At 45.2% G+C, this 57671-nt stretch carries 45 protein-coding genes and 1 riboswitch; of the genes, 23 read left to right on the top strand and 22 right to left on the bottom strand.

Annotation, left to right across the window (positions count from 1 at the left end):
• The first annotated feature begins 70 nt into the window (after nucleotides 1-70).
• Nucleotides 71-748 (top strand): monofunctional biosynthetic peptidoglycan transglycosylase, encoded by a 678-nt coding sequence (mtgA, locus tag DKT73_RS03610; RefSeq protein ID WP_111637226.1) that lies wholly within the window; start codon nucleotides 71-73, stop codon nucleotides 746-748.
• Between the two features lies 1 nt (nucleotide 749).
• Here mtgA and DKT73_RS03605 read toward each other — a convergent pair whose 3' ends face one another.
• From DKT73_RS03605 to DKT73_RS03590, 4 genes are read right to left on the bottom strand one after another with little or no spacing between them, the layout of a single operon-like run.
• Nucleotides 750-1523 carry an ABC transporter ATP-binding protein gene (locus DKT73_RS03605; protein ID WP_111637225.1) on the bottom strand — a complete coding sequence of 258 codons (774 nt, stop codon included), beginning with the start codon at nucleotides 1521-1523 and terminating at the stop codon, nucleotides 750-752.
• On the bottom strand, nucleotides 1520-2506 hold the full coding sequence (locus DKT73_RS03600) for a FecCD family ABC transporter permease (RefSeq protein WP_198666532.1): 987 nt from the start codon (nucleotides 2504-2506) through the stop codon (nucleotides 1520-1522). The genes DKT73_RS03605 and DKT73_RS03600 overlap by 4 nt, the downstream gene beginning before the upstream one ends.
• 4 nt (nucleotides 2507-2510) lie before the next feature.
• Entirely contained in the window at nucleotides 2511-3416 is a 906-nt protein-coding gene (locus DKT73_RS03595; protein WP_332871630.1) for a cobalamin-binding protein, read from the bottom strand.
• On the bottom strand, nucleotides 3416-5152 hold the full coding sequence (locus DKT73_RS03590) for a TonB-dependent receptor domain-containing protein (RefSeq protein WP_198666530.1): 1737 nt from the start codon (nucleotides 5150-5152) through the stop codon (nucleotides 3416-3418). The genes DKT73_RS03595 and DKT73_RS03590 overlap by 1 nt, the downstream gene beginning before the upstream one ends.
• 120 nt (nucleotides 5153-5272) lie before the next feature.
• Nucleotides 5273-5467, bottom strand: a riboswitch (cobalamin riboswitch).
• Between the two features lie 141 nt (nucleotides 5468-5608).
• On the opposite strand from DKT73_RS03590, the gene DKT73_RS03585 reads away from it, so the two are divergent.
• Nucleotides 5609-7537: a B12-binding domain-containing radical SAM protein gene (locus DKT73_RS03585; protein WP_111637223.1), complete on the top strand. Its 1929-nt coding sequence runs from the start codon at nucleotides 5609-5611 to the stop codon at nucleotides 7535-7537.
• Between the two features lie 68 nt (nucleotides 7538-7605).
• On the opposite strand, the gene DKT73_RS03580 is transcribed toward DKT73_RS03585, so the two are convergent.
• Complete coding sequence (locus DKT73_RS03580; protein ID WP_111637222.1) at nucleotides 7606-8355, bottom strand: RIO1 family regulatory kinase/ATPase domain-containing protein; 750 nt, start codon at nucleotides 8353-8355, stop codon at nucleotides 7606-7608.
• Between the two features lie 494 nt (nucleotides 8356-8849).
• Here DKT73_RS03580 and DKT73_RS03570 point away from each other — a divergent pair, with 494 nt between their 5' ends.
• The gene (locus DKT73_RS03570; protein ID WP_111637220.1) at nucleotides 8850-10529 is read left to right on the top strand and encodes a diacylglycerol kinase family protein; all 1680 of its coding nucleotides are present in this window, start codon (nucleotides 8850-8852) and stop codon (nucleotides 10527-10529) included.
• A 194-nt stretch (nucleotides 10530-10723) separates the two neighbouring features.
• Entirely contained in the window at nucleotides 10724-11311 is a 588-nt protein-coding gene (locus tag DKT73_RS03565; protein ID WP_111637219.1) for a cytochrome b, read from the top strand.
• Nucleotides 11312-11398: 87 nt separating this feature from the next.
• Here the strand turns inward: DKT73_RS03565 and DKT73_RS03560 are convergent, their stop codons facing one another.
• Both DKT73_RS03560 and DKT73_RS03555 read right to left on the bottom strand, forming a co-directional pair.
• Nucleotides 11399-13387: a BCCT family transporter gene (locus tag DKT73_RS03560; protein WP_111637218.1), complete on the bottom strand. Its 1989-nt coding sequence runs from the start codon at nucleotides 13385-13387 to the stop codon at nucleotides 11399-11401.
• Between the two features lie 259 nt (nucleotides 13388-13646).
• Nucleotides 13647-14099 carry a PA2169 family four-helix-bundle protein gene (locus DKT73_RS03555; RefSeq protein ID WP_111637217.1) on the bottom strand — a complete coding sequence of 151 codons (453 nt, stop codon included), beginning with the start codon at nucleotides 14097-14099 and terminating at the stop codon, nucleotides 13647-13649.
• Nucleotides 14100-14365: 266 nt separating this feature from the next.
• Between DKT73_RS03555 and adhP the strand changes: the two genes are divergently transcribed.
• Complete coding sequence (gene adhP, locus DKT73_RS03550) at nucleotides 14366-15376, top strand: alcohol dehydrogenase AdhP (RefSeq protein WP_111637216.1); 1011 nt, start codon at nucleotides 14366-14368, stop codon at nucleotides 15374-15376.
• An 88-nt stretch (nucleotides 15377-15464) separates the two neighbouring features.
• On the opposite strand, the gene DKT73_RS03545 is transcribed toward adhP, so the two are convergent.
• The gene (locus tag DKT73_RS03545) at nucleotides 15465-15926 is read right to left on the bottom strand and encodes an Lrp/AsnC family transcriptional regulator (protein ID WP_111637215.1); all 462 of its coding nucleotides are present in this window, start codon (nucleotides 15924-15926) and stop codon (nucleotides 15465-15467) included.
• A 136-nt stretch (nucleotides 15927-16062) separates the two neighbouring features.
• Between DKT73_RS03545 and DKT73_RS03540 the strand changes: the two genes are divergently transcribed.
• Nucleotides 16063-17103 carry a zinc-dependent alcohol dehydrogenase family protein gene (locus tag DKT73_RS03540; protein WP_111637214.1) on the top strand — a complete coding sequence of 347 codons (1041 nt, stop codon included), beginning with the start codon at nucleotides 16063-16065 and terminating at the stop codon, nucleotides 17101-17103.
• Nucleotides 17104-17187: 84 nt separating this feature from the next.
• Here the strand turns inward: DKT73_RS03540 and DKT73_RS03535 are convergent, their stop codons facing one another.
• A complete protein-coding gene (locus tag DKT73_RS03535; RefSeq protein ID WP_111637213.1) occupies nucleotides 17188-18480 on the bottom strand; it encodes a dicarboxylate/amino acid:cation symporter in 1293 nt (430 codons plus the stop codon).
• A gap of 341 nt (nucleotides 18481-18821) precedes the next feature.
• Here DKT73_RS03535 and DKT73_RS03530 point away from each other — a divergent pair, with 341 nt between their 5' ends.
• From DKT73_RS03530 to DKT73_RS03520, 3 genes are all read left to right on the top strand, one after another.
• Entirely contained in the window at nucleotides 18822-19097 is a 276-nt protein-coding gene (locus DKT73_RS03530; RefSeq protein ID WP_111637212.1) for an Lrp/AsnC family transcriptional regulator, read from the top strand.
• A gap of 139 nt (nucleotides 19098-19236) precedes the next feature.
• Complete coding sequence (locus DKT73_RS03525) at nucleotides 19237-21549, top strand: sensor domain-containing diguanylate cyclase (RefSeq protein WP_111637211.1); 2313 nt, start codon at nucleotides 19237-19239, stop codon at nucleotides 21547-21549.
• Nucleotides 21550-21646: 97 nt separating this feature from the next.
• Nucleotides 21647-22054 carry a GFA family protein gene (locus tag DKT73_RS03520; protein WP_111637210.1) on the top strand — a complete coding sequence of 136 codons (408 nt, stop codon included), beginning with the start codon at nucleotides 21647-21649 and terminating at the stop codon, nucleotides 22052-22054.
• 56 nt (nucleotides 22055-22110) lie between these two features.
• On the opposite strand, the gene DKT73_RS03515 is transcribed toward DKT73_RS03520, so the two are convergent.
• The 3 genes from DKT73_RS03515 to DKT73_RS03505 form a co-directional block, all read right to left on the bottom strand.
• Nucleotides 22111-24465: a bifunctional diguanylate cyclase/phosphodiesterase gene (locus DKT73_RS03515; protein ID WP_111637209.1), complete on the bottom strand. Its 2355-nt coding sequence runs from the start codon at nucleotides 24463-24465 to the stop codon at nucleotides 22111-22113.
• Nucleotides 24466-24680: 215 nt separating this feature from the next.
• The gene (locus DKT73_RS03510) at nucleotides 24681-25838 is read right to left on the bottom strand and encodes a methionine aminotransferase (protein ID WP_111637208.1); all 1158 of its coding nucleotides are present in this window, start codon (nucleotides 25836-25838) and stop codon (nucleotides 24681-24683) included.
• Nucleotides 25839-26012: 174 nt separating this feature from the next.
• A complete protein-coding gene (locus DKT73_RS03505) occupies nucleotides 26013-27080 on the bottom strand; it encodes an alkene reductase (protein ID WP_111637207.1) in 1068 nt (355 codons plus the stop codon).
• Between the two features lie 228 nt (nucleotides 27081-27308).
• Between DKT73_RS03505 and gss the strand changes: the two genes are divergently transcribed.
• From gss to DKT73_RS03485, 4 genes are all read left to right on the top strand, one after another.
• Complete coding sequence (gene gss, locus DKT73_RS03500) at nucleotides 27309-29186, top strand: bifunctional glutathionylspermidine amidase/synthase (RefSeq protein WP_111637206.1); 1878 nt, start codon at nucleotides 27309-27311, stop codon at nucleotides 29184-29186.
• A 202-nt stretch (nucleotides 29187-29388) separates the two neighbouring features.
• Nucleotides 29389-30030, top strand: a complete 642-nt coding sequence (locus tag DKT73_RS03495; protein WP_232827771.1) for a TetR/AcrR family transcriptional regulator — start codon at nucleotides 29389-29391, stop codon at nucleotides 30028-30030.
• A gap of 13 nt (nucleotides 30031-30043) precedes the next feature.
• Nucleotides 30044-32449 carry a glycoside hydrolase family 3 C-terminal domain-containing protein gene (locus DKT73_RS03490; RefSeq protein ID WP_111637204.1) on the top strand — a complete coding sequence of 802 codons (2406 nt, stop codon included), beginning with the start codon at nucleotides 30044-30046 and terminating at the stop codon, nucleotides 32447-32449.
• Between the two features lie 102 nt (nucleotides 32450-32551).
• Nucleotides 32552-33904 (top strand): MFS transporter, encoded by a 1353-nt coding sequence (locus tag DKT73_RS03485; RefSeq protein ID WP_157959144.1) that lies wholly within the window; start codon nucleotides 32552-32554, stop codon nucleotides 33902-33904.
• Between the two features lie 168 nt (nucleotides 33905-34072).
• On the opposite strand, the gene DKT73_RS03480 is transcribed toward DKT73_RS03485, so the two are convergent.
• The gene (locus DKT73_RS03480) at nucleotides 34073-35053 is read right to left on the bottom strand and encodes a carbohydrate porin (protein WP_111637202.1); all 981 of its coding nucleotides are present in this window, start codon (nucleotides 35051-35053) and stop codon (nucleotides 34073-34075) included.
• A gap of 459 nt (nucleotides 35054-35512) precedes the next feature.
• On the opposite strand from DKT73_RS03480, the gene DKT73_RS03475 reads away from it, so the two are divergent.
• The 5 genes from DKT73_RS03475 to DKT73_RS03455 all read left to right on the top strand — a co-directional run bounded on the left by DKT73_RS03475 (nucleotide 35513) and on the right by DKT73_RS03455 (nucleotide 41986).
• The gene (locus tag DKT73_RS03475) at nucleotides 35513-36760 is read left to right on the top strand and encodes a DEAD/DEAH box helicase (protein WP_111637201.1); all 1248 of its coding nucleotides are present in this window, start codon (nucleotides 35513-35515) and stop codon (nucleotides 36758-36760) included.
• 95 nt (nucleotides 36761-36855) lie between these two features.
• Nucleotides 36856-38484: a methyl-accepting chemotaxis protein gene (locus tag DKT73_RS03470; RefSeq protein WP_111637200.1), complete on the top strand. Its 1629-nt coding sequence runs from the start codon at nucleotides 36856-36858 to the stop codon at nucleotides 38482-38484.
• A 225-nt stretch (nucleotides 38485-38709) separates the two neighbouring features.
• Nucleotides 38710-39699, top strand: coding sequence for a GGDEF domain-containing protein (locus tag DKT73_RS03465; RefSeq protein WP_232827770.1), 990 nt, complete (start codon nucleotides 38710-38712; stop codon nucleotides 39697-39699).
• Between the two features lie 389 nt (nucleotides 39700-40088).
• Nucleotides 40089-40997, top strand: a complete 909-nt coding sequence (locus DKT73_RS03460; protein ID WP_111637198.1) for a hypothetical protein — start codon at nucleotides 40089-40091, stop codon at nucleotides 40995-40997.
• Between the two features lie 131 nt (nucleotides 40998-41128).
• Nucleotides 41129-41986: a PA4780 family RIO1-like protein kinase gene (locus tag DKT73_RS03455; RefSeq protein ID WP_111637197.1), complete on the top strand. Its 858-nt coding sequence runs from the start codon at nucleotides 41129-41131 to the stop codon at nucleotides 41984-41986.
• A gap of 28 nt (nucleotides 41987-42014) precedes the next feature.
• Here DKT73_RS03455 and DKT73_RS03450 read toward each other — a convergent pair whose 3' ends face one another.
• Nucleotides 42015-42575 carry a TetR/AcrR family transcriptional regulator gene (locus tag DKT73_RS03450; protein ID WP_111637196.1) on the bottom strand — a complete coding sequence of 187 codons (561 nt, stop codon included), beginning with the start codon at nucleotides 42573-42575 and terminating at the stop codon, nucleotides 42015-42017.
• 104 nt (nucleotides 42576-42679) lie between these two features.
• Between DKT73_RS03450 and DKT73_RS03445 the strand changes: the two genes are divergently transcribed.
• A complete protein-coding gene (locus DKT73_RS03445; protein ID WP_111637195.1) occupies nucleotides 42680-43186 on the top strand; it encodes an HPP family protein in 507 nt (168 codons plus the stop codon).
• Between the two features lie 210 nt (nucleotides 43187-43396).
• The gene (locus DKT73_RS03440; RefSeq protein WP_111637194.1) at nucleotides 43397-44074 is read left to right on the top strand and encodes a 7-cyano-7-deazaguanine/7-aminomethyl-7-deazaguanine transporter; all 678 of its coding nucleotides are present in this window, start codon (nucleotides 43397-43399) and stop codon (nucleotides 44072-44074) included.
• Nucleotides 44075-44156: 82 nt separating this feature from the next.
• On the opposite strand, the gene DKT73_RS03435 is transcribed toward DKT73_RS03440, so the two are convergent.
• Nucleotides 44157-45410: a serine hydrolase domain-containing protein gene (locus tag DKT73_RS03435; protein WP_198666529.1), complete on the bottom strand. Its 1254-nt coding sequence runs from the start codon at nucleotides 45408-45410 to the stop codon at nucleotides 44157-44159.
• A 146-nt stretch (nucleotides 45411-45556) separates the two neighbouring features.
• Nucleotides 45557-46726: a LuxR C-terminal-related transcriptional regulator gene (locus DKT73_RS03430; RefSeq protein ID WP_157959143.1), complete on the bottom strand. Its 1170-nt coding sequence runs from the start codon at nucleotides 46724-46726 to the stop codon at nucleotides 45557-45559.
• A gap of 350 nt (nucleotides 46727-47076) precedes the next feature.
• Between DKT73_RS03430 and DKT73_RS03425 the strand changes: the two genes are divergently transcribed.
• A complete protein-coding gene (locus tag DKT73_RS03425; RefSeq protein ID WP_111637192.1) occupies nucleotides 47077-48000 on the top strand; it encodes a SphA family protein in 924 nt (307 codons plus the stop codon).
• A gap of 115 nt (nucleotides 48001-48115) precedes the next feature.
• On the opposite strand, the gene DKT73_RS03420 is transcribed toward DKT73_RS03425, so the two are convergent.
• The 3 genes from DKT73_RS03420 to DKT73_RS03410 all read right to left on the bottom strand — a co-directional run bounded on the left by DKT73_RS03420 (nucleotide 48116) and on the right by DKT73_RS03410 (nucleotide 50915).
• A complete protein-coding gene (locus DKT73_RS03420) occupies nucleotides 48116-48622 on the bottom strand; it encodes a YgjP-like metallopeptidase domain-containing protein (protein ID WP_111637191.1) in 507 nt (168 codons plus the stop codon).
• 26 nt (nucleotides 48623-48648) lie between these two features.
• Nucleotides 48649-50049 (bottom strand): sensor domain-containing diguanylate cyclase, encoded by a 1401-nt coding sequence (locus tag DKT73_RS03415; protein ID WP_111637190.1) that lies wholly within the window; start codon nucleotides 50047-50049, stop codon nucleotides 48649-48651.
• Nucleotides 50050-50189: 140 nt separating this feature from the next.
• Nucleotides 50190-50915, bottom strand: a complete 726-nt coding sequence (locus tag DKT73_RS03410; protein WP_111637189.1) for a sulfite exporter TauE/SafE family protein — start codon at nucleotides 50913-50915, stop codon at nucleotides 50190-50192.
• A 131-nt stretch (nucleotides 50916-51046) separates the two neighbouring features.
• Between DKT73_RS03410 and DKT73_RS03405 the strand changes: the two genes are divergently transcribed.
• Nucleotides 51047-51955, top strand: coding sequence for a LysR family transcriptional regulator (locus DKT73_RS03405; protein WP_232827769.1), 909 nt, complete (start codon nucleotides 51047-51049; stop codon nucleotides 51953-51955).
• Here DKT73_RS03405 and DKT73_RS03400 read toward each other — a convergent pair.
• From DKT73_RS03400 to DKT73_RS03390, 3 genes are all read right to left on the bottom strand, one after another.
• Entirely contained in the window at nucleotides 51950-52768 is an 819-nt protein-coding gene (locus DKT73_RS03400; protein WP_111637187.1) for a DUF547 domain-containing protein, read from the bottom strand. The genes DKT73_RS03405 and DKT73_RS03400 overlap by 6 nt on opposite strands.
• A 4-nt stretch (nucleotides 52769-52772) precedes the next feature.
• Nucleotides 52773-54923: a dihydrolipoyl dehydrogenase family protein gene (locus DKT73_RS03395; protein WP_111637186.1), complete on the bottom strand. Its 2151-nt coding sequence runs from the start codon at nucleotides 54921-54923 to the stop codon at nucleotides 52773-52775.
• Between the two features lie 189 nt (nucleotides 54924-55112).
• Nucleotides 55113-56327, bottom strand: a complete 1215-nt coding sequence (locus tag DKT73_RS03390) for an MFS transporter (RefSeq protein WP_111637185.1) — start codon at nucleotides 56325-56327, stop codon at nucleotides 55113-55115.
• A 794-nt stretch (nucleotides 56328-57121) separates the two neighbouring features.
• Between DKT73_RS03390 and DKT73_RS03385 the strand changes: the two genes are divergently transcribed.
• Nucleotides 57122-57652: an REP-associated tyrosine transposase gene (locus tag DKT73_RS03385; RefSeq protein WP_111637184.1), complete on the top strand. Its 531-nt coding sequence runs from the start codon at nucleotides 57122-57124 to the stop codon at nucleotides 57650-57652.
• Nucleotides 57653-57671: the final 19 nt, after the last annotated feature.

The raw sequence follows: 57671 nt of genomic DNA, 5'->3' as shown, positions 1-57671 counted from the left end.
CTTCTTTATTGTTTATACTTAGGTAAGCAATAGGCTAAATAGCCTCGTTAAACCGACTAAGAGACCTTCGATGGCAAAGCGTAAACGCGGTATTTTGAGAAAAATTTGGACCCTTCTGTGGTGTGTTCTGCTATTGCTGATTCTGGTTTTACTGGTGTTTCGCTTTGCGCCAATCCCCACTACCGCATTTATGTTGCAAAGCGATTATCCAGTAAAGCAGACGTGGATCAGCATAGATAAACTGCCGTCTCATATGCCACTGGCGGTGGTGGCGTCCGAAGATCAGCGCTTTCCAGATCACTTTGGTGTCGATTTTGCGGCGATCAGTAAAGCACTCAGCCAATACGATGAAGGCGACGGTCTACGTGGTGCCAGCACGATTACACAGCAAACCGCAAAGAATCTCTTTCTGTGGTCGGGCAGAAGTTTTATTCGCAAAGGTTTAGAAGCCGGTTTAGCCGTGGGTCTTGAAACGCTTTGGGGTAAAAAACGTATCTTAGAAGTGTATTTAAACGTGGCGGAATTTGGCAAAGGCATTTACGGTGTCGAAGCCGCCAGCCAACAGTATTTTGGTCGCTCCGCCAGCAAACTGACCATGAACCAAGCCGCACGACTTGCTGTGCTGTTACCCAGCCCACGCACTCGCAGCCCTAATAATTTAACCTATTACCTTCGCCAAAGGGTCGACTGGGTTGAAGTGCAAATGCAGCAGCTGGGACCTGACTATTTAAAATCGATTATTGAGTAAATCAGGCGACAGGCACAAACAGTGGCTTGCCATTTAATCTTGTCATGGCGAGTTTCTGACGATACAACGGCTCTAGATTGTCTTGCGTTAATAAACTGGCGGCGTCGCCCCAAATAGGCGGTCGATCTGGGTATAAGAGCAACACATGAGAACACCATTGAGCCGCCACGTTCACATCGTGTAATGACATCACCACCACTCGCCCCTGACGGGCTTGTTCGGCCAGTAAGCCCATGGCCACGACTTGATAATGCAAATCTAAATGATTAGTCGGTTCATCCACCAGCCATACATCGGGTGCTTGGGCCATTAAAGCGGCCAATGCCGCACGCTGACGCTCGCCACCCGATAAATGGTTCAACGGACGTTGCGCAAAATCCATCAAATCCAAACGGGCTAATGCAGCATAAGCCAACGCCACATCCTGTTCACTTTCCATTTCCCAAGGAGATAAGTGCGGAAAGCGGCCCAACAAAACACTTTCTAATACAGTAGCGGGAAAGCCATCTTGATGCTCTTGAAACATGATGCCGATTTGCTGTGCCAGCGTTAAACGAGGCAGCTGAGTAATGGGTTGTCGATTGAGTTCAACCCTTCCAGAAGTGGGGGATTTCAACGCCGCCAGCGTATGCAACAAGGTGGTTTTGCCCACGCCATTGGGCCCTAAAATGCCCCACATTTGTCCTGCACGAAAACTCAGGGATAAAGCATTTTCAGGCTGTGGTGGCTTATTGGGTATCGCAGCCAACAATTGGGTTAACACAAGCTGGCTCATAAACGCCCCCGTTGCAACAAATACAAAAATGTCGGCACACCCAGTAATGCGGTAATCACGCCCACGGGCAGTTGTTCTGGGGCGATCACAGTACGAGCCAAAGTATCTGCCAGCGTGACCAAACAACCACCCGCCAACGCACTAGCGGGTAAGATGAGCCGCTGATCATTGCCCAGCACCATGCGTAACATATGCGGAATGACTAAGCCCACAAAGCCCACGCTGCCTGCCGTTGTCACGGCAATAGCGGTCAGCAAACTGGCTAGCAGAAACACCAAGCGCTCTAAACTTTTGACATTGACCCCCAGTGCTGCCGCTTGCAAAGGCCCACGCGCCAACACATTAAGACTTCGTCCCAGCGGCATCAGTACCATACAGGTCGGAATCAGCACCAACCAAGCAATCCAAGGTGTGCTGGCATAAGACAAATCGCCCATTAACCAGTACAGCATTCCAGGGATTTTATGGGGCGGTGCCAAGGCTAACATCAGGGTGATTAACGCTCCCCAACCAGCAGCAATCACCACCCCAGTTAATAATAAACGCATGGGCGCAGTGCTGCCCAAACGGGTGGATAAGCCAAACACTAACAATGTCGATAACACCGCGCCAATAAACGCCATACCTGACATGAATACGCCGCCAATGCCCAGCAAAATCGCCGCTAAAGCCGCCACCGAAGCTCCGCCAGAAATACCGAGCACATACGGATCGGCCAGCGGATTACGCAGTAGAATCTGCATTAACGCCCCCGCGACAGCCAATAATCCGCCCGTCGCAAACCCCGCCATCACGCGGGGTAAACGCAGCTCCACCACCAAGGTTTGATTGAGTGTCGATCCTTGTCCTAACAAAGCCTGCCAAACCGCAGAAAACGATAAACTCACACTGCCCTGCGTGATAGCAAACACCATACTCAACAACGACATGAACGCCAATATCACCAGCGGTAACAGCATGCTATAGCGACTTGATAATGACATAGGCTTAACGTCGAGCACGGGCGATATCCAGTTTTTCACAAAGGATGTTGGCGCCTTCTAATAGACGCGGTGTTGGCCGCTGAATCAGCGACGGCGGCACAAAGAATAAATTGTCTTTTTGAGTCGCAAGCAAATTAGGAAAAGCGCGCCATGGATCTAACCAAGCCGCGTTCTGCTCTCCCATTCCCCCAGTCACTATGGCTTCTGGGTTTTCCAGTAATACCGCTTCTTGACTCAGTCGAGGAATCAAACGCGGTGAATCGGCGAACACATTGATGCCACCACAGAGGCTCACGACCTTGCTAATATAATGGCTCGCATTCATCGACATCAGTGGCTCCGCCCAAACTTGATAAAAAGTACGCACGGGCGAGGCATCTTGATAACGATCACGTAAGTTGTGTATTCCGGTACGAAAGCGTGTTGCTTGCGCATCGGCCACGGTTGAAGTGCCGGCCAATTTGCCCATGTTTTCAATCGTGCGGGCAATGTCTTCGAACTCATAAGGCTCCACGTAATACACGGGCAATCCCAACCGTACTAACGTATCAATCTGCTCAGAAGGATTGCCCGTGCCCCACGCCAGCACTAAATCTGGCTGCAAGCTCAGCAAACGCTCTAGATCTAAACGCGTATGACTGCCCACTGAGGTAACACTTTTTGCCGCTTCAGGGTAATCGCTATAAGACACCACCGCCACCACATTGTCACCGGCACCTGCCGCGTAGATCAGCTCGGTTGCTCCCGGTGACAAGGCTGCGATACGCGTTGCCGCTTGCTCAAGACACACGGTCTGACCACGGTCATCCAGCACACAAATAGCATCGGCAAAGGCAGCGGGCACGCATGCCCAACCACCTAACCCAAATGCTACTGTGACGTCCCGTAAAATACGTCGAATCATCGTCATTAGAACGCCATGTAGTTAACAGTTAAGAACACACCACGCCCCGGATTGATATAATCTTTGGCGGTTTGGTATTCTTTATCCAGGGCATTTTTAATGCTCAGCTCGGCGTTCCAATCACGGGCAAAATCGTAACTAGCACGCAAGTCCATCGTGACGTACCCTGGCAACATTTCATCGCTGCCTAAAGTCGTCGCACGGCCGTTGGCACCGATCAAGGTCATGCCTATTTGACTCTTTTCAAACATACGATCTAGACTAAGACGGGTACTACGCTGAGCACGTTTGGGCAATTGAAAACCTGTCTTATCATCCTTTGCGTCCATCCATGTAAAAGCCGCACCAAGTCGCCATTGCTCCAGCGTCAAACCAGACGATAACTCGATCCCCTGAGCCGTAGAATCTACGTTGTAAGCTTTCCAAGACCCTGTGTAGTTAGACCAAATCACAAGATCACCATAAGCGGCATCAAACACGGCCACATCCCAATATCGGTCACCATAATCAGCTCGAATTCCCACTTCCACAGTCTTAGAGCGTGTGGCATCCAGTGTGGGATCACCACTACCGGGATAATACAAGTCATTAAACGTAGGCGCGGCAAAAGCTTCGCCATAGCTGGCGCGCAGTCGATGAACCGCATCGAGCTTATAACCCGCCGCCACACCACCCGTTGTGGCGTCACCGTAGGCGCTGTTGTGATCTTGGCGAAGATTGAGCTGTAAACTGGTCACCCCAAAATCAAACAAGGCCTGGGCAAAAGCCGCGTCATTGCGACGATCTGGTGCTTGATACCGCGTGACTTCCACACTGTCTTCTGAAGTTTCCGCACCCAATACAAATTCATGATCGTCTGCCCAAACCGTGTTACTCCAACGAGCCGTTTGTGTTGTCGTCGCGTAGGTTTCCGCAGAGGACACCGTGGTTCTGTCGTTGCGAGCCTGAGAAACTTTGAACTCTGTCTCCCAATTGTCCGTCACGGGAAAGCTGCCTCCCAAACCAATCACTTGTACCTGGTAATCACTTTCGTCACCCACGTAATGATTGCGTCCTGCGCTGTTCATTACCAAACTGCTGATACGTGCTCCGCTATCAAATTGGTGCCCAACATTGAGTAGTATATTTTCATTGCGATAACCTTGAGCCTCCTCCCCTTTTTTGACTATGTCACCGTCGGTCTCAAAGATTCCTGCCGACAAGAGGTACTGAGTATTCTCGTGGGAGCCAGCTAAGGTTGCCTCTGTTGTTTTGGTATTAAACGACCCCACTCCGATGGCGAGATTCGCTTCAGGCTCGTCTCCTGCTTCTGGTAAAAACATCTGGATCACGCCACCCACCGCATCCGCGCCGTACAGCGTGGCTTTCGGCCCACGAACAATTTCTAAGCGATCAATCAAGGAGGTCGGAATGTTCTCAAAGGGCGCCCCACCAGACGTTGCGGAATACAGCGGAATACCGTCTAACAAAAACTTAGTCGATTCTGCACCCGCACCGCGCATATAGACACTGGTGGTTTTTCCGTAACCGCCATTTGAACTAACATCTACACCAGGCTGAGCGGCCAGTAACTCGGTTATCTGTTGCGCTTGCTGGGCGTTTACTTCTTCTGTGTCGATGACGGTGACAGAAAAAAGCGAATCGGCGGTGCTCACTGGTGTTGATGTTGCCGTGACGACCAAAGGCGATAAGGTTGACGATGAATCCGATGTTGTCTCTGCCTGAGCCGACACGACGGACATGACACTACACGCCACGAGGGTTCTCGTGAACGCAGGGGAAGTAAATGGAGTTTTCATAAATAAGATCTACTGTTGCACTGAGCACGCCCGCACAGTGATGACATTTGGTTCCAGCGTAAGCAGAACCCCCAGTTACAGGCAGGTCTCCGGACTCAAAAGTTGCGAATGCAGACTTTGCCGCCTTCCCATGGCGAACCACAGTGGCGTATTGGCAGAGTTTGACTTTTTTACCGTTGCGGGGGCAGCGTCAGAATTGCACTGACTTCCCTATTATTGCGAACACCTAGGTCCACAACCTGTAACGGCGCGTACTCTAACACAGAGCGAAGATAACGCTAAATGAATGCGCTTCAAGCGCAGATTAAAGGCATTATATTTTAAGGAACCTGACCCCTTTAAAAGCGTTAAATGCTAGAATCCACCTATTCCGATTAGGTATTATTTTAAAGGCAGGCTATGACCGTTCTTCTGATGACCCCACCCATGACGCAACTGAATACGCCGTATCCAGCGACGGCGTATCTGACTGGCTTTTTGCGCTCTCGGGGCTATGAGGCAGTGCAGCGCGATCCTGCTATTGAGTTGTTTCTTGAGATGATGACAGCGCCTGCGCTGGATATTATCCGTCAGCATGTGGAAGACAACTTCGAATCCTTTGAAGACGATGAACTGCCCGATGCGGTGTTTTGTTTCTTAGCTGAATTTGACCGCTATCGTCTGTGTGTCGAGCCAGTGATTCGCTTTTTACAAGGCAAAGATTCCAGTCTTGCGCTGCGTATTGTCTCCCGCCGTTTTTTACCAGAAGGCCCTGCGTTCGACGCCATTGCGCAGATGGAAGCCGTCTCAGGCGATATACTCAAAACCGCCTTTGGTCAGCTGGGTGTGCAGGACAAAGCGAAGTATTTAGCCACCTTGTTTATCAATGATTTGTCGGCGGTGATTACCCAAGGCGTTGACCCGTATTTTGAAGTGAGCCGTTATGGGGAGCGTTTGGCAGCGGCTAACCCAAGCTTTGATGATCTCTACAATACCCTGATGGGCGAGCCGAGTTTCAGTTCGGAAATTCTCGAACAGTTGGTCGAGCAATACTTGGAAGAAACCCAACCCAGTGTGGTGGCCTTAACCGTGCCTTTCCCTGGCAATATGCTGGGCGCATTACGCATTGCACAAACCTGTAAAGCCATCAATCCTGACTTGCCTGTCGTATTGGGTGGTGGTTTTATCAATACCGAGCTGCGCGCGCTGAAAGACCCTCGCGTGTTTGAGTTTGTCGATTTTATTTGTCTAGACGATGGCGAACGTCCGTTCATGACCTTGTTGGAATTCTTTGATGGTCAGCGTGAAATTGATGAGTTAGTGCGTACTTACTTTCTTGCAGAAGACGAAAACGGCGAGCCCTATGTTCACTACAATGAAAACGCCGAGCTGCATGATATTCCCCAAACCGATGTCGGTACGCCCATTTACGATGGCTTGCCGTTAACCGAATACTTGTCCTTGTGTGAAATGCTGAATCCTATGCACCGCATCTGGAGCGATGGCCGCTGGAACAAGCTCACCATTGCCCACGGTTGTTACTGGCGTAAATGCAGCTTCTGCGATGTGACACTGGATTACATTGACCGTTACGACGCTGCGGGTGCCGATATATTGGTGGATCGTATTGAAGAATTAATCGCCGAAACCGGACAAACCGGCTTCCACTTTGTCGATGAAGCGGCCCCACCAAAGGCATTGTTTGCCTTAGCAAGACGTTTAATCGAACGCGGCGTGGTCATCAGCTGGTGGGGCAATATTCGCTTTGAAAAGACCTTCACCCCTGAGCGTTGCCAGTTGTTAGCGGACTCTGGCTGTATTGCCGTCAGTGGTGGTTTAGAAGTGGCGTCCGATCGATTGCTTAAGCTGATGAAAAAAGGCGTCAGTGTTGAGCAGGTCGCTCGTGTTACCAAAGCCTTCAGTGATGCGGGTATTCTGGTGCACTCTTATTTGATGTACGGCTTTCCAACACAAACCGAACAAGAAACCATTGATGCGCTCGAAATGGTACGACAAATGATGGCGCAAGAGTGCTTCCAATCGGCGTTCTGGCACCGATTCGCCGCCACAGCGCACAGTCCTATTGGAATTAATCCCGAGGAGTACGGCATCACTTTAGCGGAACGCCCTGATATTTTGTTCGCGGAAAACGATGTGGATTTCACCGACCCGACAGGCACAGATCATGACATGTTAGGTGATGGACTGCGTAAAGCGCTCTACAACTACATGCACGGTATCGGTTTTGATCAACCGATGGATTTCTGGTTTGATAAACCTGTAAAACGCACCTTGGTGAAAAAAGACCTGATTACCAAAGCCTTGAACGACCTGATTGTCAGCAGTTAATCGCATGTTAGAAAAGCCCTATTCGAGGTATGTATAATAAGGGCTTCATAACACCTCAGGACCTGTTGTTACAGTTTCTCCATCATATTACGAAATAAGTCGGCACCAGGCAGTTGACTGGCAAGACCACACAACCAAAGATAAGCACGGTGTATTGGGTAACCACGAAAAATCCAACGCTTTCTTAATTGGTTGTAATGGATAAAAAACGCTTTTTTGTAATTTGCCATGGGGTGTTCACATAAGGCCGACCAAGCTTTATATACACCCGATAGATCCGCCCCCCGCATAATACGCTGTAACCAATTGGGAAAACGGGAATAGGTTATGGCGGATTGAAAATCAATAAAATAAGGCTGGCCATCTTCACCGACAAGAATATTACCCAGGTTGCGTAAATCTAAATGCACCAAACCACGACGGTGCATTTCAGACACCCTGTGCTCTAATTGATTAAAGAAAAGCTTAGGCAGTGTCTTATTTTGTTTATTGAGTGTTCGTAAAGGCGTTCCCTCGATAAAGGAATAAGCGATACTAATAGCAGATAAGCGATGAAACTCATTGCTCACACCACTCATACCACTGAGGCGATCTAACGCCTTGTATTCTTGATTAACAAACAGACGCGCAACCGTTTTCCTCACAATCCACGGACTATGTTGAAAGTCTTTAATGACTAAATCAAAACGATCATCTTTGTATCGATAGACGATCGCATTGGCGAAGCGCCCTTTGTGAAGCACACTAATATGATGGTTATGGAATGAATGTTCAGGAAAGCATTTACCTAACTGCGCAGTCAAAACTTGCTCTTTCATCATGGACACCTGCATCGGTCATCGTCTTGTTAATGAGATTAACAAACGTCAGTTTTATGCAATAGTGGTGAGCATGAGTCTCACATTTCATTACCTTTTTATTCCAAACTATGCAGAAAATCTGTCAAAGATGAATGAAACAGAGTTTTTTTCCGTTTAATGTATTTCAGACATTATTTATGGTGATATCCCGTCTGACTCAAGCCAAATGCTAACGCATGAATCCACATTTATTTTACTTAGCAAAGGGGGAAAATTAGCAGACAGTACCGTTATGCTTCTAACAGAACTGGAAAAAAGCGCTAAAAAAGAGTTTCAACTATTTGTCGACATACCACTTGGACTAGAAGTCCCCCGCAAACTCCTAAAAAAACTTTGCAACGGATTTTGCACTGTTTACCTAGCTTTATAGCATCCTCACTTCTCCCTGCCTTTATTTTAATAGGGGGTGTGTTACCCTGTTTAGACTATGGCTGGACTCTAGGAGAGTTGTATTGTTTAAACCAAACTATTATTTATTGATCACGGCTGTCTTTGTATTGTTGGTTATTATGACTCGCAATGTGTATTTTCAGTTGGCTTGGGCATGGTTCGCCCTGTCTTTTTTCACTGTCAGTCTTGCCTACCTTCTAAATAAACCCACTATTTTTCGTAAACGCTCCGATGGCACGGTGCCCGTCTATATTCGTTGGGTATTTATGCCATTTTTGTGGAGTACACAACTCTATAACAGCTGGGCGAGAAGCACGGATTCGGTTCCTGCATTGCAAAAAATAGATGACGGTTTATACCTTGCGAGACGCTTATTTCCATCGGATATTCACGATATCAAAAACGCTAATATCAGCGCGGTATTAGACGTGACCGCCGAGTTCAGCTCACTAAACTGGGTGTCTTATCAAGCCGATATTGATTATTTGAATATTCCGATTCTTGATCATTCTGTGCCGTCTGATACACAAATCCACCGCGCGTTGAATTGGATACACACACATCGTAAAACAGGACGTTCTGTTGTTATTCACTGCGCTTTAGGCCGTGGCCGTTCTGTCTTTATGATGGCGGCGTACTTACTCAGCCAAAACCCCAAATCATCGCCTGATGCTATCATGGATAAGATCCGCGATATTCGCCAAACCGCTCGCTTGAACAAACGTCAGTTTAAGCATTTAAAACGTGCTTTAGATAATAAGCTTTTAGTGGTTCATAATTCGGCTTGGTTGATCGCTAACCCTATGTCTGGTACACGCCAATGGGAAGAAAATCAGGATGACATTTTACGGTATTTGTCGGCTTATTTTGATGTAACGGTCAAAACCACTACACCAGAGAAAAATGGCACTGCGTTAGCCAAAGAGGCGGTCAAAGCGTCACCCGATATGGTAATTGCTTGTGGTGGTGATGGGACAGTAACCGAGGTTGCGGCCGCCTTAGTTGGCACGAACATTACCTTGGGCATTATCCCTTTTGGGACCGCTAACGCCTTAAGTCATGTGTTGTGCGGAACCCTGTCAAAAATCGCTCCGTTAGAAACCATCTGCTTGAATTTAATCGACGGCTGTGAGCAACGCATCGACACAGCGACCTGCAATGGCGAATTAATGCTATTGCTAGCAGGGGTTGGATTTGAACAGCAAATGATCGAGAAAGCGGACCGCAGTAAGAAAAACACCAGCGGTCAACTCGCCTATCTACAAGGGCTCTGGGAAGCAATCGGTCAAAACGAGGTTCATGAATTTACCGTGCAACTCAACGATGAAGAACCCTTTACCATCAAGACGCCCAGCTTAACCATTGCGAATGCGGCCCCTATCACCACCTTGTTAGCGCAAGGTAAAGGTGTCCCCAATATTATGGATGGCGAATTGGATTTAACTTGGTTAGACCCAGAGCGCATGCAAATATTAAACTTAGCAGAGCTAGCCATGCTTGGTATGGGCGACAGAAACGAAGACAGTGACTTACCAGAAGACAACAATAACCCTGAAGGCAACAACGGTATCTTTCATCGTTCAGCACAACGCGTCACCGTAGACATCAGTCAAGTCGGTCACTACGTGATAGATGGCGAAACACGCGAGGCAGAGACACTAGAAGTCGTTGTCAGACCGAAATCTCTCAGTGTCATCGTGCCTGAGTCCGTGGTTAACGAAAAAAAGGACGCGTTGCACTAACGAGAAAATGAGCACGATGTTTTGTCGCGAAAAATTTTTGACAAAACATTGTGTCATATCCGCACAATAGCATTTCAAATAAACCCCTTCAAATAATAGCGATTATCATTATAATCCTTTTATACCGAGCATTCTTAACTTATACACGAAGCCAATTTCAGGACAAAGTTACATTTCAGGGAGTTCTAGATTCAATGACGTTACCAATAAACAACGCTTATATCGGCACTCAAAGCAGTCGTAAATGGCAAGACAGTTGCGATCAATACGGCATCATCAGCCGAGCATTGCATTGGGTTACGGCGGCACTCGTCATATTGCAATTCTCAATCGTGTTAGCATGGCGTGGCACAGGGAAAAACACTTTTACCCTATTCCTAGACAGCATAGGCCCACACGGATCATTAGGGTTATTGATTTTAATAGTCACCTTGATCCGTCTGGGATGGACATGGCTAAACAGGAAGCAACGCCCGCCTCAATCACAAGGGATTGGAGGGAAATTAGCGCGCCTCGTGCATGCCGCTTTTTATGCGTTACTGCTTTTTTTGCCCGTTTTTGCGCTGCTCCGCCAGTATGGTGAAGGTTATGAAATCCGTTTATATGGAATGACAGTCCTACCAGAAGCAGAGCGCAACATTACGTGGATGATCGCGCCTGCAGACCTGTTGCACAGCCCGCTTTCATGGTTACTAGGTGGGTTGATGATAGGCCACATAGCAATGGCACTGATTCACCGTTTTTGCTTCAAAGATAAAATCTTAGCGCGCATGACTGGATAAAGCAGCCAACAAAAAAGCCAGCATTGACACTGATTGAGTCAATACTGGCTTTTTGCTTTGCACTTGTGTGCTGATTATTTGTTTTAGCTAAGACACTGTATTCCAAGGCAAATGCCCAGGAGCTGCATCAACGAAGTTGAAGTACTGCTCTAACTGATCAATCAGATCGCGTATGACTTCATCTTGGCTACAACCATAGAGTTCATAACCCAACGCACCATTACGAATATACACATCGGCTTGCCAATGGGTATCGTACTTGCTGCTTTCACTGTGAGCTTCTGGTATTTCATGCTCAGTAGCCAACACTTGGTAATAAAAATCCAGTTTTTCATCTCGCTCTAACTGGAAAGTAACACCATTTTCCTCTCGAGTGATATTGGCTTTCCAACCATGAATCGCCAGTTCTTTCTGCACTTCTTCCATGGCCGGTTCCACGACATCTTTGATAAAGTGCTTTACTTTGGCTTCGCCAGGAAACTTAAACAAGGTACTTAAGCGCTTACGCCAGCTACCTTCGTTACTAAAGGCTCGGCCCGGTGTCGCTGCGGCCTCTACCGCGGCCCCGCGATGCCCTTCAATCACTAAAGCTCGCCATAAGCCAAGTGCGGCAACCAACATGATGATGGCAAAAGGCAATGCCGCTAAAATACTCATGGTTTGCAATGCCCCTAAACCACCCGCCAATAACAAGGTTGCTGCGATAATACCTTCAAGAGATGCCCAAAAGACTCGCTGCCAAACTGGCGTTTCTAGTGCGCCACCAGACGCCAATGAATCCACCACCAAGGAACCCGAGTCCGACGAGGTAACAAAGAAAGTAATGATCAAAAAGACGGTGATCACTGATAAAAAAGTCGACCAAGGCAGTAAATCATAGAATTGGAATAATGCCACCGAATGATCCGCTTGCACTTCACCAATCAAAACATCCTTGCCCTGCTCCATAATCAAATACAGCGCGGTATCGCCAAAGATAGCAAACCATAAAAAGGTAAACAGAGTCGGAACCGCAAGCACGCCAAAAATAAACTGACGAATCGTACGACCACGGCTAATCTTGGCAATAAACAAACCAACAAATGGTGCCCAAGCGATCGTCCAAGCAAAAATAAACAGCGTCCAATTACCAATCCAATCACTTTGCGTATAAGCCTGTAGATTAAAAGTACGCTCGACAATGTTACTCAGATACGAACCAGTGTTTTGTACAAAAGCATCAAGAATATGGATGCTTGGGCCAACAAAAAACACAATCACCATGATGAATACAGCCAAGCCCATATTCAAAATCGACAGGTTTTTCACCCCTTTATCCATACCCGCAACCACAGAGCCAATGGCAGCTAAGGTGATTAAACCAATAGCGGTGATTTGCACCATGGTATTAATCGGAATGTCTTCCCAAAGATAATGCAAACCTGCATTGATCTGGGTAACCGACAAGCCAAGCGTAGTGGCCAAACCAAATAAGGTACCGAGAATCGCAAATACGTCGACAATATGACCAATAGGGCCGTATATACGATCACCAATCAGAGGATACAGCGCCGAACGCACCGACAGCGGCAAGCCATGACGGAACGCAAAATAAGCCAGCACTAACCCCATCAGGCCGTAAATACCCCAGATATGTAAGCCCCAATGGAAATACGCAATCTGCATGGCTTCACGAGCGGCACCAATGGTCTCTGCGGTCGCATTGGGTGGTTGGGAAAAGTGCAAAACAGGTTCTGCCACGCCAAAAAATAACAAGGCAATCCCGTAACCAGCCGAGAAAAGCATGGCAAACCAAGCGGGAAAACTGTATTCAGGGTCTCCGTGATCTGGGCCTAAGCGAATATTGCCCCAGCGACTAAAACCAATACAAACAAGAAATACGAGAAAAATCGCGGTCGCCAGCATATAAAACCAGCCAAAGGTCTTAGTCACCCAAGCCAATGCACTTTGAAATACTTCTCCTGCAAGCTCTGGATTACTTAAGGTTCCGACGATAAGAAATAGGGTAACGACAACGGTTGGAATAAAGACTGGAAGCAAAATCGCCCCCGTTGCCGTCTTTTGTGAATAGGTCATAAAGGCTCCTCCTTTGTGCATACTTTGACAAAAGCGGACAATAATTGCAAGAAAATGTTTAGACATCTAAACATATGGCACGTTAAGTGAGCCTGTCGAATGGACACAAAAAAGCCAGCATTGACCCTAATCTGCCAATGCTGGCTTTCGTATTACCGCCGTATTCAGCGACTATTTCCTTAACTGCCCCCCTGATCTCGTTTTAACAAACAGAGATTAAGCGGTGAAATAAAGCGCTGTTTGATTCCAGTACAAATTGTTAATGCTGAGCGGCTACTTGCAGTGCTTTCATTTCGTCATGGCACTCTTTCATTCTAACTTTAACGCGGCGCAAAGTGACTTCACAATCTTGCGTTTGTTTTCTCTCAAGCGCTAAATCAAGCTCTTCGAGCACCTTGTCTTCCACTTCTTCTAACTGATCAATGTAAGTAAAAGCAGTCGATTCGCTGGAGATCTTTGACATCAACTTAGTATAAGTTTGGCGCGCTTTGACTAGATTATTGGTATCGGTTTCTACTTCACCTTGCTGATCGACAGCGAATGGCTGCAGCTCATCAACCGCTTCCGCTTTAGCGCCAATCATGCGATTAAAAAAAGCGTTATATGTGCTGTCATCTAATTTGGTTTTCGCTTCTTGGTAGAATTCAATACCGCCGTTCATCACTTTAATAATGTCTGTAATGTGGTGGGCTTGTGCAGTTTGATTTTGCATATGTTCCTCCTAATTAGCGTTACTTTTATTCCGTATTGCTACATACATACTTGGCGATGGCTGGATTAAAAACAACCGTATTTCTGTAGATGCACTGAGGCTGCATGTTTTTTGCAGAAAGTAGAGATTCTCCCTACAACTGAGCCTCTTTTTCTTATAGAAAATTAAAACGCAACTCTTGATCTAGCGCAGTTCCTGTCTTCTTCATCTATGACACCATGACCACATAGCACTACGACTAATTAAATCAAAAGATGGAGTTTGTTATGAAAGCCGCTGTAGCCAGTAAATTTGGTGCCATTCTAAACATTGAAGAGGTCGCTAAACCTAAGATCGAACCACATCAGGTACTCGTTAAGATTCATGCTTGTGGGGTGTGCCATACGGATTTACATGCTTGCCATGGAGATTGGCCTGTTAAACCGACCCTTCCTTTTATTCCGGGTCATGAAGGCGTTGGCGAGATTGTTGAAGTCGGCAGTGCGGTAAAGCATTTGACCTTGGGCGATAGAGTCGGCATCCCTTGGCTGTACAGCGCCTGCGGACATTGCGAGTATTGCTTAACAGGCAACGAAAATTTATGCCTTTCGCAGCAAAATGCTGGTTATTCCGTCGACGGTGGTTACGCTGAATACTGCGCGGCTCATGCTGAATATGTGGTTAAAGTACCGGAAGGCTTAGGTTATGTTGAAGCAGCGCCGTTATTCTGTGCTGGTGTGACGACCTATAAAGCGCTCAAAGTCTCTGGCGCAAAACCTGGCGATTGGGTCGCTCTGTTTGGTATTGGCGGTCTAGGCCATTTAGCCGTGCAATACGCCGTTGCCATGGGGTTTCGAGTGGTGGCTGTCGATACGGGCGCAGCCAAACGTGACTTAGCGATGTCATTAGGTGCAGAATATTTCTTTGATTTCAAAACCGATGATGTTGTTAAAGAGATTTTAGACACAACCTCAGGTGTTCATGCCACCGTTTGTACTGCGGTCAGCAAAGCAGGCTTCAGACAGAGCTATGACGTCATTCGACGTGGCGGTAAATGTGTCTTGGTTGGTTTGCCTCCAGAGGACATGCCGTTGCCAATTTTCAACACAGTGCTCAATGGCGTCAGCGTAGTTGGCTCCATCGTTGGTACTCGTAAAGATCTGGAAGAGTGCTTGGAATTTGCCGCACGCGGCAAGGTCAAAGCCATTATCGCCGAAAAAACACTCGATGATATTAATGACATCTTTGCTGACATGGAAAAAGGTGACATTACTGGCCGTATCGTAATGACCTTGTAATACCTCGTTTTTCTCTCGCTTGAAACATCAAAGCCAACGCTTAACGGTTGGCTTTTTCTTGTCTTTGTCTTCGTTTAAATGACAGCCGTTACACGGGCAATCGCGTTGACGCTTTGAGCTCTCGTAAAGATATATTCGAGACAATAGCCGATACACCGGGCAGTTTTCTAAGCACTTGGTCGACAAAACGGCTGTAATCGTCTAAATCTTTGGCGATCACTTGCAGTAAAAAATCCGCCGCGCCTGTGGTGTTATGACACGACAACACATTGTCACACTGCTGAATGAGCTTTTCAAAGGCTTGCGTGGTGTCTTCATCATGTTGATTACAGGTCAGCTGCACAAACGCCATGACCCCAAAACCCAATTTACGACGATCTAGATTCGCCTGATAGTCGGTTATGATGCCTTCTTCCTCTAGACGCTTTAGTCGACGCCAACAAGGTGTTTCACTCAACGAAAGTTCACTGGCTAGCTTTGCGTTCGTCAATTTGCCATCTTGCTGCATACGTCGAACAATATCAGTGTCTACCTTATCCAAAGCCACCATTGAAAGATTCCTCTCTAATGTATCTATTATTAGAAATAGTATTTCTTAAGTTCGCTAATATTCAAGGAAAAGAGCAAAGTAATTTCTCGTGCATTAGGTAGGCTACTCATTAGATGATTACCTACAGGAGCACACCATGAAAGCCGTTGTTTACGAAAGCTTTTCAGCCACGCCTAAAATTATGAATGTCGAAGACCCAACACCAGAAAATCATGGTGTTGTGATCAAAGTTGAAGCCACTGGCGTTTGCCGAAGTGATTGGCATGGCTGGATGGGACACGACCCAGACATTGTGCTGCCACACGTTCCCGGTCACGAATTTGCCGGCATTATTGCAGCCGTTGGCAAAGACGTTCAACGCTTCAAAGTCGGTGACCGAGTTACTGTGCCCTTTGTGAGCGGCTGTGGCTCTTGTCATGAATGCCATGGCGGCAATCACCAAGTATGCGGTAATCAAACTCAACCAGGCTTTACCCATTGGGGATCTTTCGCGGAATACGTTGCCATTCATCATGCGGATGTGAACCTAGTTACCCTGCCTGAAAACATAGACTTCACCACAGCAGCCAGTCTTGGTTGTCGCTTTGTTACCTCGTTCAGAGCGGTGGTCGACCAAGGTAAAGTCAGTGCAGGTCAATGGGTGGCGGTGCATGGCTGTGGTGGTGTTGGCTTGTCAGCCATTATGATTGCCAATAGCATTGGTGCCAATGTGATTGCCGTGGACGTGACAGACGATAAACTTGAGCTCGCAAAAGCCCTAGGCGCCTACGCAACCATTAACGCCACCCACGTAGCCGATGTCGCTGCAGCCATTAAAGACCTCACCCGCGGCGGGGCTCATGTCTCAATCGATGCTTTAGGTCACCCAACGACTTGCATCAACTCTATTAAAAGTTTGAAAAAACTCGGCAAGCACGTTCAGGTGGGCTTGTTGCTAGGCGAGCAAGCCACACCGCCGATTCCAATGAATTTGGTCATTGCCCACGAGCTAGAAATCATCGGTAGCCATGGTATGCAGGCGTTTCGTTACGACGCCATGTTGGCAATGATCAAGTCAGGCAAGCTCAGTCCAGAAAAGCTACTCGGCCGAACCATCAGCCTAGAAGAATCCATTGCCGCACTGATGAATATGGACAAGGCAAACCCACCGGGTGTCACTGTCGTTACACGTTTCTAATTGCCACTTTGCACACAAAAAAAGCGCTTATCTCCAAAAAGTAAGCGCTTTTTTATGTTCAGCCGCAGGAATACTTATGTGTTATCAAGCCACTGAGTGCTTTTCTAAGGGCTGATCCGTTGCATTTCCCGCATCTGGGTCATCATAAACTTCTTGATTAAACTGGCCTTCGCTTTTTGCCACCACTACGGAGACCACCGCATCACCGGAGACATTCACCGCGGTACGAATCATATCTAATAAGCGGTCAACGCCGAGAATCAAACCAATGCCTTCAATCGGCAAACCGACTTGGGCAAACACCATAGACAGCATGATCAATCCCACACCTGGCACCCCTGCCGTACCAATAGACGCCAATACCGACATCAAGATAACAGTCAAATAACCCAGCATACCCAGTTCGACGTTATAGATATTGGCGATAAATACCGTTGCCACGCCCTGCATGATGGCGGTGCCGTCCATGTTGATAGTCGCACCAAACGGCACACTAAAAGACGCTACTGAGTTTTTCACACCTAGACGCTTTGTCACCGCACGCAAGGTCACTGGAATCGTCGCATTGGAGCTCGATGTACTAAAGGCAAACACCTGCGTATTACGCATTTTCTTCATAAAAGTGATAGGGCTTAAACCTGATAGGACTTTTAATACTAATTGCAAGGTAACAAATAGATGGAACAGCAAAACACCAATCAATACCAAGACATAACCCAATAGTTGGGCCAATAAATCCATACCAAGATCCGCAATGGCTCTGGCGATAAGACAAAAGACCGCATAAGGCGCAACCGCCATGATAATAGTGACCATTTTCATCATAATCTCATTAAGAGACTCAACAAAGTCACTGACGACGAGCGCCTTCTTGCCCACCATTAGAATACTGACACCAAACATAATGGAGAAGAAAATCACGGGTAGCATGTCGCCCTGTGCCATCGCACTAATGGGGTTCGACGGTATAATGTTAATCAATACCGTCGACAAAGGTGGAGACGCTTTGCCATCAAAACTGACCGCAGACTCGGCATTCATGCCTTCACCAATGCCGATACTTGAGGCAATCAACAGAGCCGAGGCGATGGCCATGGCCGTGGTAAACAGATACAGAAAAAACGACTTTGAGCCAATGCGGCCAAGCATCTTGATATCACCAATGCCACACACACCAGTGACTAATGAGAAGAAAACCAAAGGCACAACAAGCATTTTCAGCGCATTGACAAACATGGTACCCACCACATAAAACACGCCATTTGTGAGATAGTTGTTCGCCCACGTGCCTGATGCATTAGCGCCCGTCAGGTTAATAATCAACCCAACAATAATGCCAAGCCCCATACCTAGCAAAACTTTAAACGTTGTATTCATAACATTCTCTCTGGTTTTTATGTGTTACTAGACCCTTTCACTGTTATCAGCGTCGTCATCATAGCAGAGTCATAATCAAGGAATTTAACCATTCCACCGTGCAAAAAAGACGGATAAAAGTTCGACATAATACAGGTGATTGGCTTTCATCAAAACTCTCTTTACGTTTTATAAAGCCCATTCCGTTAGCAACATACCCAAAATCTTAAGGTTTCAGCGCGAAAATAACGAGGCAAGGACTTTGTAAATGGTGACTTAAGGTGCTTTAATTCCTGCGTTATTTGTTGGTGTTCTTCTATTTAAACAGCAGCAAAGATGAACAATTAAAATGAGGACTCACTATGGTTACCGCAATTATCATGCTTTCTGTTGAGAAAAAGCACATCAACCAAGTCGCTGAAAAACTGGCGTCTATTGAAGGCTTATCTGAAGTGTATTCTGTCAGTGGTTCATACGATATCGCTGCTATCGCCCGAGTACAAACCAATGACCAGCTGTCTGAACTGGTGACGCAACACCTTGCTCAAATTGATTATATTTTGAAAACAGAAACCATGTTGGCATTTCAAGCCTATTCAAAACATGATTTAGAAGGCATGTTTTCGGTCGGTGTTTAACGCCGTCTCAAAAAATACGGCAGCACAACATTATGTGCAAAATAATGTTGTGCTATTTTGAGTGTTATACGCTGTTTTTTTCAATACAACGGCTAAACTATAAACTGATCATATCCAACACAAATGGTTAATCCAGATTATGCCGACAAGCAGCATTCGCCAAGCTATTATTGAAAAATACAACCTTGAAGAAACATCCGATGATGAGCTTTATTCACTCATATCTGGCATGGCAGATCTCTTTAACGTGGCCATTGCCACTGTCAGCATTTCACTCAAAGACTACGTTGTTTTTCATACTGTGTTTGGCGACATCCAGCATGGCGTCGCCAACGAACGTGCTTTCAGCACTCACGTCGTTACAGAACAAAAAAAGCTCATTGTTGAAGATCTCACCCAGCACCCGCTTTTTGAAAATCATCCAACGGTTACCGGCGCACCTTTTATGCGTTTTTTTGCGGGTGTGCCGCTGGTTATCGAAGGCATCACCATTGGTGCTGTCTGCATTATGGATACGAAACCAAAGCCACTTGATGAAAAACAAATCAGCACTCTCGTTTCATTCAGTGATTTTATTGCACACTATGTACAGCTAGCTCAAGACTATAAACAGCTCAAAACAACACACATTTTACTTGATCAATCATCCGCTGTTTTAATCAATTGGCGTTACAAGCAAGGTTTATCACTAAAAAATATTACGTCTAACACCCAAGAGGTATTGGGCATACCGCATCATCTTATTACTCAAAGCCAAGACGCTTTTGAGCATTTTTTAACCCCCAGCAGTCGACACACTTTTCAAACAACAATTCACCAACATATTCAAGGTTTAGAGGCCCAGGAAACCGCATTAGAGCTCTATAATGCAGACCCTCAGGCTACTAGCACTGTTTGGATCAACATGCTAAGTAAGGGTTTTTTTACGTCCGAAGGAAAGCTCCATTCCATACAGGCTATCGCCAGTAACAACACCGAAAAACGCAATATCGAACACAGTTTAAATGAAGCCAATAAAAAGATGCGCTTGCTGTTAGAAGCCTCCGATCTTGGTACATGGGATTATGACGTAAAAACAGAAAAGGTTCAGGTGAATCAGCGCTGGTGTGAAATCATAGGCATGAACTACGAGGCGTTTGATGAAGATAGACGTTTCTTAAAAAACTTCATTCACCCTGATGATGTGAAAGACGTTGCAATGCTATTTAATCAACATTTAGACGGCTTTAGCAAAGTCTATAAGGCAACTTATCGAGTCAAGCACAGCAAGGGTTACTGGATTTGGATTGAAACTTATGGCCGTACTGTTGAGTACGATGATGCACATCACCCACTGAGAGTGATCGGGACTCACAGAGACATTACTGAAAACAAATTGGCTGAAATAAATAATAAAAAACAGAGTCAATTGCTTGGTTTTGTGAATAAAGCCCACGCCGCATACTTGAAAAATCACGATTTGTCCGATGCGTGCCAACAGATCTTGCCTGAACTCATTGATATTGCCGATAGCCAGTTTGCCTTCATCGGCCAATTAGTAACAGAGCAAAGCCAGCGACGACTCTTCCTTCATGCCATTACTGAAATGAAGTGGAATGAAATCAGCGAAACACTCATCCAACGCTACAGGGATAGAAATCTCTATTTTGATTCTTTCGATAACTTATTTGGCGAAGTAATCAAAACTGGAAACATCGTTATTAGCAACACACTCAATACACATCATGCCTCAAAAGGAACACCGTCGGGTCATCCACTGATAGAACGCTTTTTGGGATTGCCTATTAAGGTCAACAATAAGCTGGTCGGTATGATAGGCCTAGCCAACAAAACGGCACCTTACTCTGAAGAAGACGCCGTTTCTCTGCAGCCTTTACTAGACGCATTAGGTAGCTTATTTTACGCTGTAGATTTAGAAAAAGCGCGAGCGGATGCAGAACACACCCTAAAACGCATGGCAATGACAGACGCTTTATCAGGGCTAAATAACCGTCACTCTTTCATGCAGCATTGTCGTTCTTTAGAGAACTCTCAGTGTATTTTCTTTGCCATGATAGACATCGATCATTTCAAGCGCATAAACGACACCTACGGCCACAGTGTGGGCGACGATATCATCAAAATGCTTGCTAAAACCATGCAAGAGGTCGTTGGACCTTGCCATTTTTTGTCCCGAATGGGAGGGGAAGAATTTTCGATCCTACTGCAAAATATCAGCGAATGTGAGACAAACGAATTGCTTAAAAAACTGAAAGCAAGGGTCGAAAGTTCTCACCTCACAGTAAACGGCCTGACGGTTAATATCACGATTAGCATAGGAGTTGCAGTCAACACCGATCACAACATGGATTTGACACTTATCCAAGCCGATCAGGCATTGTACAAAGCAAAAGAGGCTGGACGAAATCGCATAGAATGGTTCTCTCTGCACCATGAACCTCCTTTGCTGTAGAACAGACACTAAGTTGTCGCTTCTGACTGATTTAAAACGTAATTTGAACGATCTATTTTTATCTGCACGTCATTATAACACTTTGGAGCAAGCTATTATGACCCCCCTTCACTCCGGATCTTGCCTATGTGGCACCGTTAAATTCACCTTAGAAGGCGAGTTTAAGAAATTCTTTCTTTGCCATTGTAGCCGTTGTCGAAAAACCTCTGGCACAGCACACTGCGCCAATTTATTTGCGCCGGGTGCTACGCTTACTTGGTTAAGTGGCGAAGATAAACTCAGTTTTTATCGATTAGAAGACACAAACTTTGCTCGTACTTTTTGCTCTGTGTGTGGCTCAAATGTGCCAACCGATGCGAAAACTCGTGGTCTAGTAGTCGTTCCAGCTGGCTGTTTAGATACGGATGTTGATATCACGCCACAAGCACACATATTCATGAACAGCAAAGGCAATTGGGACGAACACTTAAGCGAAATACCGACCTTCGAAGCCATGCCAAATTAATTAGAGGTCATACGCCATCACCATTATCTAACAGTCTATGCACTTGTTTAATGCTGTTAGATAATGTGCTGGATTGGATAAAGGATCGCGTCCTCTAAGCTTAATGGCTTTGCAAAATAATACCCTTGCAAATAGTCACAACCATATTGCAACAATAAATCGGCTTGCTCTTTCGTTTCAACACCTTCAGCAACGACCTCAATATCCAACTTGTGTGCCATAGAAATAATCGCTTCACAAAGAGATGAAGAAGAGGATTCAAGTCCAAGCGTTTGCACGAAGCTTTGATCAATTTTTAAGAAATCAATGTCGTAATTCATGATGTACGCTAATGATGAATAACCGGTTCCAAAATCATCTAACGCGACTTGTATGCCATTTGTCCTGAAGTCTAATAAAGCTTGACGCGTATGCTCATCCAGCTCCATTAGAAGATTTTCGGTAATTTCCACTATCAGACCATTCTTTTCATCTGCTCCATGATTTAACGTATCAGATTTGGTCATTAGACTCGATAAAAGCACATTGGCACCTTCTCGACGATTTAATAGCTGCAATGGAGAGACATTGACCCCAATCTGCACGCCCTGCCCATGTGCAGCTTGTAGTTTAGATAACGCAGTTTTCGCTTCTTTGATAACCCAATTACCAATATCAATGATAAGACCAGATTCTTCAGCAGCAGGAATAAAGTGATCGGGGCGAATAAAGCCTTTTTCTGGATGATTCCAACGAATTAAGGCTTCGAATTTTAAAGCCTTACCCGCTTGGTCGACTATGGGCTGATACACTAAAAAGAATTCATCATTTTTTAATGCTTTATTTAAATCTTTAATCAACTCAACTTTATCTAACAGAGCTTGCTTTAAATTCCAATCAAAGCGTTTAACACAATTCCGACCACTGGCTTTCGCATGGTACATGGCTTGATCCACAGCACCCATTAAGGCTCGGCTGTCACGACCATCATCAGGATAAACAGCCACACCACAACTTGCTGATACCATCACATTATCATTCGATACAAGATAAGGCTGTTTTACAAGGCTATGAATATTTTCAGCCAACGTAAGAACCTGTGATAAATCGACCTGTTGATCATCAAACAAGAATACAAACTCATCCCCACCTAGGCGACTAATACTCTTAGCATTGAAAGGGTGTTGTGTGAGACGATCCGCGATCTGCTGCAAAATAGCGTCTCCTACTTCATGCCCACGGGTATCGTTTATTTCTTTGAAATTATCAAGATCGAGTAAAATAACAGCCAATTTTCCATGTTGTGGATCAACGTGATCTAAAACATCAGACAACGCTTGACTAAATGCATCACGATTCGATATGCCCGTTAAACGATCGGTCTGAGCTTGTTTAATAATTTTATGCTCGGCCTTTTCCTTCAATGATGCCATTTCTAAAAAATGTTGCTGCAGGCAATCCATCTCCCTAACACCAGTAGGATGATTCGTAGGAATTTTTTCATTCCGCCCCAAACGAATCGCTAAATCAGTCAAGATATTCAATGGTTTTGATATGGAATTCATAAAAAATAAATGGAAAAGTATTAATATCAACAAGATTAATACAGAGAAGACAGTGGTAATTTTTATGTAGCGCTTGTTCACCGCATCTAACGCTATATCAACGGCCACTCCAGTTATAAATGTCAGTTGCACATTGCCTTTATCATCCATTATCTGGCGCTTGCTAAAAACACGCTTAACGCCATCTTCTGCACGCCAAAAATGGTCAAATAAGGCAGGTGGATTGTATTTCATCCCAGCAGGATAAGTCGCAACAGACTGATTATTAGCATCTAATATAAACGCAACACTAGAGGGCGGCAATTGACTTCTGTCAATAAATGAACGCCACCAATCTAATGAAATAACAACCACCGCAGCACCAACAACATCCGTTTTATCTTGCTTATTAAAAATAGGATAAGCAAAATTGACCGTTGGTTTGTTTGTTACTCGATCGACCTGAACGCCGCTGGAAGTAAAATATTCTCCAGACATCGCTTCACGGATATAACTACGATCACTGACATCTATCGCCTTAGCTAATGGCATCCCATTACACGTCAGCATTCCGTGACGATTTGGTACACCAATATTCACATAATAATCGTATAACGGGAGTAACTCACCTATAAATTGTTGGCATTCATCAGAATCAGGGTCTTGAAGCTTGGAAGATTCCGTAAGATTAGATAAAAAAATACGTGCCGAACTAATAAGATGCTCTTGAACATCAACAACTTGATAAGAAACAATATCAGCAACTTTAAGCACTTCGTCTTTTACAATATCACGGCTGTAACCAAAACTTTCGTATATAAAAACATAGCATGGCGATACTATAAGAAAAGCAAGAGAATACATCCGTCCTTTTAGCGTATTAAACATAGTAAATAGCTATACCCTTAACAATTACGATAAGAAAAAGCTCACATATCAAAAATCGTGTAGTCGCTATTACTACGACACTCTAAATAAGATAAACAGCTTACTTATAATCATACTTTAATGTTGCCATTGTAACGTTAATGAAAGCGCAATTGAAAAGATCTGTACAATATGTATCCACATAAAACATATTGTTCTAAAATGTTCACTTAACGTTACAATCGAGCAAGCCTATTCACGGCTTCTAGTAATGTCTTTTCTTCTTTTGCAAAGCATAAACGGACTATGCGCTGAGCGTTTGGTGGCTGTTGGTAAAACACACTAATCGGAATCGCCGCGACGCCCACTTCATCGATAAGCCATTCACAAAACGCCACATCGTCCAAATCACTAATTTCACTGTAATCCAGCAGTTGAAAATAGGTCCCACTGCAAGGCAGCAGAGTGAATCGACTGTCAGCCAATGCGTTTCTCAGTACATCGCGTTTTTGTAGATAGAAAGCCGCCAAGCCAGCGCTGGCTTCAGGCTCCGCTATTAAATGTTCCGCCAAGGCTTGTTGCAAAGGTGTGGCGGTACAGAAGGAAACAAACTGATGCACTTTGCGCAGTTCCACGGTTAAATCCGCCGGCGCCACAATGTAGCCAACTTTCCAGCCCGTTAGGTGAAAGCTTTTACCAAAAGAAGAGACCACTAAGCTTCGTTTTAATAGCTCAGCGTGTTTGTGAACACTCACTGCAGATTCACCAAAGTGAATAAACTCATAGACTTCGTCGGACAATACATAAATGTCACGGCTCGCAATCGCTTGCCATAAGGATTCTAAATCTTCCGCTAGCCAACAACTTCCCGTTGGATTGTGGGGCGTATTGATTATGACCAAACTAGTCTTATCGGTTAGCAACGTAGAAAATGCCTGCCAGTCAGGACGAAAGTCGGGGGCCATCAAGGTCACTCGACGACAAATGCCACCGGCTAAGGTCACGGTTGGTTCATATAAGTCATAGGCGGGATCGAACAAGATCACTTCATCACCGTTATGCACTAACGCAGCAATTGCATCAAAAATGGCTTCCGACGCACCACTCGTCACGGTAATTTCATCTAACACGCTGACTTTTCGGTCGTAATGACGTTCGATCAGGTTGGCAATAGCCTCCCGTAATATCGGCAAACCAGCCATAGGGGCATACTGATTATTACCAGTTAAAATCGCTTGCGACGCGCGTTCCAATAATCGAGCATCCGGTGGAAAATCAGGAAACCCTTGCGACAGGTTAATCGCGCCTTTTTCTGCAGCAAGCGCCGACATTTTGGTAAAAATAGTGGTGCCGACAGAAGGCAGCTTAGAGGTAAGAATAGACGCGTTGGTCACAATGGTGTCGCCCCAAAAAAAATGAATGCGACTAAGTTAAAAGACTTATGGATAGATCGTCAATGATCTTTGAATAAGAAGCACGTCTTGATCGATAATGGCATATTGGTCGGCAGTAACAAAAACGCCAAGACACAAGTCTTGGCGTTTTAATCGTACTTTTATGACTTCGAATTACGCGGTCATGAACGGATAATCCGTATACCCTTCTGCGCCAGAGGTATAGAAGGTGTTTGGATTTGGCTCATTCAAGGCCGCGCCTGCTTTGACTCGCTCGACAAAATCCGGATTCGCTAAAATCCCCGTACCAAAGGCAACACTGTCGGCCTGACCGTCAGCAAGCACTTGATTGGCTTCTTCTGGTGTGTAACCCATATTCACCATTAAATGGCCTTGATAGGTTTCACGAGCCACAGCGACGACGTCGGCTTGCTGGATACCAAAGAAATCCGCACGCATCAGGTGCAAATAGGCCAAATTAAAACGGTTTAAATGCTCACACAAGAAACGAGTCCACTCAACGGGGTCGCTTTCTTTCATGCTTTGAAAACTATTAAGAGGAGACAAACGCAGGCCAACACGATCGCTGCCTAATACATCTGTTACTGCTTCAATCACTTCGGTTAAAAGGCGCGCACGGTTTTCCAATGAGCCACCGTATTCATCGGTACGCTGGTTGGCGCTTTCACGTAAAAATTGATCAATCAAATAACCATTGGCACCGTGAATTTCTACGCCATCAAAGCCAGCTTCTTTAGCATTGATCGCCGCTTGACGAAAATCCGCCACAATGTCTTTGATTTCAGCCACAGTTAAGGCACGAGGCACGGTATACGGTTTTTTACCTTCCGGCGTGTGTGTCTCGCCGTCAATCGCAATGGCGCTGGCTGACACGGCTTCTTTGCCGTCATTTAGCAACGGATGCGCGGCACGGCCAGCGTGCCAGATTTGCATAAAGATACGACCGCCTTTTTCATGCACGGCTTTTGTTGTTAGCTTCCAGCCTTCAATTTGCTCAGCGGAATACACGCCTGGATCATCACCAAACGCCGATGTGCCTTCTGTCACCATGGTGCATTCCGTGATCAACAACCCCGTGCTGGCACGTTGAGCATAATACTCTGCCATCAAGGCATTTGGCTGATGCCCAGGTGCACGTGTGCGTGTTAATGGCGCCATAACAAAGCGGTTTGATAGTTCTACAGCACCCAATTTAACGGGATGAAATAAAGTCGTTGTCATTCTGTTCTCCAATTTGTTTCAATCTTGATATCAAGGATACGCACTACATATGGCAGTTATTTTAAAATACAATCGCGTGCACTTTCTTTACTGAATATAGTACAAAAAATACTCTTTTTAAGACCTTGCAGGTCCTTTGCTCACGGTCTATATTGCCTGCACTCGGCGATGTATTTATCGTCTTTCTTTGGTCCTATCAAACACTTATGTGTGAGGCAATTCACCGCAATGACATCCGATTCCAGCAGGCCAGTCGCTCCTTTTGGCACCTTACTAGGTATCGCTCCTGGGAATGTGCCCGTGTATTCATCTGATTATGATTCTGCCGACGACAACGAGTTACCCAATCGCCATGCCTACCGCAGTTATGTGGATGGTATTTTTATGGGATACAAATGGCAGTGTGTGGAGTTTGCTCGGCGCTGGTTGTATCTAAACAAAGGCTATATTTTTGATGATGTGGCCATGGCTTATGATATTTTTCGCCTTACCTCGGCGCGTTTAATCGCCGACGAAAGCCGCTTACCATTGAAATCATTTCGTAATGGTTCGTTACGTCACCCTGAAGTGGGCTCTCTGCTTATTTGGAGCGAAGGCGGCGAATTTGAAATCACCGGTCATGTGGCGATTGTGACCAAAGTCTTACCAGACCGCTTATACCTGGTCGAACAAAACGTCGGCCACCAAGTCTGGCCAGAAGGCCAAGATTACTCCCGCGTGTTGGATGCTAGAATCAGTAAAGATGGCGGTTATTGGCTACGCTGCTCTTATGGCGACGCTTCTATTTTAGGCTGGGTAATACAAACCGACGACGACCTGCATGCCGAAAATATTGAGCCCGATGATCCGGCTTTATTTGATTTACAAATACGTCATGTACCCAACAAAGGCCAAGCTTCCCGTGCTTGGTTAAACATCGCCAATCCTGCTGAAGAAGCTTTTGTCGATATGATGGGCGGTCACAAACTCGCCAGCCGACCGGAAGACGACTATAAGTATATGGTCATCACCGACACCGCTGAGCGTGAGCTAAAACGCGCCACTAACGAATTACATGCCTTGTTTATGCACGCTACCGATTATGTGCTGCAAAATGACGAACTGCTTTCCAGTTTTAATATCCCCCCTGCGCTGTGGCCTAAGATCCATCAATCTTGGGATAATCGTCGCAACCAGATGATCACCGGGCGATTTGATTTTAGCCTCTCAGCAAAAGGCATTAAGGTTTACGAATACAACTGTGACTCAGCCTCTTGTTATATGGAGGCTGGCATTATTCAGGAAAAGTGGGCCGAGCACTACGGTGCAACGGAAGGCGAAGGTTCGGCAACAGATTTGGTCGACGAACTCATTGAAGCGTGGAAAAACAGTGCGGTCAAAGGTGTGATTCACATCATGCAAGACACGGATCTAGAAGAAAATTACCACGCGCTTTTCATGAAGCGTACTATGGAAAAAGCGGGGCTGGTTTGTAAGGTCATCAAAGGGGTCAGTAGCCTAAGCTGGGATGAAGACGGTGACGTAGTAGACGCGGATGGCGTGAAAATTTGTTGGGTATGGAAAACCTGGGCATGGGAAACGGCTCTCGATCAAATCCGTGCCGAATGTGACGACGACGAACAGCGCCTACGCGACTACCAAACGGATATGCCGCGTAATGAAGCACCGCGCTTGGTCGACGTTTTACTGCGCAAAGATGTCATGGTGTATGAGCCTCTTTGGACACTTATTCCTAGCAACAAGGCTATTTTGCCAGTGTTATGGATGCTTTTCCCCAATCATCCGTATTTATTAGAATCGTCTTTTGAATTAAGTGATGCACTAAAAACTAACGGTTACGTGAGCAAACCTATAGCGGGGCGCTGCGGTTTTAACATCAGCCTGTACGATGGCAAAGACGCTTTGATGGAAGAAACCGCTGGGCGTTTTTCTCATCAAGATCAAATCTTTCAAGCGCTGTGGAAACTCCCAGACATTGAAGGCTATCGCTCACAAGTCTGCACTTTCTCAGTAGCGGGACATTACGCAGGCAGCTGTTTGCGTGTTGATCCAAGCTTGGTCATTACGAAAGACAGTGATTTGATGACCCTGAGAATCATTGAATAATCGTTAAAACCTCAAGATTTAAGCTATTCAGGCCTTTGTTTCAGATAATGAGACAGAGGCCTTTTGCATTCTGAACCCTGTCGCATTCATTTACTGTGCTCAGCTTTAAGCCTATTTTATCAATTTTTGATTGACTAAAAATCGATCAGCTCGTAGATTATTTTAAAAATATAACACGTGTAATATTATTATGATCGCTAGAATGGTCCACCAAACCGAGGCAACTCGGGACAAAATCATCAGCATCGCTGAAGCACTGTTTATTGAAAACGGCTTTGCTGATACGCAAATGAAAGACATTGCGGCGGCCACTGGCATGAGCCGAAATACTCTATATCGTTATTATCAAGACAAGTACGATTTGGGCTTCGCCATTCTAGTGATGGTGCTGAAACGTAAGATCAACGTTTATGATGACATCATGAAACAGATCGAAGCTCGCCACTATGCCAACTTTCGCGACGGTCTTGGCGTGCTACTGCAAGCCTATTCAGACCCTCAGTATGAAGACGACGACCGTTTTATTGCTGAATTCGATGGCTACTACGCTGGTTCACGCATTCCTACAGAATTTCGTGACAAATTGCTCCAACGACTGCCCGATACAATCAGCCAATCCCTTACCAATATTGTCGTACTAGGACAAAGCGAAGGCAGCATTCGAAACGATATTCCGGCAGCCTATTTGGCAGTAACACTGCTCAATGCCGTACCCACTTTTTTCCGGCGTATGTTGTTACGCCGCGATGCTTTAATGGAAATCGAACAAGACGCCATCCCACAACTCACCCCCGTATTAATTCAATTACTACTTGATGGTATGAAGCCATCACCACCAACCTAAAAAGGATGAAACGATGAGTAATACAACAATAAGACAACTCTTAGCCGAACTCACCCTAGAAGAAAAAGCCATGCTCTGTACCGGCAAGGACTTTTGGAACCTGCATGGTATCGAGCGCTTAAACTTGCCATCCATCATGGTGACAGATGGCCCCCACGGCTTACGAAAACAAGCAGGTGAAGGCGATCACGTTGGTTTAAACGCTGCCGTTAAAGCCACCTGTTTCCCAACGGCATCGGGACTTGCGGCCTCTTGGAATACCAAGCTGATTGAAGAAATGGGCGTCGCACTAGGCAAAGAATGCCGTGCCGAAAACGTATCCGTATTGCTTGGACCTGGTACCAATATCAAACGTAACCCATTGGGCGGTCGTAACTTCGAATACTTTTCTGAAGACCCCTTACTGGCTGGCGACATGTCGGCGGCTTGGATCAAAGGCGTACAAAACCAAGGCGTTGGCACCAGCTTAAAACATTACGCAGTGAATAATCACGAACATTGTCGTATGACGGTCGATGCCATCGTTGATCAAAGAACCTTGCGTGAAATCTATCTCCCCGCTTTTGAGAGAGCGGTTAAGCAAACCCAACCTTGGACTGTGATGTGTTCTTATAACAAAGTTAATGGCACCTACGCTGCGGAGCACAAACAGTTACTCGACGATATCCTTGTCAAAGAATGGGGCTTTGAAGGTATTATCGTCACCGATTGGGGCGCTAATAATGATCGTGTAGAAGGGGTGAAAAACGGTCAGCATTTAGAAATGCCAAGCTCTGGCGACATGAACACAAAAAAGATCATCGCTGCTGTCGAGAACGGCCAATTAACAATGGAAGCGTTAGATAAATCCGTCGCTCGCGTCTTGGAATTGATACTGAAATCCCAAGCCTCTTTAGAAGCCGATACGGTTCACGCCGACTTACAAGCCCACAATGAACTCGCGGCACGAATCGCAGAAGAAACTTGTGTATTGTTGAAAAATGACGGCCTATTGCCTGTCAGCGCAGGGAAGAAAGTCGCCGTCATTGGTGCTCTAGCCAACAACACTCGCTACCAAGGCGCGGGCAGCTCGAAAATTAATCCCTTCAAATTGCAACAACCTCTCGACGAAATCAAGAAACAATTTGGTGCCGATAACGTCACATATACAGCGGGTTATCATCTAAATGATACCGAGGATAGTAGCGAAATCGCCAAAGCCATTAAACTCGCGAAACAAGCCGACGTGGTCTTTTTGTTTGCCGGTCTGACACCAAAATACGAGTCTGAGGGCTTCGATCGCCAGCACTTAAATTTGCCACAGGTTCAGCTAGACCTTATTAACGCACTTGGTGAACAGCTCAATAAAACCGTCGTGGTGTTACAAAACGGTGCGCCCGTGATTCTTCCGTTTATCGAGAGAGTACCCGCCATCCTAGAAGCTTACTTAGGTGGACAAGCCGGTGCTTCGGCCATGGCTAAAATCCTGTCCGGCACCGTCAACCCCAGCGGAAAACTTGCTGAAACCTTCCCAGCAAGTTTAGACGATGTACCCAGTCAACCGTATTTCCCAGGTACCACAAAGCAAGTGCAATATCGTGAGGCAATCTGGGTAGGATATCGTTACTTTGATACCACTCATACCAAAACACTCTTTCCCTTTGGTCATGGATTGTCCTACACCAATTTCACTTACTACCATTTAACCTTACTCAGTGGCGATAAAGCGCCCTTTAATGAAAGCGCTTCCATCAAGCTACAAATCACCATTACCAATACAGGAAACCGAGCCGGAGCCGAAGTGGTGCAGTGCTATGTGGGTCAAAAGTCCCCCTCTCAACCACGTCCAGCAAAAGAATTAAAAGCGTTCGAGAAAGTCTTCTTAGAACCAGGGGAAAGCAAAGAAATTGTCTTTGAACTGGACTATCGAGCGTTCGCTTATTGGCACCAAGAGAAAGCCACTTGGGTTGCAGAAAGCGGCGAATACCAAATTCATATTGGGGCTTCTGTGGCGGACATTCGCGACACAGCAAGCATTGTATTAGACACTGACAACACAGCGGAACAACCCAACCCAGCCCTAGCGAGCTATTTTGCCCCTGCAAAACGCGACTTTAATGACGAGGCCTTTAGTGCACTGCTGGGTTACGACATTCCAGCTCCCACCCCCATCCAGCCTTACACAATGAATTCAACCTTAGGGGATATTGCCCATGAAGCATTAGGCAAACCTCTTTTTGACAGCATGTTGTCTGTGTTCACACAAATGCTAGGCGGCGATCAGAATGACTCAGCGGCAGAAGCCGATCGCCTGATGGCCGAAGCTATGGTGGCGGACATGCCATTGCGTAACCTACCCGTGTTCAACAGCCACCAGTATTCTGAAAATCAGATCTTGCAGCTCATTGCCTCACTGAATAATCAGGAACCCCGTCTCTAAAAGGCACCTTCGAATACTGGTTAAAAAAACCGTCATTACGACTATCACTGACACGTAATGACGGTTTTAGGGTTGATAAATAATAAAAACAACGAGGCAACTATGTCCAAAACAAACTATGAAACCCGTCGTCTTGAACGACTAAGCTATTACACGTTTTTCACCGGTCAAAACATTATCTTTATGTTTGTGACTATTTTCATCAGTGTTTACTACACCTCTGTACTGGGCTTATCCGCTGGCACAGTGGGTATTATTTTTCTTTTGGCCAGGGTGTGGGACGCGGTTAATGATCCCATTCTTTCGATTCTCGTCGAACGAAGCCGCTTTAGCGGTGGAAAATTCAAACCTTGGGTGAACGCTATCGCTTGGGCCGTGCCTCTTGCTACCGTATTGATATTTGCCTTCGGTGATTACCTTGCTGAGCAGCCAATGTGGCTGCGCGTTACTTACGCCTTTGTTACCTATGTTGGCTGGGGAATGTTATATACCGTCTCTGATGCGCCCGCCTATGCTATAGGTTCAGTAATGACACAAAACAAAGATGAGCGAAATGTCATCTATTCTTTTGTGCGTTTTGGCGGCTTTGTGGGCATGGTTATCGCCATGATTAGCGCACCTTGGCTGGTCGAAAAGCTAGGCGGGAAATGGACTCTGGCTGCTGTCATTATGTGCATCACCGCCATGCTTCTGATGTTAACCATACGCAGAGTGAAAGAACGCCACGTCGTAGCACAAGAGATTCCCACTCTTAAACAAATAGTGGGCACCGTCACTGGTAACCAGTACTTGCTGATGTTTATTCTCGCCTTTGTCTTTATTGGTGGGTCAAACGTTGCCTTCACCCTAATGCCTTATATTGCCCGCGATGTTTTCGATGACCCTTCTCTTTCCGGTCTATTGCTCTTCGCTATGATTGGCCCTGCCATGCTGGCCTCACCGTTAGTTCCAATTGGCATTCGTAAGGTTGGCAAAATCGCCACCTTTGCTTTGGCTTCTGCCGCGCTCGCCGTCTTGTCGATCATTATCTGGTTAATGGGTTACGAATATCTTGAAGTATTCATTGCTTTCACCATGCTGAAAGCCATTGCGCTTGGCGTCACATTAATTATGCCGAGTATCTTTATTGCCGACTGTATTGAATATGGCTATATCCGTTCCGGTCAACGCTTAGAAGCCGTCACTTTTGCCACCCAAACCTTTGCGAATAAAGCCACAACAGCCGTTGGTGGCGCCATTGCCATGGGCTACCTTGCTATGGTGGGTTTTATTGAATCAACAGGGGGAACGGTCGTGCAGCAACCTCAACAGGTCATTCAAGGTATGTGGGACGCTCTAAATTTAGGTAACGCTATTGGCGCTACGATAGGCTTGGCCATTTTCTTGTACAGCTACAAACTCACCGACAAAGTACTAGAGGACATGAAGACAATCGCTTCTAAACAAGCGACCTAAACGAAAAGTATTTCATGTTTTCACTACAGCTTGCTTCCAACTTATTGTGAAAAGCTAAGAAAGAACAGAGACTATTCAAAAAAAGTAAAGTAACCCCAGCACGAGGGAAGAACAATATCATCAGAAAAGGGAGTAACCAACGATATTGTTCTTATCTTTAACTACACGTTAGAAACCGTAGTTAAAACGAACTCGTGCTGCTGTAGTTTTATCGTTCGTGCCCACTGCAACATCATCCGCAGTTGAGTAAGAACCCGCGAAGGTCACCGTTGCATTTTCAATGTCTAGCACTGGTACAGTGTAAGCAATGTAAGTGGTTACTAGAGATGGATCCGTTGCGCCATCATCAACGCTAGACGCAATCACACCCAAACCAAAGTTTCCGTATACCATGTTGGCAACAAATGAAGAGATTTTCTTGTCTGTGTTGTCGTCTTTGCTGTGCGCTGCAGCAAGGTTAACGTTGGCCGCACCCACATCAAAGTTCGCCGTTACGCCATAACCAGATAGATCAACCGTAGTGCCACCAACTTGGTCGTATTTCACGCTTTCAAAACCCGCACTGATCGTTGCCGCATCCGTCACGAACGTCACCGATGGACGCACGCCAGAAATCGCGGTAGTGTCATCACCATTACCTACAACTGTAGAATCATCCGGATCGCCGTCACCGTAGATTGTATCTACTTCAAATTTTAGCGCTTCGCTGGCTTTATAATGGAACGCAATCTGACCGCCGCCATCGCCTACACGACCACGCACTTTATTCGCTTCATACACACTGTCATCAATGGCATGAACAATCAAAGTATCTTTTGCTAACGGGAATAAGTTAATCGCCTCAAAGCGACCCAATTGGAAATCCCAAGCACTGTTACCGAATTGGATAAAAGCATCATCAACGGTTGCTTCACCATCAGTATTCAATAAAACAGAGCCTTTACCTGCAAAGAAGTTATCACCAGACGTATGCTTGCTGTAAGCATTTAGCTCAACTCGACCATTTTGATCATAGGTTGTATCGCCTGTCGCTTTATCTACAGCGTCGGTATTTAACTCGAAGTTGGCATCGAAGACGGGAGCAGCTTGAACAGCACTTACAGATAGGATGCTGCTAACAATAGCAGTAGCTAGAATAGTTTTTTTCATGATTTCAGACCTAATTGTATGTTGTTTTTATAATAAATAGACTTCAACAAAAACGTGTGTTTTCACTATCAATAATACATTTCAGTAACTTTATTACAACAATCAAACAACAATATTCTTTCTTATTTTTTACTTAATTTTTTAAGATGACATAAATAAACCTCAACTTATTGATATAAAACAAAAATAAATCGACCAGCTATATATCCAATTTTAAATATCTTAAAGAACAAGCAAGAAATGAAGAAAAAACTACACTTTATGTTTTTTTGCCACTTCGTTATGAAATTTTAAAACAATTGGCACATCTTCCTAATCCGTCAATCTTGGGATACTGACAGGACACCGAATAAACAACAAAGTCACGCCTACGCCGTACTTTTTTGTTGAGTAACTGCCCATGACAAAGTGCTACAATAGCGCCCTCTATTTATACCCATCTATACAAGTGAGACCGTCATGAGCTTTGCGTCTTTAGGACTTCATCAAGACATTTTAAATCAGGTAAATACGCTTGGTTATATCACGCCAACGCCAATTCAACTTGCCGCGATACCAGTGGTTTTGATGGGTAAGGACGTCATGGCTGGTGCTCAGACGGGTACGGGGAAAACAGCCGCGTTTGCTTTGCCACTTTTACAACGAGTTAAACATAATAAGAGCACAAATTCGGTCGAAGGCGTCCAAGTTCTGGTGTTAACACCGACACGAGAATTGGCACAACAAGTTCATGCGAGCTTTGTGAAGTATGGTCAGGGAATGTCAATTCACTCTGTTGTTGCCTATGGTGGTGCCAGTATCAATGTACAACTGGATGCCTTACAACAAGGATGCGATGTTCTGGTTGCGACACCAGGGCGCTTACTTGAATTGATTATGAAAAAACTGATTAATGTCAGTGCATTACAAACATTGGTTTTGGATGAAGCAGACAGAATGTTGGACATGGGCTTTATCATAGATATCCAAAGAATATTAAAAAATTTGCCACAGACAAGACAGACGCTGTTCTTTTCCGCAACCTTTAATGACGACATCTTTGCTCTCAGTAAAACCTTATTAAAAGAGCCACAGCTGATCGAAGTCGATAGCCGTAACACCACGGCAACACAAGTAGAACAACGTATCTATGCCGTTGATAAAAAGCGAAAAAGCGCCTTATTGTCGTTCCTTATTGGCTCTAAAAATTGGCAGCAGGTACTCATTTTTACCCGCACCAAACAGGGCGCGGATGAACTTGCTAACGAAATGCAAAAGGACGGCATTGCGACTCAGTCCTTTCATGGTGACAAATCTCAAGGGGCTCGAGAGCGAGTGTTAACCGATTTTAAAGCGGGAAAGGTGCGTGCACTTATCGCAACCGACGTTGCGGCACGGGGGATCGATATCGAACAGCTGCAGTATGTGATAAATCACGAGCTACCTTATAACGCTGAAGATTATATCCACCGCATCGGACGAACGGGCCGTGCAGGCACAAAAGGTCTGGCGATATCATTGGTTACCGAAGCAGAACGCTACTTACTAACGGACATCGAAAAGCTTGTGGGCGAACAATTTTTACCGCAATGGCTCCCTGGTTTTGAGCCTGACTTAACGAAGACTCTGGAGGCACCCAAAAAACGCGAACCATCCAAAAAAGAACTCAGAGCCAAAGCCTTAGGTCTCTCAGCATCTAGTAAGAAGAAGCCTAAAAGAAAATATTAGACAGAAACAAATTTGCTCATATAATCGACCGATCTCATGATCAAACAGACGTGGATAAATACCCATTTTACAGGCTTGCTTTGAAAGGAAATCAAATGTTCACCACGATTAAATCTCGTCTCTTATCCACGGTCCTTTTGCTCAGTGCCTTAGCGAGTGTTAGCTACACTTTCCATCTTTATGATGTGCGAAAAACTGATCTGTATGAGCAAATAGACAGCAATCTTGTCTTTGCAGCTCAGGTTGCTAGGCAATTAATTGGCGACAACGTATATGATGATGCGTTTAACGGAAATTTTTCCAAAGCTGAGTCTGATGCGCTGCAATTAAAAGCCTACAACATACTGCAATCATCAGACATAAAATACATGTACACCATGATTAAACCGTCTGATAAAGTGTTGTTTGTACTCGACACGCCAGAACAAGAAGATGTCGAAACAAAAACATTCCGTGCCCCTCTAACGCCTTACGATGAGCCAAGTGATAAGTTAGTCAGCGCGTTCTCAAAAAATAATGCCACGCCCATTTTTGATGAATATACCGATGAATGGGGCACTTTCCGATCTGTTTTTATTCCATACAGAACCAGCACAGGCAAAACCTTTGTAGTGGGTGTTGATACACCTATCTCTACCATTCAAGCCGAACTTAACTCTACCCTATTCGTTTCCGGCATGATTGGCTTAGTCATCTTTTTACTCTCTTCTGCGATCATATTCTGGCTTGTATCCCGCATACTCAAGCCGCTAGCCGATGCTCAGGTACTGATGCGTACCATAGCAACCACGCGAAACCTAACACTGCGCACGAAAACCAGTTCAGATGAGATTGGCCTTCTTTTAGCAGATTTCAATAATCTGATTACCGAATTCCAATCCACTTTGGCGATATCGACACACTCCGCCATTGAAAACTCAGCCGTATCCTCTCAGTTACAAGGCAGTAGTAAAGAAATTCGTGTCGCCGCACAGAAAATCGCTCATGCCGTTGACGAAGTTCGCCTGCATGCCACATCTACTTGCGACCTACTTGCTTCTTCCGATGAAGAGTTAACCTTAACCGTGGAAGACACTCAAAAAGCAAGCAACTCTCTTGAAAAAGGACAACATGCTTTTAGCAAGGTAACAGACATTATCAATAGTACAGCAGAATCCCAATCAAGACTTTCTGACGAGTTGAACACGCTTTCACACAAAGCTGAGGATGTGAATAATATTCTTTCCGCTATTAGTGGCATAGCAGATCAAACCAATCTATTAGCATTAAATGCCGCGATTGAAGCCGCCCGAGCGGGCGAAGAAGGTCGAGGCTTTGCTGTCGTCGCCGATGAAGTTCGACAACTTGCGATTCGAACACAAAGCAGTCTGAATGAAACCAGTACCGCCATTGCTAACATTGTTTCAGCGATAAGCAATGTCGCAGAAAAAATGAAAGACAGTGAAGGTCAATTCAAGCAACTGCTTTCTGAATCATCTCAAGCCATGCAAAGCATTACAGACAGCTCCACCACCATGCTGGATACGCGTCAAAAAGTACAGCACACCTCTGGCAACGTGGCTAAGGTACTAATCGATATTCGCCAAGTGTTGTCCCTCGTATCAAATGTCGAAAACCAAGCGGCTCATAATAGACACAGCACAGAAGAAATTGCAGATGCAGCAGATAGACTACAAATATCAACCTTGTCGTTAAAAAATGAATTAAATCGCTTTATTGCCTAACAAATTGTTAGGCAATTTGAGGATAGTAAAGCCGTTTTCTAACATAGACGGCTTAACTATCCTGGCTCAATTTGCTCAACGACTTCCCACAACTCGACAAACGCGCTATATACTAGGCCTCTATCGTAGATTTTCGGCTCACCAATCATGCAGTCTTTGCCCAGCCACAACAGACACCTAAATACATCCTCGGTATCGCCTAGATTATTCCGTCGACTACTTATTATGGCGATCCTTGGTTTCAGTGCCATTTGGGCAATTGACTTTTCAAGCGGCCTCATTTCTCCCTTTGATGCTCGTGCCTACCCTATTTGTATTCTGGCATTTGCCTTAATGTATATCCTGAATACTGTTACCAAACTGAACCATCAAAGCCTGCATTTCATTACGTATTTTATTGTCGCTGGCTATTTAACCAGCTCGAGTATGTGGCACCATTCAGCACCCAATGGCCAATTCTCAAATGCAGCCCAATGGTTAGGACTAAACTATGTCATTGCCTACCTTTTTCTAGAGGTAAAAAAGGCCGCCCCTACCACTATTGTGGTTTTTACGGTCACTATCATTGGTCATTTTGCGGTTCTCATACAACAACAGTCGTTTAATGACACAATGGGAGTGGTATTGAATATCGCAATTGCCCATATTATCTACATATTCTTATTGTGGACTGTCATTCGACTGCGAATTAAGACAGACAAAGCAGCGGCACGGGCGGATGTACTTGAAAACTACGCGTATATTGATCTACTCACACGCATTCTCAACCGCAGAGGTCTCGAGAAGGTATTTACTGAACTCAATTTAGACGCTGAAGAACAAAAACAAAGCTATGCGATACTCGTGGTCGACATCGATCACTTTAAGCAAGTGAATGACATCCATGGTCACTTAATCGGTGATAAAGTCCTCAGCCATATTGCAGCCAAGCTGAGTCGAGTCATTCACCCCAATGATGTATTGGGGCGTTGGGGGGGAGAAGAATTTATTGTTTTAACACTGAATAGAACACCACAACAAGTCATTACCTTAGCGGAGAATCTAAGGGCAGGGATCAGTCTCCTTAAAATTGATGACATAGCAGGCATAACCATAAGTATAGGCATTGCTTACTCAAGCGAGGCCAATACGAATAGCGATGTCTTTACTCTCGCGGATCAACGTCTCTTTGCGGCAAAACAAGCTGGTCGAAACACAATCCGTTCACATGATTAACAACGCGTCATGCACTTCTAAACCACTATACAGAGTTGGCCATCAAGAACGCGATACACTCTCTGTGTGAGCTTACCGTCCTAACACAACACATTTCCCATTTCAGTGTCTTCATACAATTACAAAAGCACCACTTTTATAAAGCACCTCAAAAGACTCTTCACCGTTCTCATCGAAACTTGTCTCTACCGATTTTACGCTCCCTCATAACCGAGGGATGACACGCGCCATTCTAGTCATTCAAGAGTCTTAAAGATGAATAAAAAACAAACAGATTCACTGTAAAACTATTGTAAGGTTACACAAATACACGTAAAGTTTACGGAACATACTACACAGTAATAAACCGTATTTTCGAATGCTCTAATAACAAAAAGGAATAAATAAGTATGATTAAAGGCGAAATTGAGTTTCTGGAAGCTAAGTCGGAAAGAGAATGCGCTTTTTATGCAGATTATTTATTAAGTAACATTCGAAGTGCCTCAATAAGAAACCTACGTGGTAATACGCACACGGAACGTGTGAAAAAGCTCAATGAAGAGCTAGACAATTTAGTCAAAAAGAATCGAGCACCTAAAAACTTTGCCTCACAAATGCGTTCCGCCTTTAAGTCGACTCAACTTCCTACAAGCCACTTTCGGTGGATTGATAAAAAAGACGAACGATTATGTAACTGGGTCTGGTGTTATTTAAAAAGTCATACGAAAAAAAGAGACGCCAGCCAAGAACATGAGACAACACAAGAAAACAAATTCGTTATGCTTTCTGATAAGGCGTTTTCAACAGAAAGAGACAACGTCACTGACAGAGTAATGGACATTCTCAATGCTTTTTACGATGGCGAAGCCGACGCTCAACAACAGCAAGATTTACTCGACGATTTAAAAGCCAAATGGCAGAGCATTCGCTTCAATGAAACCATTGTTCACTGGTTTGAAGAAAATAACCCCTCTCAGTGGGCTTGGGCCTGGTCCTATCTTCAAAACATCACTCAAAGACCATTAGAACAAGCTTGGATTCCTACCTCTAACGCAGAAAAAAAAGCCGCAGTTATTGCTACTATTGATTTATCTGATAACGTAGACCGTAAGGCACTCGTTATTGATAAAATGAAAAAAGCATGGAGTCAGAAAAAATTCCGTGAAAAATCGAGTGGTAAAAAACCCTACAGCATCAGCATGACGCTTAATACTAAACAAAAGCTCAATGCGCTAGCTGAAGAAAAAAACATGAAAATCAATGAAATGGTTGAGTATTTGGTAAGGAATGAATATAAAAAACGCGATGCTAACGATTAATCTGATTCATTGTAGAGTGGAGAAACTGTCACAATGTCCGTAATGGGACTATTTTTAACTGAGCATTGGCAAGCACTGCCGTCATTCTCAGGTTGTTTCATTTATCATCAAATCACTGTATAACGAGCCGCATGAAAATCCCAAAAAGAATACAACCCCTCATCGAAGATGGCTTAGTAGACGAAGTTCTTCGACAATTAATGAGCGGAAAAGAAGCAACCGTCTATGTTGTTCGCTGTGGATCCGAAATCCGTTGCGCAAAAGTCTACAAAGAAGCGGGTAAGCGCAGCTTTAAACAAGCAGTGCAATATCGAGAAGGCCGAAAAGTTCGCAATAGCCGCCGCTCTCGAGCCATGGAAAAAGGGTCTAAGTTTGGCCGTGACGAGCAAGAAACTCTGTGGCAAAGCGCTGAGGTAGATGCTTTGTTTCGGTTGGCAGACGCTGGTGTCAGAGTGCCGGTTCCTTATGGCTGCTTTGATGGCGTGTTGCTGATGGAGCTTGTGACGGACGACAGCGGTGAGGTTGCCCCCCGCTTGAATGATGTCGTATTAACAGAAGAGCAAGCCAGACGTGATCACGACACCATTATTCGCGATGTCGTGCGCATGTTGTGTGCAGGCTTAATACATGGCGATTTGTCGGAATTTAATGTGCTTGTCGACTCCCATGGTCCTGTCATTATCGATCTTCCACAAGCCGTTGACGCAGCAGCGAATAACAATGCCGAATGGATGCTGGAGCGTGACGTCAATAACATGCGTAATTACTATGGCATGTTCGCACCGGATTTGTTGGAAACCAAATACGCCAAAGAAATTTGGGCATTGTTCGAAGCGGGTAAACTAACCCCCGATACCGAATTAACTGGCGAGTTCGAAGAGCCCACTGAAGCGGCCGATGTAGACTCTGTACTGCAAGAAATAAAAGACGCTTTTGAAGAAGAACAAGACAGATTGGCGCGCATCAATAGCGCCAATGATGACGACTGAGTTTAAAAAGCATTCCAGATACAGATTTTCATTCTTCCGCGAAAAGAGCAACAGCCATCGCTTTTGCTCTTTTCGCGGCATTTAAGTCGCCCGCAACGTAAGCTTGCGCAATTGCCCCTTCCTTTAACACGCTGATACTTTGTGCCAAATCAGCAGGTGCCAATTTAGACACTTGACCCACCAGATTCGCCTGAATAAAAGCCGTAATATTTTGTTTATGACGCTGACATAAACCATTCACAATATGATCCGAAAACTCACCATTGGCTTTCATAAAAAAACAGCCTTTAAAGGGTAATAACACCTCTACCCGGTCGTGGAACCAGTCATCTAACGCATCAAATAGCGCTAAAACAGCCAATTTACCCTCTCCAGCAGCCATCATTCTCGCAGTAAGCCAATCCATGAAAGTCTGATCTCGATAGACCAATACGGCTTCTAATAATGCCTCTTTACTCGCAAAGTGATGATAGAGCGTCTTTTTCGCCACGCCGGTTTCTTGCAAAATGCGGTTAATACCAACGGCGTGAATGCCGTTCTCATAAAAAAGCTTAAACGCGGCATGAATTAATAAATCTGGCTTAGTCATCCAATCTCTCCCTTATCGTAAAAGGATATTGACATAAGGAAACCGATCTGTCTACCATAGAGTAGACCGATTGGTCTCCCCTTAATGTGCAAGGAATCTTAATCATGTTGTTACGCTTATGCCGCTCTTATTGCCAATCGCGCCTGTTCACCATCTGCCTCGCAGGCATAGGTGCGGCTCTATGCATCTTTTTACTGGCTCAGGGTGAAGCAATCGTTCCGGCCTATGTTGAACTCATGGCACCATTTGGCGCCACCATGGTGATTTTATTTGCGTTACCCAAAAGCCCTTTGGCCCAACCCAAAAATATTCTTGGAGGTCACTTATTGACGAGTTTCGTTGGCTTAATGACTCTACACTTTTGGGAAGTGACGCCTCTCAGCATGGCGGTCAGTGTCGGCGTAGGCATCTCTTTGATGATGATCACCAACACTCTACACCCACCAGCAGGAGCCAACCCTCTTCTAATATTATCGCTTAATGTCTCATGGTCTTTTTTGCTGACACCTGTACTCACAGGTTGTTTGATGATTATTCTCTTCGGCTGGCTCTATCATAATGGGGTTTCACGTGTTGGCTATTCGATCACCTTAAAGCCTTATAACAAATGACTCGGCTAAGTAACAATGTGCACTTCTGGCCCACAGAGCCATATATTTAATACCTGGCGCTTTTTTAACCAAGATTTTCATGTATAATCCCGCTCCGCATTTGACCATAAGGTCAAATGCGGCATTATCAAAAAGCGCAAGTTCGTTTTAACCAATCCGAACTTTTTAATTTGGGTTCCCTCACCCCAATCAAACGAAAAAGGTCACACTATGAATACATTTACGCCTGCACAGCAAGGTAAGGCATTATGCTATCTTGCAATGTTTCACTTACTCATTATTGCCTCTAGCAATTACTTGGTACAGATTCCCTTCACTATTTTAGGGCTTCATACCACGTGGGGCGCGTTTACCTTCCCCTTCATCTTTTTAGCCACGGATCTTACTGTGCGTATTTTTGGCGCACCGTTAGCACGTAAAATCATATTCTTGGTGATGATTCCCTCCCTCATCGTCTCTTATGTTTTGTCGGTTTTATTTGCCCAAGGCGAATTTCAAGGTTTTGCCGCTTTAGGAACATACAACAGCTTTGTTGGGCGCATTGCGATTGCCAGTCTAATGGCTTACTTACTCGGTCAAGCACTGGATATTCAGGTATTTAATCGACTACGTCAGTTAAAACAGTGGTGGGTTGCACCAGCCGCTTCCACGCTGTTTGGTAACGGCTTAGACACTTTGGCTTTTTTCGGCATTGCCTTCTATCAAAGCCCCGATCCTTTTATGGCGCAACATTGGCAGGCAATAGCACTGGCTGATTTTGCCTTTAAAATCATTATTAGCTTAGGTTTGTTTATTCCCTTGTACGGCGTACTATTGAATTATTTGATCAAAAAAATCACTCATATTCAGCACACCACCTTAACTCTGAATAAAACCGCTCGCGCTTAAAGTGCTGTCTATAAAAAAACGCGGATAGACTTACCTCTATCCGCGTTTTGTATACACACTATTCTATCGGGAATTCACTTGCTTATTTTGCAGGGTTCCAACCAGATACTGCACTGAAAAATGCCATCGTTTCCTGCTCTGCTACGTCCATTTCCGCTTGTGGAAAATAACTTAGCTTCACAATCACAGTACGAGTTTCCGGATCGACATAGATAAACTGCCCTTGCAGCCCTATCGCTGAATAGGCTGTAGTATTGGGCATCGTCCACCACTGATATCCATAGCCGCCAAGCTCAGGGTCTTCTTTCATAAATGGTTCTGTCGACATTTTCACCCACTCAGGCGAGACAATTTGCTTACCATTGATACGGCCATTATTGAGCATCATAGAGCCAACCCGTGCAAAGTCTCGCATAGTGGCACTGTAGCCCGCTCCGGTAAACTCACGTCCTACCCCAGGCTCTCCATCCATAATAAAGAAGCCATCTGCTTGTGCACCCAATGGCTCCCATAAATGTTGTGCCATGTAAGCAGACACATTGCTGCCCCCACTGACTCGTTCCAATAACAAACCTAAAACCGCCGTGTCTATGGTTTTATATTCCTGCACAGTACCAGGCTCATGCAAACGCTCTATGGTTTTTGCTGGTTCAACAAAGCGCGCTACATTTTTCACTAAGGCTAAAATATGATTACGAGCGGCGACACCAGGGTTAGCAAAATCATAACGCTCTTCATATTTTACGCCAGAGCTCATAGACAACACTTGACGAATGGTCACGCCTTTGTAGGCACCTTTTGACAATTCAGGAAGATAAAGAGTGACGTCTTCATCTAAGGATTTAATGCGGCCCTCTTCAAGAGCAATCCCTACTAAAAGAGATACCAATGATTTCGTCATAGACCACGCCATAAAGCGCGTATCTTGATTGGTGTTATTACGATAGTTCTCGTAGACGATTTTGTCGTCTTTCATGATCAACAAGCCGTTGGTGAAAGTACGATCAAGAAACTGTTCAGGTTGATAACGTACACTATCAAATTCATACGAAAAATTCAGCGGATGATCTTGGTGTAATAGAGGCGATATCGGGCCAGAGCGAGCGACATGACGCGTGGTAAACAATTGATCCATTGAGCGAAACGTAAGTGTATTCACATCACCATCTAACATTGCCCAACGCAGATTTTGTATTGCTACTGGGACATCCGATGCGGGGCCGACTGCTGCAACCAGGGGATCAACAACCGATCCAGCGTGCACCGCAATAGGCAAAACAGCCAGCGACAATAAACCAGTATTCATTAGCAGACGGATTTTTTTTATTTTCGTCATTATATTTCCCCTATGTCTTTTTTATATTTTTTAAATATTCTGAATAATAGACAACAGCGTCATTAAGCGGCTTATGTATCTACATGACCCAGATAATGAGCTCGACATTAGAGGAAGTCATATCCCAAATAGGATAAGAAGAATGGTTAACTCAATCGCGAGTTAATAGACAAAAAATCATGAGCGCGGCAGGTACGAGCAGAAACAGAAGACCATAACACTCTTACTAGCTCTTGTTGGCGAGTGATGTTCATTTTTGAGAAGATACTTTTTAATTGAATGCGCACAGTTCCAACTGAGACGCCTTTTTCTCGAGCGTATTCCTCCAAAGATAAACCATTGGCAATAGCAACTGCTAATCGAGATTCTGCTGGTGTCAAACCATACAACTGACTTACTTCCTCATCCAAATGGGTAAAACCATGATCATTTTCAGAGAAAAAGACAGCAATCATCGTTTCTGATGGCCGTCCCATGTCATGGACTGGCACATCGACACAAGTCACTAATAATTGCAGCGGATTGAAACGATATTGTCCGATGGTTGCCATTAAACGAGGAGAGAGTTCAACTTGCGAAAGCGCTTCAGCCAACATAGCATTAAACACTTGCTGGTCCGCCGAATGCGTTAAAGTGAGCTTATCATTGGACAAACCAATGTGCTCAGACCGCTGAACCATGTCCATTGCGCATTGATTACTCCAATACACCTTACCATTGAGTGTGAGTAACATCATGCCGGCATTGATATGATCCGTCACTTGACGCATACGGGCATGTTTCAAAGACAACGTATTGAGCTTTTCGCTCAATGCAACACTTTGCAAAATATGCGGCGCCAGCTGTTGAAAACAATCATCAAAAAAACGACTAAAACCTCGTTTGTCACCGTGTTTACGATGGGCAATGAGCGTAATGTACTGGTTATTTGGAGATTTAATTTCCAGTGAAATAGCGTGCCCTAAACGTGCTTGTTTCAGTCTTTCATAAAAGCGTTCAACCGTCGGAGAGGGTAACGCAAAAATTTCCTCGTCTCTAATGATCGCCAGACTGTCCGTTGTTCCTGTATACATGCGTGGATTGTCTGCATTATTCACCCATTTATCATGCAACGCGGCATTCGCCAAAGACAATGAATCCCTCATTACCCAATTCTGTACCAAATCTCCCGTATTGGACTGATCAAACACCTGCACAACCACACTGGCAACATCGAGGTCAACACGTAAGCGATCCAATATGTTGACCCATTCCATAGGTTGGTCTACGCAGCGATAAAGCTCAGGTAAGAGTTTATTGACATAGTAAGCAGACATAGGAGCCCCCAACACGTGAGAACACATAAAGAGCAACGACTCTCACTGCCATTGTATGATGAGCACTGCTTTTTTATAGCACCCTGACAAAGCAGAGAACCTGTTCTCACTGTATTTCGTTATTTTTATGGTAAAGAGACAAAAGATAAAAAGTGCAATAAATGAGAATACCTGAGCCGAAAAATAAATGATAGCCAAATCGTTTCAATCAACAGCCCCCTTACAAAACGACTCCCCCTTTCATAAAAACGCTTTTTTATCCCAAATAGGATATGAATAAACCCCAGGCACTTGTCATGCTCACTCCACATGTATCAATAAAAATAATAAATGAGCAGAGAGAGTAAGATATGAATCACAATACATTAACTTCGATAATGACGATAAGTGTTGGTTTGGCAGTATCAGCGACAGCATTTGCCACAGAAAATGGCGCTCCGAGTACGGCGCCTGGTATTTATGGTTTTAGCGCGGGTTATATGCCACCCGTAACCGATATGGGGGCTTTTTCTCTACGATCCTCTATTTATCATGCTGATAAAAGTCTAGACGGTAAGGGGGAAGACAAGCTAAACGACTTTTCTCAAACCGTAAAATCGCTGTCATTAACCTATATAAAGATGACAGAACACACCTTTCAAGGGGCTAATTATGGCTACGGAATAGTGATTCCCTTCTTAGATTTGGATATTGATGGCCGTGTTCCTGTTGCGGATATTGCCGTCGTCGGATCGGACTCGGGCATAGGCGATATTCAGATTATTCCTTATATCTTGCAATGGCATCCATCGGACAATTTGGCGACCAATACTCAGTTGCAAATACAAATCCCAACGGGTCATTATCATAAAGATGACACCATTACGACAGGGCTCAATCACTGGACGATCTCGCCCGCTTTCAACCTCACCTATCTAACCGAAGGCGGTTTTGAAGTCTCATCCAGTTTTCAATTAGACATCAATACCGAAAACAAAGACACCCACTACACCAGTGGAACAGAATATCGACATGAATTTGCTCTAGGTCAGCACGTCGATGATTGGACTATCGGTCTAGGCGGTTTCTTTTACAAACAGCTAACCGATGACAAGGCGCCAGCGAGTAGCAACATAGTCAATGGCAATCGAGGTTCGGTGATTGCAATAGGACCTGAAGTTAGTTTCTTCCGCCCTGGCTTACCCTTCGTCTCTTTCCATGCTTACAAAGAGTTCAAGGCCAAAAACCGTACCCAAGGTTACACCGCTGCAATATTGGTTTCTCAGAGTTTTTAACGCTCTATCGTCATCACTGCTTGATCGTTACCCCCTTTCGATGACGCCGTGATGACGACGGCACAAAACACCTGTCGGTGTATGAGCCGACAGGTGTTTTTTATTCGTACCTTCCCTAGAGCCACAGCGCTCCAAAATGATCTCTATGACAGAGGTACAAACGAAGATCAAACTCTAGCTGGTGATAATCAGGCTCCATGTAACAACAAAGCTTATAGAACGCTTTGTCATGGGCTTTTTCCTTAAGATGGGCGAGTTCATGTACTACAATCATTCGCAAAAAAGGCTCTGGCACTTGGCGAAACAAGGAGGCAATGCGGATTTCATTTTTGGCTTTAAGTTTATTACCCTGCATTCTTGAAACAAATGTATGCAAGCCAAGCGCGTTGTTAATGACATGAATTTTATCATCATAAATCACCTTACTGATCGGAGGTGAACTGCGCATGAAGGTATTTTTGATCTCTAAAGCGTATTCATACAAACCACTGGCACCGCCCAATTTATGGGCGATTGGATACTTATTTAACAACCACTGAGCGGACTTTTCTGACGCTATTAAGACTTGCACCTGCTGCTGTACATGAGAACTGTAACCGGAAAGATAATTCTTTGTGCTCATAAGCGGCTTTATTTAACCCATACATTTTACAATTGATGTTGTGATGAAAAAACGCAATTACGCCCTGCCGCTTTGGCTTGATAGAGGGCATGATCTGCTGCGTTTAATAATTCCGTAATCGTGGTGTATTCATTGTGCTGACGATAAGCAACACCCAAAGATACCGTAAAAGAAAGAGTGTGGGCATCAGCAATGAACACTACGCCTTTTTCGATGTTTTCCCTTAACCGCTGCGCGACCCGAAACGCTTCTTGTAGATCTGTCGCTGGCAACAATACAGCAAACTCTTCACCGCCAATTCGGCCAATTATGTCATCTTTTCTCAAAATAGACAGACTCATCTCAGCCAGTTTCTGCAACAGCGAATCTCCCACCTTATGCCCATAGGCATCGTTAACGCTTTTAAAGTGATCCACATCCATCATCAAAACCGCAAGAGGCGCGTTTTCTGCGATGGCTTTGGATAAAACATACTCAAATTGCTGAAAAAAATGTCCTCGGTTCGCTAACCCAGTCAAATGATCGAAATAAGCTCGTTGCTCAAGCTCTTCTTGCACTCGAAAACTTTCAATCGCAATACTCGCCAAATTACTGGCGAAATGAATCATTTCGAATTCTTTCTTCGTGGGAGAGGATGGCACACGTTTGTATACAGCAAACGTACCTAATAAATCGCCTTTTGATGACATGATAGGATCCGACCAACAAGCAGCGACTCCTGCTAACGCAGCAAGCTGCCTATAATCCTGCCAATATCGATGGGAAAAAATATCGTCCACAATGACACGCGTTTTTAAATAGGCCGCCGTGCCACATGAACCAACATTGAGGCCAATTTTAATGCCATCAACGGCTTTATTATATAAATCAGGAAAGTCTGGCGCCGCCCCTAAACGCAAACACTGTTCTGCCTGGTCAAAAAGTAACACGCTGCACAAAGAGAGCGGACTTTCTTGCTGAATCTGCTTCACAATAACGTCCAGAATGTCCGTTAACGCCGAACTCTTCGCCACCATTTCCAACATGTCACTGCGCGCACGCAACCTTTTTTCAGCAATCCAATAATCGGTTAAATCATTGAAATACCAAAGCCTTTTGTCTGCGACGATAGAGAAAGAGATTCTCACTTTTTTCACCGAACCATCCTTGCAAAACATCCTAGTACTCAGCCCTTCCACAGGTACATTTTCTAGATAGTCCTGTATCCAAGGTTCGATCACCTGCTGATAATAACGAGGATCTGGAAAAACATGCTCATACCATGTTTTAAGATCAGGAAGATCTTCTAACGAATACCCAAAGAGCGTGCTAAACGACTCATTGATATAATCGATCCGATCTGAGGCAATACTCGACCAAGCCACAGCAATCGGCACAGTCTCCAAAACACGTTCCAACTGGATATTAGTTTCTGGTCTGTTTTCCATACAAAATCCACGCTTTAGCCTAGCAATACAGCAACCTACAAGAGGCGTTGTTCATACCAACTATTATGGAACATCCGCTGACAATACAAGACGGAATGCCGCCATTTTTGTATGTTTTTTGTACGGAACTACTGTATTCGCTACGAAAACAAAAACAGCTTTACGGCCGCAATCATCGACATGATGCGGATCATCCATTTGAACTGAACGGGATTCACCTTTTTCAAGAAATGATAGCCAATAAATGAACCGACCATCAGTCCTGGTACGGCATACAAACTGGCTTGGGTCGTTTCAAGCGATAGCAGCCCTAAACTGATATAAAAGGGGAGCTTCACCACATTGATGATGAAAAATGCCCACGCGCGGGTGCTGACGTAAGTCTCTTTATCCAGTTTTTGCTCGAGCAAGAAGAGACTAAAAATTGGCCCCGCGGCGTTGGCCATCATGGTCACAATGCCGCCGAAAAAGCCCATGGAATAAGCGGCCCAAGGTTTTTGCATAAATGAGGCTGGACGAAAATCCAAATACAAGCCTAAGGCAATCATAAAAAGGATCATAAATCCTAAGAAACTGACAAACTGATCCGCGTCGATGTTCGCCAGAAATTGGCTCGCGACAAACACACCTAAAAAGGCCAAGGGTAAAAAACGCGCCAACACAGCCCAAGCAATTTTCGAACGATAGCTCCATACCGCCAAAATATCGGTAATGATATACAGCGGTAATATCATCCCCAACGCTTCTGGGCCTGGAAAAGCAATCATCACAATAGGCAACACCAGCAAGCCCATACCGCCCACCGAAAACTTGGAAAAGCCGGTGATTAAGCCTGCCAAAAAAAGTACCACGAATACAGAATCCACGTAATCACTCCTTGTTCATTAATAACGAGTATCTTCGTTTTATAGACGCAATCATAAGGCATATAATGAACAATAAATAATCTCGTTTTATTATTATAATGATCATTAATTATGATCATGTTGGAGGCATCATGAAACTCGATCAACTAAGAGCCTTTATTGCGGTGGTGGAAACAGGAAGCTTTCGTTCGGCAGCAGATTCTATCCATAAAACGCAGCCCGGAATCAGCGCGGCCGTCAAAGCCTTAGAAGAACAATATGGCCTGCAGTTATTTGACCGCAATAGCTACCGTCCGACATTGACGGCCGCAGGCCACGCTTTTTTCCAGCAGAGCAAGAAGCTCATGTCTCAGGTTCTGCAATTAGAAAACCTAGGCCATGACCTCGCTCAAGGCACAGAAGCGCCACTGCAACTCTGTCTAAGCCAAATGGCGCTAGACGATGACTGCATGTCACGCATCAAGACTTTCCAGCTCCAGCATGCTGACATTGCTTTGGACATCACCACAGATCACCTTTATGGTGTGCAAGAAAAGCTTACCAAGAACAAATGCGAAATCGCCATTGGTCCACGATACGGGCTCGATGACAGACACGCGTTTATCGAGCTCAATAAAATCACCATGACCGCCGTAATCAGCCCAACCTTACTCGCCACGCTCAACGCAAGTGACGCCAAGATCAAGCAACAAGCCCTGTATTCGATTCCGCAAATCTTGGTTAACGACACCACCGCCAACGCGTCAGAAAATGGCCACAGATATGTGTTACCCACGGGAAAACGCTGGTATGTGAACGATTTCCAGGCAAAGAAAACCTTGTTATTACATGGTCTTGGTTGGGCGAGAATGCCAAAGCATTGCATTCAGTCAGAGTTGGAGAATGGTCAACTGGTGCCCATTGAAGTGGAAAACTTTACTTCACAAAATCAGCTGCCGATTTTTATGATTCGCTTACGCCATCAAACACAGAGTTCTCAAGCGAATGTATTCTGGGAAATGATGAAGCGCTTTTCTAACAGCACAGGAAGCGATTTATAACGTACGATTCAATGCCCAATCGTAATCTAAGAAACGGATGGGCATACTCTTGTCTCTCAACATCTGAATCTCTTCAGAGCTTAAAGACAAGGGTTCTGAATAATCCAGTAAAAATTGCTCCAGTGATAAATAGCCCTGCCAGCCTTTTTCAAAGTCTTCTCGATACCATTTAAAAATCGAAGAAAGCGCCAACTTGCCACTGTCTATTCGATTTCGACTACGATCTTCGAGGAAAAGCTGTGTTTGTTCTTCCAGTTGAGCCTCTAAACGGCTGCCAACATAGGCTTCGTTGCGCAAGGCAGGACAACCAACACTGGCGCAATTCACCGCAAAATGAATGCGCGGATCTTGATAACGATCAGAGCCACGAATCATGGTGTGTTCAATATCATCCAAAGAGCGCGTTTTCCTTAATAACGGAATAAAAGACTTGCTCCACGGCGAACTAAAAAAGTGGCCCAGATCTTTAATCGAATCCAAATCAGGCCACTTAGTCAGAATCAAATCCACTGTCCACGCGTTATAGGCATTGATCAAAAACGCCAACTGCTCGTCTTTCGGCCATGCATCAAATTCCGTCTGAGTCACCTGAGATAACGCCGCCAGATACGCTTCTAACGGTACTTTATCGTCAGCAAAGCCTTGGTAATCTACTTGAGTCGCTTGGCCGCCGTTCAATGGCAGCACATGCTGTTTTAATAAAGCATCCCATTGACCATGATCGAAAGTATTTGCCGCACTTGCCAAAGCGCTAAACAAACCCAACAAGGCAAAACTCAATAAAGACAGAACCCATGGACGGAGTTTTTGCATCAATTTAACCTCGACGCCAAGCGTGGTATTTTTCCAGCCAATTCAAAATGCGCTGTGGCGCATGAGCGCGTTTCCATTCACCGGCGGCGTACTTATTGGCTTCCGCCCACGTTGGATAAGTGTGAATGGTGCCAAGCACCTTGTTCAGCCCCAGACCATGTTTCATTGCTAACACAAACTCGGCCAGTAAATCCCCTGCGTGTTCGCCAACAATCGTCACGCCCAAGATCTTATCCTTACCCGGTACCGTCAGTACTTTCACAAAGCCTTTCGCGGCACTGTCCGCAATGGCGCGATCTAAGTCATCCAGTTCATAACGCACCATTTCATAGGCAATGCCTTTTTCCTTGGCATCTTGCTCACTCAAGCCCACTCGCGCCACTTCAGGATCAACAAAGGTGGTCCAGGGAATCACACGATAATCCACACGGAATTTTTTAAAGGTACCAAATAAAGCATTTACCGCGGCGTACCAAGCTTGATGCGCCGCCACGTGAGTGAATTGATAAGGGCCCGCCACATCGCCCGCGGCAAAAATATTCGGATAAAGCGTTTCAAGGTAATCGTTGGTGACAATCGTGCCCTTGGTTTCAATCCCCAAATTTTCCAAACCGTAACCGTCAAGGCGCGCTTCACGGCCAACCGCACAAATCAGGGCATCAAACTCAATGGTCGACTCCTGCCCGTCGTGCTCAACGATCAAACGCTTGCTTTCCCCTTCTTTTTCACAACGCACGGCACGGTGAGAAGTCAGCATGATCACGCCATCTTGGACTAGGCTTTCTTGCGCCAGCTTAGACACCTCTTCGTCTTCTCGCCTCATGATGCGAGACGAGCGCTCTACTTGTGTCACTACCGATCCTAACCGGGCAAAACTCTGCGCCAACTCACATCCAATCGGTCCACCGCCTAATACCACCAGTCGCTTTGGTGGCTCGTCTAACTTGGCAAAGGTTTCCCACAGGGTATCACTGGTGACATAACCCACCTCGTCCAAACCGGGTAAGTCAGGCACAAACGGTCGAGCACCTGTCGCCAACACAATACTACGCGCCGTCAAACGTCTCGTTCCACCTTCATTTAGTTGAATCTCCACGGTCCAAGGATCAATCAATTTGGCGTAACCTTGCACCACATCCACCCCCATTTTGCTGTAACGCTCAACACTGTCATGAGGCTCGATTTTGGCAATCACATCGTGAATACGCTGCATGACTTTTTTGAATGAAAAGGTCGGCTCGCTGCTGTTCAAACCATAGTTTTCAGCATGACGCATTTGGTGCGCCACTTTCGCGCTTTTAATCAGCGCCTTGCTTGGCACACAGCCATAATTTAAGCAGTCACCACCCATTTTATGGGCTTCAATCAAGGTGACTTTGGCTTTCACTGTGGCCGCTATGTAAGCACTCACTAAGCCACCAGCGCCTGCACCAATCACAATTAAATTACGATCAAAGGATTTTGGCTTGGTGAATCCCGCATAAACACGGCGCGCTTTCACCAGATCGACGATCTTCTTTGCGATCAAAGGAAACACGCCCAACAAGACAAAAGACAATAATAACGAAGGCGATAAAATGCCCGACAAACGCTCTAATTGGCCAAGCTGAGTTCCGGCATTCACGTACACCAAGGTGCCTGCAAACATCCCCACTTGGCTCACCCAATAAAAGGTTAAAGCGCGAATCGCCGTCAGCCCCATCAGCAAATTAATTAAGAAGAAAGGGAAGATCGGCACAAGACGAAGGGTAAATAAATAAAAGGCGCCATCTCGCGCAATGCCTTCGTTAAAGGCTTTTAAGCGATCACCAAAACGCGATTGCACCATGTCCTGCAATAAATAACGAGACACCAAAAACGCCAACGTCGCGCCAATGGAGCTAGCAAAAGACACAATCAGCGTACCCCACAACAAGCCAAATAAAGCCCCTGCAGCCAAGGTCATAATCACCGCACCGGGCAAAGATAAGGCGGTAACGATAACGTACAACAATAAAAACGCGCCACCTACCAAGATTGGACTGTCACGGCGCCACGCCTCAAATTCCACTAGGCCGGACTTGAGCCCTTGCAGCGTCAGTAACTGGTTCAAGTCAAAATAGAAAAAGCCCGCGGCCAATGTGACAATCAACACCAGCAATCCAATTTTTTTCATTCATCAAACTCCGAAAGAGTCTTACAGCTTAGGAAAAATACAATCCATCAATTCGTTAATGGTTATTAGACAGGATACAGACTGGAATTATTACAGCAAGATAGATTGTTTTTGAACCATCCACCTTGCAGAAGAAAGAGAAGCGACGTATGACCAAGCCAACACGACAAAAAGACAGGTGAGGCTTGCTTATACAACCGCTTTAATGCGACCAGCCAAAAGGCTAAACAAGACCCCAAAACAGCACACGCACAAAACCAATACCACCAACCCCGCCAAACCATAAACCGCGATTGCTGTGGCAAATGTCGGTGGACCCATTGTGGCCCCAAGATTGCCAAACTGAGCCAATAAGCCATAACCTTGCGCCTGTTCGCTTGGGTTACGAGCCAGCGTGGGAATCATCGCCAATGCCGATCCTGGCACCATTCCAAGAAACAACACCATCACCCCAACGACCACACAAAAAAGTTCAGGCGAACCACTCACCACAGATAACACCACCGCACAGCTGGCAACACCGCAATACGCCATCAAGGCAACGCGCTGCGGCCGCATCAGATATTGCGCAATCGCCCCCGCTAAAAAAGTCCCGCCCGTACTGATGAGCGGCAGCGCCACCAACATCAGCTTCTGTAGTGTCGAATCACCAATCAAGCCAGGAATATAGGTCAAAACCGACACCAAAGTGCAGGTATAAAACAAGAACACACAACTGGGTAATAACGCCCTTGGATTGCGATAAATCTTTATCATCTGTTTAATAAAGCCGTCTTGCCTTCCCGTCACAGGTACCAAGTCCAATACTGGATTGTTTCTTAGCTTAAAGAACAACACCAAACCGATAGTGCTAATAAAAACACCATGGCTTAGAAATAAGGTCTGCAAACCGTATTGATCTAAAATATTCTTTCCCGCCCAGCCACATAAAGCAAAAGCGACCCCAAAGAAAGTACCCCAAATCCCCATAGTCAAAGACTTATGCTGCGGCGCGCTTATTTTGGCAATCAAGGTCGGTGCTGCAACCACCACACCTAATTGAGAAAAACCTTCCAGCATACGTGTCACAAACAACAGCTGAAAAGACGGCAGAGTCGATTGCAGCAAAGACAAACCACCGCCCAATAACAGAGCACCAACCAACACCTTCAGATAACCCACACGACTGGCGATCATGCCCGCTGACACACCAAACACCAAACCCGCCATACCAACTGCAGACAACGCCGCACCTGTTGACGTCGCCCCCATTTGATAATGCTCAAGCAAACCATCAAAAGACACAGAGAACTTAGCAAACTGCATCGCCGCAGAAATGCCCGCCACCCACAGTAAAATCACGTTCAACCATTGGGTCTTCGGCTCAGGCATTGAAGCATTAACAGTAGAGGTAGAACTGGACATTAATATTCCTTTTAACAGTCTGCATGAAACTGTCTGCACATGAAGAAAATGAAAGCTGACCTTACGGACAAATTATGGTGCTATTCTAAAACAAAAAGCACCAAAGAGGGGCGAGTATTTATACCTAGAGTAAGGAAAGGCTTAGTATATTCTCGTTCCCACGCTCCGCGTGGTAATGCATAGTAGTGGCACCAAGCACACGTATGAATTCCCACGGAGACCGTGGGAACTAGAAACCCAAACAGTCGAGTAAACTAACCTGAAAAACACACCGAGCACTCTCGTTCCCACGCTCCGCGTGGTAATGCATAGTAGAGGCCCCAAACACACGTATGAGTTCCCACGGAGACCGTGGGAACTAGAAACCCAAACAGTCGAGTAAACGAACCTGAAAAACACACCGAGCACTCTCGTTCCCACGCTCCGCGTGGTAATGCATAGTAGAGGCACCAAGCACACGTATGAGTTCCCACGGAGACCGTGGGAACTAGAAAAAAAAACCCCATATTTACAAACCTTCAGAGTTGCTGGCCGCTTAGGATGTTGAGACTTAGCTTCGTCAAAGTTATTTTTGACTGCTTAGACTGTTGAGGCAAAAAATGAGAAATACAGAGGTGACCAATGCCATCAAAGAGGATACGATTTATTACCTATGTGCGATTTGAGGTGTCAAGTCACTCTCGTTCCCACGCTCCGCGTGGTAATGCATAGTAGAGGCACTAAGCACACGTATGAATTCCCACGGAGACCGTGGGAACTAGGATAAACCGATACACAACGTTCAAGGATGACGAATGGGCAGAAGTAGATACAAAATAATTCAACAAGATGCACCGCACTTTGTCACGTTAACTGTTTTACACTGGATACCTGTTTTTACACGTCCACAAACAGTGGCAATTATTTTTGACTCTTTATCATTTTTAATGCGCGAAGGGTTAAAGGTGCACGCTTATGTGATTTTGGAAAACCATCTGCATTTAGTTGTACAGAGTGAGCAAATAGGCAAAGATTTAGCTCGATTAAAATCATTTACAGCCAGAGCATTAATTTCGTATTTAATTGAACATAATGTGAAAACCATTTTAGATCAGTTAGCTTTTTATAAAAAAGCGCATAAAGATGATCGCGCGTACCAGTTTTGGCAGGAAGGGTCACATCCACAATTAATTCAAAGTGACGAAATGATGCGGCAAAAAATAGAGTATATCCATCAAAACCCAGTCAAAAGAGGATATGTCGATTTGGCATGTCACTGGCGATATTCGAGTGCGCGTGATTATGAGGGGGAAAGCGGACTACTAGAAATTTGTAAAGTCTGGTAGCTATGCGTTACCACGCAGA

This window comes from Marinomonas shanghaiensis (assembly GCF_003259175.1).
Taxonomy (GTDB): Bacteria; Pseudomonadota; Gammaproteobacteria; order Pseudomonadales; family Marinomonadaceae; genus Marinomonas; species Marinomonas shanghaiensis.
Note: the sequence above shows the minus strand (reverse complement) of the source record. Positions and strands in the feature narration are given on the sequence as shown.

Excerpts from the sequence above, each read along its gene's own strand:
- DKT73_RS03545 (WP_111637215.1), bottom strand. The coding sequence starts at position 15,926 with ATGGTGGCTTTGGATAAGGTAGACACTGATATTGTTCGACGTATGCAG.
- DKT73_RS03435 (WP_198666529.1), bottom strand. The coding sequence starts at position 45,410 with ATGACGAAAATAAAAAAAATCCGTCTGCTAATGAATACTGGTTTATTG.
- DKT73_RS03595 (WP_332871630.1), bottom strand. The coding sequence starts at position 3,416 with ATGACGATGATTCGACGTATTTTACGGGACGTCACAGTAGCATTTGGG.
- DKT73_RS03540 (WP_111637214.1), top strand. The coding sequence starts at position 16,063 with ATGAAAGCCGTTGTTTACGAAAGCTTTTCAGCCACGCCTAAAATTATG.
- DKT73_RS03430 (WP_157959143.1), bottom strand. The coding sequence starts at position 46,726 with ATGTCTGCTTACTATGTCAATAAACTCTTACCTGAGCTTTATCGCTGC.
- mtgA (WP_111637226.1), top strand. The coding sequence starts at position 71 with ATGGCAAAGCGTAAACGCGGTATTTTGAGAAAAATTTGGACCCTTCTG.
- DKT73_RS03425 (WP_111637192.1), top strand. The coding sequence starts at position 47,077 with ATGAATCACAATACATTAACTTCGATAATGACGATAAGTGTTGGTTTG.
- DKT73_RS03475 (WP_111637201.1), top strand. The coding sequence starts at position 35,513 with ATGAGCTTTGCGTCTTTAGGACTTCATCAAGACATTTTAAATCAGGTA.
- DKT73_RS03600 (WP_198666532.1), bottom strand. The coding sequence starts at position 2,506 with ATGTCATTATCAAGTCGCTATAGCATGCTGTTACCGCTGGTGATATTG.
- DKT73_RS03450 (WP_111637196.1), bottom strand. The coding sequence starts at position 42,575 with ATGACTAAGCCAGATTTATTAATTCATGCCGCGTTTAAGCTTTTTTAT.
- DKT73_RS03535 (WP_111637213.1), bottom strand. The coding sequence starts at position 18,480 with ATGAATACAACGTTTAAAGTTTTGCTAGGTATGGGGCTTGGCATTATT.
- DKT73_RS03395 (WP_111637186.1), bottom strand. The coding sequence starts at position 54,923 with ATGAAAAAAATTGGATTGCTGGTGTTGATTGTCACATTGGCCGCGGGC.
- DKT73_RS03505 (WP_111637207.1), bottom strand. The coding sequence starts at position 27,080 with ATGACAACGACTTTATTTCATCCCGTTAAATTGGGTGCTGTAGAACTA.
- DKT73_RS03445 (WP_111637195.1), top strand. The coding sequence starts at position 42,680 with ATGTTGTTACGCTTATGCCGCTCTTATTGCCAATCGCGCCTGTTCACC.
- DKT73_RS03520 (WP_111637210.1), top strand. The coding sequence starts at position 21,647 with ATGACCCCCCTTCACTCCGGATCTTGCCTATGTGGCACCGTTAAATTC.
- gss (WP_111637206.1), top strand. The coding sequence starts at position 27,309 with ATGACATCCGATTCCAGCAGGCCAGTCGCTCCTTTTGGCACCTTACTA.
- DKT73_RS03470 (WP_111637200.1), top strand. The coding sequence starts at position 36,856 with ATGTTCACCACGATTAAATCTCGTCTCTTATCCACGGTCCTTTTGCTC.
- DKT73_RS03485 (WP_157959144.1), top strand. The coding sequence starts at position 32,552 with ATGTCCAAAACAAACTATGAAACCCGTCGTCTTGAACGACTAAGCTAT.
- DKT73_RS03420 (WP_111637191.1), bottom strand. The coding sequence starts at position 48,622 with ATGAGCACAAAGAATTATCTTTCCGGTTACAGTTCTCATGTACAGCAG.
- DKT73_RS03455 (WP_111637197.1), top strand. The coding sequence starts at position 41,129 with ATGAAAATCCCAAAAAGAATACAACCCCTCATCGAAGATGGCTTAGTA.
- DKT73_RS03585 (WP_111637223.1), top strand. The coding sequence starts at position 5,609 with ATGACCGTTCTTCTGATGACCCCACCCATGACGCAACTGAATACGCCG.
- DKT73_RS03415 (WP_111637190.1), bottom strand. The coding sequence starts at position 50,049 with ATGGAAAACAGACCAGAAACTAATATCCAGTTGGAACGTGTTTTGGAG.
- DKT73_RS03490 (WP_111637204.1), top strand. The coding sequence starts at position 30,044 with ATGAGTAATACAACAATAAGACAACTCTTAGCCGAACTCACCCTAGAA.
- adhP (WP_111637216.1), top strand. The coding sequence starts at position 14,366 with ATGAAAGCCGCTGTAGCCAGTAAATTTGGTGCCATTCTAAACATTGAA.
- DKT73_RS03465 (WP_232827770.1), top strand. The coding sequence starts at position 38,710 with ATGGCGATCCTTGGTTTCAGTGCCATTTGGGCAATTGACTTTTCAAGC.
- DKT73_RS03525 (WP_111637211.1), top strand. The coding sequence starts at position 19,237 with ATGCCGACAAGCAGCATTCGCCAAGCTATTATTGAAAAATACAACCTT.
- DKT73_RS03530 (WP_111637212.1), top strand. The coding sequence starts at position 18,822 with ATGGTTACCGCAATTATCATGCTTTCTGTTGAGAAAAAGCACATCAAC.
- DKT73_RS03390 (WP_111637185.1), bottom strand. The coding sequence starts at position 56,327 with ATGTCCAGTTCTACCTCTACTGTTAATGCTTCAATGCCTGAGCCGAAG.
- DKT73_RS03405 (WP_232827769.1), top strand. The coding sequence starts at position 51,047 with ATGAAACTCGATCAACTAAGAGCCTTTATTGCGGTGGTGGAAACAGGA.
- DKT73_RS03440 (WP_111637194.1), top strand. The coding sequence starts at position 43,397 with ATGAATACATTTACGCCTGCACAGCAAGGTAAGGCATTATGCTATCTT.
- DKT73_RS03460 (WP_111637198.1), top strand. The coding sequence starts at position 40,089 with ATGATTAAAGGCGAAATTGAGTTTCTGGAAGCTAAGTCGGAAAGAGAA.
- DKT73_RS03555 (WP_111637217.1), bottom strand. The coding sequence starts at position 14,099 with ATGCAAAATCAAACTGCACAAGCCCACCACATTACAGACATTATTAAA.
- DKT73_RS03605 (WP_111637225.1), bottom strand. The coding sequence starts at position 1,523 with ATGAGCCAGCTTGTGTTAACCCAATTGTTGGCTGCGATACCCAATAAG.
- DKT73_RS03400 (WP_111637187.1), bottom strand. The coding sequence starts at position 52,768 with ATGCAAAAACTCCGTCCATGGGTTCTGTCTTTATTGAGTTTTGCCTTG.
- DKT73_RS03590 (WP_198666530.1), bottom strand. The coding sequence starts at position 5,152 with ATGTCCGTCGTGTCGGCTCAGGCAGAGACAACATCGGATTCATCGTCA.
- DKT73_RS03495 (WP_232827771.1), top strand. The coding sequence starts at position 29,389 with ATGGTCCACCAAACCGAGGCAACTCGGGACAAAATCATCAGCATCGCT.
- DKT73_RS03560 (WP_111637218.1), bottom strand. The coding sequence starts at position 13,387 with ATGACCTATTCACAAAAGACGGCAACGGGGGCGATTTTGCTTCCAGTC.
- DKT73_RS03385 (WP_111637184.1), top strand. The coding sequence starts at position 57,122 with ATGGGCAGAAGTAGATACAAAATAATTCAACAAGATGCACCGCACTTT.
- DKT73_RS03480 (WP_111637202.1), bottom strand. The coding sequence starts at position 35,053 with ATGAAAAAAACTATTCTAGCTACTGCTATTGTTAGCAGCATCCTATCT.
- DKT73_RS03515 (WP_111637209.1), bottom strand. The coding sequence starts at position 24,465 with ATGTTTAATACGCTAAAAGGACGGATGTATTCTCTTGCTTTTCTTATA.
- DKT73_RS03580 (WP_111637222.1), bottom strand. The coding sequence starts at position 8,355 with ATGAAAGAGCAAGTTTTGACTGCGCAGTTAGGTAAATGCTTTCCTGAA.
- DKT73_RS03565 (WP_111637219.1), top strand. The coding sequence starts at position 10,724 with ATGACGTTACCAATAAACAACGCTTATATCGGCACTCAAAGCAGTCGT.